General features: G+C 42.9%; 36 protein-coding genes and 1 pseudogene. 19 read left to right on the top strand and 18 right to left on the bottom strand.

The genetic code is table 11. The features are described 5' to 3' along the window. Window positions 1-271 precede the first annotated feature (271 nt). The 3 genes from V7K85_RS16835 to V7K85_RS16845 all read right to left on the bottom strand — a co-directional run bounded on the left by V7K85_RS16835 (window position 272) and on the right by V7K85_RS16845 (window position 3,125). Window positions 272-709: a ferritin-like domain-containing protein gene (locus V7K85_RS16835; RefSeq protein ID WP_298914352.1), complete on the bottom strand. Its 438-nt coding sequence runs from the start codon at window positions 707-709 to the stop codon at window positions 272-274. A gap of 186 nt (window positions 710-895) precedes the next feature. Then, the gene (locus V7K85_RS16840; protein WP_334814799.1) at window positions 896-1,927 is read right to left on the bottom strand and encodes a helix-hairpin-helix domain-containing protein; all 1,032 of its coding nucleotides are present in this window, start codon (window positions 1,925-1,927) and stop codon (window positions 896-898) included. A 172-nt stretch (window positions 1,928-2,099) separates the two neighbouring features. Beyond that, on the bottom strand, window positions 2,100-3,125 hold the full coding sequence (locus V7K85_RS16845) for a multicopper oxidase domain-containing protein (protein WP_334814769.1): 1,026 nt from the start codon (window positions 3,123-3,125) through the stop codon (window positions 2,100-2,102). Window positions 3,126-3,388: 263 nt separating this feature from the next. Here V7K85_RS16845 and V7K85_RS16850 point away from each other — a divergent pair. From V7K85_RS16850 to psb27, 6 genes and pseudogenes are all read left to right on the top strand, one after another. Beyond that, a pseudogene (locus V7K85_RS16850) lies at window positions 3,389-3,691 on the top strand (hypothetical protein); the annotation flags it as partial. Between the two features lie 318 nt (window positions 3,692-4,009). Further along, a complete protein-coding gene (locus tag V7K85_RS16855; RefSeq protein WP_334814770.1) occupies window positions 4,010-4,228 on the top strand; it encodes a hypothetical protein in 219 nt (72 codons plus the stop codon). 421 nt (window positions 4,229-4,649) lie between these two features. Beyond that, window positions 4,650-4,871 (top strand): hypothetical protein, encoded by a 222-nt coding sequence (locus V7K85_RS16860; protein WP_334814771.1) that lies wholly within the window; start codon window positions 4,650-4,652, stop codon window positions 4,869-4,871. Window positions 4,872-5,258: 387 nt separating this feature from the next. Further along, the gene (locus V7K85_RS16865) at window positions 5,259-7,205 is read left to right on the top strand and encodes an ArnT family glycosyltransferase (protein ID WP_334814772.1); all 1,947 of its coding nucleotides are present in this window, start codon (window positions 5,259-5,261) and stop codon (window positions 7,203-7,205) included. A gap of 56 nt (window positions 7,206-7,261) precedes the next feature. Continuing rightward, window positions 7,262-8,431 carry a 7,8-didemethyl-8-hydroxy-5-deazariboflavin synthase subunit CofH gene (gene cofH / locus V7K85_RS16870; protein WP_334814773.1) on the top strand — a complete coding sequence of 390 codons (1,170 nt, stop codon included), beginning with the start codon at window positions 7,262-7,264 and terminating at the stop codon, window positions 8,429-8,431. Between the two features lie 124 nt (window positions 8,432-8,555). Then, a complete protein-coding gene (psb27, locus tag V7K85_RS16875; protein ID WP_334814774.1) occupies window positions 8,556-8,960 on the top strand; it encodes a photosystem II protein Psb27 in 405 nt (134 codons plus the stop codon). 154 nt (window positions 8,961-9,114) lie between these two features. Here the strand turns inward: psb27 and polA are convergent, their stop codons facing one another. After that, on the bottom strand, window positions 9,115-12,057 hold the full coding sequence (gene polA, locus V7K85_RS16880; protein WP_334814775.1) for a DNA polymerase I: 2,943 nt from the start codon (window positions 12,055-12,057) through the stop codon (window positions 9,115-9,117). 348 nt (window positions 12,058-12,405) lie between these two features. Here polA and V7K85_RS16885 point away from each other — a divergent pair, with 348 nt between their 5' ends. Then, window positions 12,406-13,275 carry a Cof-type HAD-IIB family hydrolase gene (locus V7K85_RS16885; protein ID WP_334814776.1) on the top strand — a complete coding sequence of 290 codons (870 nt, stop codon included), beginning with the start codon at window positions 12,406-12,408 and terminating at the stop codon, window positions 13,273-13,275. A 181-nt stretch (window positions 13,276-13,456) separates the two neighbouring features. Here V7K85_RS16885 and V7K85_RS16890 read toward each other — a convergent pair whose 3' ends face one another. Then, complete coding sequence (locus V7K85_RS16890) at window positions 13,457-14,161, bottom strand: DALR anticodon-binding domain-containing protein (RefSeq protein ID WP_334814777.1); 705 nt, start codon at window positions 14,159-14,161, stop codon at window positions 13,457-13,459. 526 nt (window positions 14,162-14,687) lie between these two features. On the opposite strand from V7K85_RS16890, the gene V7K85_RS16895 reads away from it, so the two are divergent. Further along, a complete protein-coding gene (locus V7K85_RS16895; RefSeq protein ID WP_012412419.1) occupies window positions 14,688-15,407 on the top strand; it encodes a Crp/Fnr family transcriptional regulator in 720 nt (239 codons plus the stop codon). Between the two features lie 78 nt (window positions 15,408-15,485). On the opposite strand, the gene V7K85_RS16900 is transcribed toward V7K85_RS16895, so the two are convergent. From V7K85_RS16900 to V7K85_RS16935, 8 genes are all read right to left on the bottom strand, one after another. Next, complete coding sequence (locus V7K85_RS16900) at window positions 15,486-16,532, bottom strand: PstS family phosphate ABC transporter substrate-binding protein (protein WP_334814778.1); 1,047 nt, start codon at window positions 16,530-16,532, stop codon at window positions 15,486-15,488. Between the two features lie 205 nt (window positions 16,533-16,737). Then, window positions 16,738-17,715, bottom strand: coding sequence for a hypothetical protein (locus V7K85_RS16905; protein WP_334814779.1), 978 nt, complete (start codon window positions 17,713-17,715; stop codon window positions 16,738-16,740). A 95-nt stretch (window positions 17,716-17,810) separates the two neighbouring features. Then, the gene (locus V7K85_RS16910; protein WP_334814780.1) at window positions 17,811-19,718 is read right to left on the bottom strand and encodes a phospholipase C; all 1,908 of its coding nucleotides are present in this window, start codon (window positions 19,716-19,718) and stop codon (window positions 17,811-17,813) included. Window positions 19,719-20,027: 309 nt separating this feature from the next. Further along, the gene (locus V7K85_RS16915) at window positions 20,028-20,675 is read right to left on the bottom strand and encodes a PEP-CTERM sorting domain-containing protein (RefSeq protein WP_334814781.1); all 648 of its coding nucleotides are present in this window, start codon (window positions 20,673-20,675) and stop codon (window positions 20,028-20,030) included. Window positions 20,676-21,168: 493 nt separating this feature from the next. Continuing rightward, window positions 21,169-22,563: an ABC transporter substrate-binding protein gene (locus V7K85_RS16920; RefSeq protein ID WP_334814782.1), complete on the bottom strand. Its 1,395-nt coding sequence runs from the start codon at window positions 22,561-22,563 to the stop codon at window positions 21,169-21,171. Between the two features lie 65 nt (window positions 22,564-22,628). After that, entirely contained in the window at window positions 22,629-23,705 is a 1,077-nt protein-coding gene (locus V7K85_RS16925) for a PstS family phosphate ABC transporter substrate-binding protein (RefSeq protein WP_334814783.1), read from the bottom strand. Between the two features lie 145 nt (window positions 23,706-23,850). After that, window positions 23,851-25,257 carry a serine/threonine-protein kinase gene (locus V7K85_RS16930; RefSeq protein ID WP_334814784.1) on the bottom strand — a complete coding sequence of 469 codons (1,407 nt, stop codon included), beginning with the start codon at window positions 25,255-25,257 and terminating at the stop codon, window positions 23,851-23,853. A gap of 418 nt (window positions 25,258-25,675) precedes the next feature. After that, window positions 25,676-26,689 carry a LysR family transcriptional regulator gene (locus tag V7K85_RS16935; protein WP_334814785.1) on the bottom strand — a complete coding sequence of 338 codons (1,014 nt, stop codon included), beginning with the start codon at window positions 26,687-26,689 and terminating at the stop codon, window positions 25,676-25,678. Window positions 26,690-26,901: 212 nt separating this feature from the next. On the opposite strand from V7K85_RS16935, the gene V7K85_RS16940 reads away from it, so the two are divergent. From V7K85_RS16940 to V7K85_RS16950, 3 genes are all read left to right on the top strand, one after another. Beyond that, entirely contained in the window at window positions 26,902-27,624 is a 723-nt protein-coding gene (locus V7K85_RS16940; RefSeq protein WP_334814786.1) for an NnrU family protein, read from the top strand. Window positions 27,625-28,040: 416 nt separating this feature from the next. Then, window positions 28,041-28,427 (top strand): thioredoxin family protein, encoded by a 387-nt coding sequence (locus tag V7K85_RS16945; protein WP_334814787.1) that lies wholly within the window; start codon window positions 28,041-28,043, stop codon window positions 28,425-28,427. A gap of 199 nt (window positions 28,428-28,626) precedes the next feature. Further along, window positions 28,627-30,732 (top strand): NAD(P)H-quinone oxidoreductase subunit 5, encoded by a 2,106-nt coding sequence (locus V7K85_RS16950; RefSeq protein ID WP_334814788.1) that lies wholly within the window; start codon window positions 28,627-28,629, stop codon window positions 30,730-30,732. Window positions 30,733-30,862: 130 nt separating this feature from the next. Here V7K85_RS16950 and V7K85_RS16955 read toward each other — a convergent pair whose 3' ends face one another. Then, window positions 30,863-32,314: a PstS family phosphate ABC transporter substrate-binding protein gene (locus tag V7K85_RS16955; RefSeq protein WP_334814789.1), complete on the bottom strand. Its 1,452-nt coding sequence runs from the start codon at window positions 32,312-32,314 to the stop codon at window positions 30,863-30,865. A 474-nt stretch (window positions 32,315-32,788) separates the two neighbouring features. Here V7K85_RS16955 and V7K85_RS16960 point away from each other — a divergent pair, with 474 nt between their 5' ends. The 3 genes from V7K85_RS16960 to V7K85_RS16970 all read left to right on the top strand — a co-directional run bounded on the left by V7K85_RS16960 (window position 32,789) and on the right by V7K85_RS16970 (window position 35,843). Continuing rightward, entirely contained in the window at window positions 32,789-34,366 is a 1,578-nt protein-coding gene (locus V7K85_RS16960; protein WP_334814790.1) for an NAD(P)H-quinone oxidoreductase subunit 4, read from the top strand. 501 nt (window positions 34,367-34,867) lie between these two features. Next, window positions 34,868-35,017: a hypothetical protein gene (locus V7K85_RS16965; RefSeq protein WP_334814801.1), complete on the top strand. Its 150-nt coding sequence runs from the start codon at window positions 34,868-34,870 to the stop codon at window positions 35,015-35,017. Window positions 35,018-35,147: 130 nt separating this feature from the next. Further along, window positions 35,148-35,843 carry a hypothetical protein gene (locus V7K85_RS16970; protein ID WP_334814800.1) on the top strand — a complete coding sequence of 232 codons (696 nt, stop codon included), beginning with the start codon at window positions 35,148-35,150 and terminating at the stop codon, window positions 35,841-35,843. An 11-nt stretch (window positions 35,844-35,854) separates the two neighbouring features. Here V7K85_RS16970 and V7K85_RS16975 read toward each other — a convergent pair whose 3' ends face one another. Further along, entirely contained in the window at window positions 35,855-36,076 is a 222-nt protein-coding gene (locus tag V7K85_RS16975) for a hypothetical protein (RefSeq protein ID WP_334814791.1), read from the bottom strand. Between the two features lie 321 nt (window positions 36,077-36,397). On the opposite strand from V7K85_RS16975, the gene V7K85_RS16980 reads away from it, so the two are divergent. From V7K85_RS16980 to V7K85_RS16995, 4 genes are all read left to right on the top strand, one after another. Next, on the top strand, window positions 36,398-37,369 hold the full coding sequence (locus V7K85_RS16980; RefSeq protein WP_334814792.1) for a hypothetical protein: 972 nt from the start codon (window positions 36,398-36,400) through the stop codon (window positions 37,367-37,369). A gap of 2 nt (window positions 37,370-37,371) precedes the next feature. Next, window positions 37,372-37,776 (top strand): hypothetical protein, encoded by a 405-nt coding sequence (locus V7K85_RS16985; protein ID WP_334814793.1) that lies wholly within the window; start codon window positions 37,372-37,374, stop codon window positions 37,774-37,776. A gap of 181 nt (window positions 37,777-37,957) precedes the next feature. After that, a complete protein-coding gene (locus V7K85_RS16990; RefSeq protein ID WP_334814794.1) occupies window positions 37,958-38,200 on the top strand; it encodes a CopG family ribbon-helix-helix protein in 243 nt (80 codons plus the stop codon). Further along, window positions 38,190-38,468: a type II toxin-antitoxin system RelE/ParE family toxin gene (locus tag V7K85_RS16995; protein WP_334814795.1), complete on the top strand. Its 279-nt coding sequence runs from the start codon at window positions 38,190-38,192 to the stop codon at window positions 38,466-38,468. Before V7K85_RS16990 ends, V7K85_RS16995 begins: the two co-directional genes overlap by 11 nt. A 524-nt stretch (window positions 38,469-38,992) precedes the next feature. Here V7K85_RS16995 and V7K85_RS17000 read toward each other — a convergent pair. From V7K85_RS17000 to V7K85_RS17010, 3 genes are all read right to left on the bottom strand, one after another. Beyond that, complete coding sequence (locus V7K85_RS17000) at window positions 38,993-39,235, bottom strand: DUF433 domain-containing protein (RefSeq protein ID WP_334814796.1); 243 nt, start codon at window positions 39,233-39,235, stop codon at window positions 38,993-38,995. Between the two features lie 13 nt (window positions 39,236-39,248). Continuing rightward, a complete protein-coding gene (locus V7K85_RS17005; protein ID WP_273768803.1) occupies window positions 39,249-39,524 on the bottom strand; it encodes a LapA family protein in 276 nt (91 codons plus the stop codon). 72 nt (window positions 39,525-39,596) lie between these two features. Then, window positions 39,597-41,021: a phosphoglucomutase/phosphomannomutase family protein gene (locus V7K85_RS17010; protein WP_334814797.1), complete on the bottom strand. Its 1,425-nt coding sequence runs from the start codon at window positions 41,019-41,021 to the stop codon at window positions 39,597-39,599. A gap of 146 nt (window positions 41,022-41,167) precedes the next feature. Between V7K85_RS17010 and V7K85_RS17015 the strand changes: the two genes are divergently transcribed. Then, window positions 41,168-42,022 carry a PD-(D/E)XK nuclease family protein gene (locus V7K85_RS17015; protein WP_334814798.1) on the top strand — a complete coding sequence of 285 codons (855 nt, stop codon included), beginning with the start codon at window positions 41,168-41,170 and terminating at the stop codon, window positions 42,020-42,022. The last annotated feature ends 111 nt before the right edge of the window (window positions 42,023-42,133 follow it).

Consider the following 42,133-nt stretch of genomic DNA (forward strand, 5'->3'; position numbering starts at 1 on the left):
TTCAGTAAAGCTAGCACAATACCAACAACAAGGGCTGCTTCCACTCCTTCTCGAAGTGTTATTACAAAAGTAGGTAGAGCAGTACTAAAATTCATCTTTTGTCCTTTGTCTTTTATGCCTATTCCTTGCGCGTCTCCCTTAGGAGAAGTTCTTATGGTCGAAAGCCAAAAATTGAAAAATCCAGAGCAGAGGAAACCTCCGCTCCGGTTTTTCGCTCCGTTCAGACTTCTACTTTGTCATTAGTCCCTAGCCAATAATTAATGACTAATAACTATTGACCAAAATCGCGTAGCATCTTTTTCAGTTCGAGATTATGCATCTCTTCTTGCCCAATCATGCCGCGAGCGAATTCTTCAAGATAAATGCTGGCATTGGTGACAGTTTCGAGCAGATCTTTATACAGATCCAATGCCTTTTTTTCATGGGATAAGCTTTCTGCTAAGATATCCTTGACTTTATGCTGGTAGGTTTCTTCCATTGGGGCAATTTTCAGGGAGGGATGCCCATCTAAACCAGTGAGTATTTCTCCTACTTGTTCGGCATGAAGTAAAGACTCACTTGCCTGTGCTTTGAAAAAAGCCACGATTGGAATACGGTTAGGACCAGTCACCATCAAAGAATAATGTGTATAGCGCACTACTCCTGCTAGTTCAAATTCCATGATGGCGTTCAGCAGGTCAATGGTCTTTTTCTGGTCAAGTTCTTGCATCAGTTGTTAGTTTGAGTAACGAATGGAGTTTAATTAGTTAGGAGTTAGAAGTGAGGAGTTGGAAGTTACGAGTTAACATATTGAGATTCATAACTCATAACTCATAACTCATAACTCATAACTCATAACTATTTTCTCATTTTAAACTCCTTACCCTATGCTTTCCATTAAATGAAAGTGTTATCGCTATGCTTGGGTATTGGATTTGTCAACCACTTTTTGAGAGTTTTCCTCAATGGTTTTCACCAGCTTGGTAACATCATTAGGACTTTTGACTGCTTTCGCTGGTGGGATGGCGGCAGGCCAAACTTTTATTAGTTCAGCGAAACTAGCATCGATCGCTTTGTGTGCTTCGGGATCTGCTTGAGCTACTTGACTAGAAATTCCTTTGTATAAATCATTGGCGTAAAAGACAAAACCACGGGAGTCTTGATACTCAATTGGGGCGGTTACTTTATCATCTGCGATCGCAGCATCATATTCGGAGTTAGCTGAATCTAGCAATTCGTTAATTACCTGTAGCACAAATCCTGGTTTTGAGCGTTGATCTGCTGGCAAAGCTGCGATCGCTCCATCAACTGATTGCATCGAAGAAGCAAAATTAGTTTTAACTTTACTATCTTTTGAATTAGATTTAACTAAATCTTGCAAACTCACCAAAGTTGTCTTAAATTCTTTAACTTTGCGCTCATTCAATTGTTCTTCTACATCAACGTAAATCTCCTCAACTGGATGTCCAATATGAGGTTCTGCTTGTTTCGGCTGATTTTGATCCAGTAGTTCTTGTGCTACCAAAAGATGCCCTTTCATTAAGCCTAATTTAGACATATAGTCAACATCTTTTGCCTCACCTGTGAGTACCACTTCCTGAACACCAACCTGGTCTTTAATTTGGTTAAACTGCTCTTGAGTAATTACTTTTTTAGTAACTAAATCTTCTGGGCTGCCATAGGGACGATTTGCCTGAATTTTGTTGGATAAAGCCGGGACACCTAGCTTGGCTTCAAACTTATCCAATTCTGACAAGATAGCACTGTTAATGTTAATTTTGTCTTTGCCACTGTGACCACTATGACTGTTCTCACTTACTGCCTCTGTAGCTTGAGGGCTAGTAACTGGTGCTGATGGATTTTCTGCGGTTGGTGTACTACTACAGGAACTCAATGTAACTATTACGGCTGCTGCTGCTGTTAAACAGATATAACGAAGTTTTATCATCATTGCTCCTCGGACAACTAAAAAAGGTATTAATTGAAACATTTCAAACTATTACTAGAAAGTAGTTGATTTGATACATTGTCATAGATTTTACTGTCGCATATAATGAGATTTTTTATCAACTATTTTCCTAAAATTTTAATGAATTAATTAGGAATTACTAATAATAGTCTCAGGTATTTTTAACATTATTTTGAGAGTTACTCTCAGTAACTACTTCAAATTGACCCATGCAACCGTTTTCTGCGATCGCATCCTGATGGGGATGGAACATATACTTACCTGGGTAGCGAAAAGCAAATTCCAAGATGTGCCTTTCTGCTATACCCATCGTAATCACATCTGCTTTCTCGCTAGGAGTCATACTCATGCCATAGCGATAGACATCAAAGAAGTTGGCGTGGAGGTGAAAGGTTACTGCCGGATCGTATTCAATGATGTTGAGGACATATAGCCGAATCAACTGATCTTGGTAAATGCGAATGGGATGATCCATGTAATGATGGGGCGAACCGTTGAAGGCATAATAATCATTATGGCCATCATCATTCACGTCATACCCAGCCATGACTAGTACAATCTCATCAGCCGGGGGACGGGGCGTAGGTGGATCGATGATAAACATCCCATACAGTCCCTTGGCGATGTGACGGGTAACTGGTTCAATATGGCAGTGGTACAAGTGTACTCCATAGGGTTCAGCATCAAATTCATAAATTGTGGCTTTGCCATTGCTGATTGGGCGAACCCCATCCATTTCTGCCGGATGAACGCCATGAAAATGCAAAGAGTGAGAATGTCCTGCTTTGTTGAGAAAAAGCACTCGCACACGTTCGCCCTGTTTTGCCCTTAGCGTTGGCCCTGGTATGCGACCGTTTAAATCCCAGATGTTGTAAGAAACAGCACTATTGAGTTTTATTATGGAAGTACCCGCAGTTAACTGAAATTCCCGGATAGTCCGCCCATTTTCTTGCTTTACCGTCCCATAATCAAAATCCCTTAACATCTTCATCGGGTTAGTACCGTCGTCTGGTGCTTCCATATCCAGTGGTGGCACTTTGACGATTGACTTACTTTGTAGATTTAGCATCTGCCAAAGTCCAGCTGCACCAATCACTCCAGCACCTGCTAGCCCCAGCTTCAAGAATTCACGGCGGCTCCACGGTTTTCCATTTCCTAGAGCGAAGTTGTTGGGCATGACATTTAGTTACGGTTAGCACCAAAAAATAATTGTAAAAGATTTGCAATTGCTAAATATTAGAGGAATTAATAATTATTGTTAATAATTTTATATTACATCAAAACTGCTAATTAAGTTGTTAAATCCAGAACAAGCGAGAATCAGTCTCGGAAAACTCTAGCAAAAGTTTCTGAGTTTTAACGGTATTTATACGTTAATTTATGTATAAATCATATTCAGAAAAAACTAATTATTTCATGCCTATTCCTGATATGCTTATTGCTTTCGGAGTATTTGGAGAAACCTTAAATTTGAATGTTCAGGAAAATCCAATCAAATATAAATATTTTATTATAGCAGGTATTTTACTATCACTTGGAGTGTTGGGTGGTTGGGTTATTGGTGGACAACAAGAACTACAACAAGAACTACAACAAGGAGAAATTGCACCATATTCAGTGCGCCTTTTATTAAGTGCATTGACAGTAGTGGCTATAGTAACGCTATTAGTTATCAACATTAGTGCAGAAGTTGCAGAAGCTCATGGCAGTGAACACCACTCAAATAGTACCGAAGCGATGTCTACCCCGCATTTCTCACAAGCAGTGCGATGCCTACGGCGGGCTACGCCTACGCTATTACCTAAATCTTTATCGGGCTTAGATTTTGAGCGTTTTAGACACTGCACGAATCACAACAGTATGTGAAGGGGGTATTTTATCTCAAGTCTAAGTGGCATCAACGTTTTGGGCTAGTCGTTTAAATATTTGTGATAAATCCGGGCTACGACGGTCGTAGCTGCGGCACCATCATCTCAAAAATCTCAGGGATTGGAAATTAGCCTTGACGGAGATAAAAACCAACTGTCGGAAAACGTGCGAGTTTAGCGTTACAGGTGGAAGATGCCGCAACCGGACAACTTAATCAAGGATGTAGCGTTGCAGGTGAAAGCGATCGCCACAGAACATAATTTAATAGGACTTACGCAAAAAACCTCTCAAACTCTTATTCGCACCGAAGTTCTGATACCTAAGGCGGGCTGCGCCAACGCCGGAAGCCGGCGCTCAGACTTCTGTTTGTGTCGCGCCAGTTGCTTCTCCTGTCGGAGACGCTGCGCGTAGCTTGCTTCCCCGGAGGGGTACAAGTCTCTTAACCCGCCCAACGCACTGGTTTCTGTGCATCCTCTATGGTAGCCTGCGGCAAGCCGCTTTACGTCTACGATTTTCCGTTACCTGTGCGTAACCCGCATTTCTCACAAGCGGTGCGATGCCTACGGGGGGCTACGCCTACGCTATTACCCAAACCTTTATCGAGCTTAGATTTTGAGCGTTTTAGATACTGTATGAATCGTAGCAGTATGTGAACGGGGTATTTTATCTCAAGTCTAAGTGACATAAAGGTTTTGGGCTGTTGTTTAAATCTTTGTGAGAAATCCGGGGTAAGTCCTGTTTAATAATCTTTGACTACAAAGGTATTCCCGACAAACAAGGTAAGTTAACATAGCAAGAACAATTTTTCGATGGTTCACCCCACAAAATCGAGGTGGAAACAACTCCTTTACCAGGATCTAACCGTCAATTTCCACCAGTGAAAGTAGCGCCAGGAGCTGAAGTTGAAGCGATGTTTACCACGGGCGTAGCTGTGACACCATCAATTTATATCCGATTGATTGATTTATTATACTTTACAGCCTTTGTCGGCATTGCTATGGCGGTTGGGTTGCTAATACAACACCGACGAACACCACAAGCAAGGAATCCTTAGTAATATCAGAGCTTTACTAAGGATTCCCGCTAAGACAAAGATGTGCATTAATAAATCAAAATAGTTGTGATCAAACCACACTATTTTTTTGTTAATGGGTTATATATATATAAACTATAAAAACCTAGTGTGTTAGGACAAGGGAAGTTATTGTATATAGCTGTCAAAATAATTCATAATTATTACCCCACGCATGTAGCTTGCTTGCCCGTTGCAGTATGTGCTTGCTCTGAAATATCGATGCACACTGCATTTTTTATCCATTGATAAATTAAGTTGCTTTGTCCGTAATTAGGAATTATAAATTAATAATCATTAGTCAAGTATTGATTAAATCAACTGGTAATTTAGTCTAGTTTTTAAATATCCATAACAACAATTGATATTATGTTGATAGTTTTGCCTTTTATCTCCTTAATTATGATTTTTTTGCTGATTAACAAAAATCGTAACGATTGGCGTGATTCGGTGATATTAGCATCTACTTACTGGGGAGTTTTATTCGCTGTAACCACAGAACTTTTGAGTTTTTTCAAATTAATTACTTTTGGTTGGATATTAGGAACTTGGGGATTGATATGTATCATATTAATTTATCTATACCTTCGGCTAAATCACCAAAAAATTCAGATTTACAAACCAAATAAGTCTTCTCAAATAAAGAAAGATATTAAAATTAAATCCTCTATCCATTTCTTGTTATGTGGCATAGGTTTTGTTGTAGCAACAGTTGGATTAATTGCCATCATAGCACCACCCAATAACTGGGATTCTATGGACTATCATATGAGTCGTGTTGCTTATTGGATACAAAATTATAGCATTGCTAATTATCCAACAAGTTATACTCCACAGCTATATCAAAACCCTTGGTCAGAGTTCGTTATTTTACATTTTAAAATTTTGAGTGGTGGTGACTACTTCGCTAACTTAGTTCAATGGTTGAGTATGATTGGCTCTATTATTGGAGTGTCATTAATTGCAAAAAAACTCGGAGCAAATTTACGAGGTCAAGTTTTCTCTGCTGTTGTAACTGCAACAATCCCTATGGGAATATTGCAAGCTTCAAGCACTCAAAATGATTATGTAGTTGCATTTTGGTTAGTTTCTCTTGCCTACTACTTGCTCTCAGGTATCCAAGCAAGAAAAAGCGAAAGTTGGACGAATTCCTTCAAGATTGGTAGTAGTATAGGATTAGCTATTTTGAGCAAGGGAACTGCTTATTTTTATGTATTTCCCTTCTTAGTTTGGTTTGCTGTATACCAGATTAAACGCTTACGCTGGCAAGCATGGAAGCCTGCTTTTATAGTAGTAAGTATATCTTTAGTGCTTAATATTAGTCATTATTTACGTAATTATAATTTATTTGCTTCGCCACTTGGTGAACCAGGTGGCTATCGGAATGAAATATTCGGTGTTAATATACTTATTTCTAATATTCTGAGAAATATTGCTTTGCATATAGGCACACCGATTGGTTTATGGAATGGAATAGCAAATAGATTAATTCAAATTATACATATATTAATCGGTGTTGATGTAAATGATCCTCGGATAACTTTTTCTAAGATATTTTTTGTACCAGGAGGTTGGGCAACAATTGGGATAACTGGTAATGAAAATAGTGCTGGTAATTTAGTACATCTAGCACTGATAATAATATGTTTGATTATTTTTATATCTCAAAAATCTATCCGAAAAGAAAGTTATGTTTTTGCTTATCTTATTACTATCATATTTACATTTATAATATTTTGCTACTTGGTAAAATGGCAAGCCTGGAATAGTCGTCTGCATTTGCCTTTTTTTGTACTAATTTCTCCATTCTTAGGTGTTGTGTTATCTAAGCTAAAAAAGCAAAAAATAGCGATTTTTCTAGTAACATTTTTGCTGATATCATCATTAACGTGGGTATTTTTTAATAGATATAGACCTATTATTGCTAGCAACAATATATTCCAAACCAGTAGGATTGAGCAGTATTTCAGTAATAGACCATACCTCCAAGCTACTTATACAGGAGCAGTTGAGTTTTTAAATTCAAAAAAATGCTCGAATATTGGGCTATCAATGGGAAATGACCCTTGGGAATACCCTTTATGGGTACTTTTGCAGCCAAATAATCAAAAACTAGTTAAAATTCAACATGTGAATGTGACTAATATTTCGGCGATTTTAGAAAAAGATGATTCCTATAAAGATTTTGAGCCTTGTGGGATTATTTCAATGGAAACTAAAAAAAGTAAACAAAAAAAATCTTTTGAGATTAATTTTAAAGGTAAAACTTATATTCGAGCTTGGGATTCTCCAGAGCTTGGTGTATTTATTAAGTAGAATTTTATTATTTACAAGATCAGAAAATTAATATTTACTGAGAAATTAAGAAAGTAATGCTGACAAAAATTGCTGTTGAAAAAATTCTTGAACGTGCCTTAATGGGGTACGACTTATCTCTCGAAGAGGGAGTGGTATTGTTAGAACAAACTGAGGCAGAAGCGATCGCCGCAATCCGTGCTACATCCGACACACTCCGCCACACTCAAGCAGGCGATACGGTTACATACGTAATTAATCGTAATATCAACTTTACTAATATTTGTGAGCAGCACTGTAGTTTTTGTGCTTTCCGTCGAGATGATGGTGATGTCGGTGCATACTGGTTAGATTCGGCGCAAATTTTGGAAAAGGCGACAGATGCGGTGCAACGGGGTGCGACGGAAATCTGTATGCAGGGCGGATTAAATCCACAAGCGCAGATAAATGGTAAATCTTTGCCCTATTATCTCAAGCTAGTGGAAACGATCAAACAGGAATTTCCTCAGATACATTTACATGCTTTCTCTCCCCAGGAAGTGCAATTTATCGCCAGACTTGACGGACTTGAATATGCTGATGTGATTACTGCTTTGCGCGATGCTGGTGTTGGCTCAATGCCAGGAACAGCCGCTGAAGTGTTAGACGATGAAGTTAGGCGGATACTGTGTCCAGAGAAGATTGACACAGCCACTTGGCTAGAAATTGTCAGCACCGCTCACAAATTAGGCTTGCATACCACTAGCACGATGTTATCTGGGCATATTGAAACCCACGAACAGCAAATCAAGCATTTAGAAAAATTGCGATCGCTCCAAAAAACCGCCGTCAATCAGGGATATTCAGCAAGGATCACAGAGTTTATTTTATTACCCTTTGTTGGACAAGAAGCGCCCAAATCCTTACGTCGCCGTGTCGGACGCGATCAACCAGTTTTGAGTGATGCACTGCTGCTAGGGGCTGTGGCGCGGATTTACTTGGGTAATTGGATTCCCAACCATCAGCAGAGTTGGGTAAAACTGGGGCTTGCTGGTGCAACAGAAGCTTTAGTTTGGGGTTGCAACGATATCGGCGGCACCTTAATGGAGGAGCATATTACCACAATGGCAGGTGCTTTGGGCGGTACGTGTATGGAAGTGGAAACTTTGGAAGCTGCGATCGCTTCTTTAGGAAGACCTTACCACCAACGGGATACTCTTTATCAAAAAGTTAGGAGTCAAGTCAAAAACTCGCGGACGAGTATCTAAGTTAGATTAACGGAGTTTTCTAACTCTTGACTCATGACTCCTAACTCAGCACACAGCAATAAATTGATCCCCAAGATACCAATCCAAGATACGATGGACGTTGATTTACGTATTCTTTTACTTAATGCATATGAAGCGCTATTGGTCGCGTTTGCTTGCGCTGGTTTTAGTTGTAGCTATCGGCTTAATGGGTTGTTCTGGCAGTCCAGATAGTTTGACTGGGGATTATCGGCAAGACACCTTAGCTGTGGTCAATATTATGAGACAAGCTTTGGATCTATCACAAGATTCACCAGACAAAACAGCAGTTCAAACAGAAGCGCGTCAAAAAATTAATGACTTTTCAGCTCGCTATCAGCGGGTTAACTCTGTTTCTGGTCTTGGCTCGTTTACAACCATGCGAACAGCCCTCAACTCCTTAGCTGGACACTACAGTTCTTACCCAAATCGTCCTGTACCCGAAAAACTCAAAAATCGTTTAGAGAAGGAGTTACAGCAGATAGAAGTAGCGCTGAAGCGTGGCGGCTAATTCTTAACTATTGCCTACTCCATAATCAAGAGTCAAGAGTCGATACTTTTGACTCTTGATTATTTTATCAACTTGATATATGGCTGAGTTTTAAATTTTCAACTAACTAAACTTATCGAGACTTCTCTAGCTAAAAGACTTGTCATAGTCCAACTTACTTCGTCTCCATCCAATTATCACCGACACGCGCATCCACCAGCAACGGCACACTCAACTGAACTGCGTTTTCCATCACCGACTTAATTTGCGGTTGTAATTCTTTCCACTCCTGAGGAGGAATTTCAAACACTAATTCATCGTGAACTTGCAACAACAAACGCGCCTGATAGTTCTTCAAAACTTCATGCAGTCTTACCATTGCAATTTTGATAATATCAGCGTTGGAACCTTGAATTGGTGCATTAGCAGCCGAACGTAGTAAACCTGCATCGTAAGGACCTAAATTCTTTAATTTACTCAGATCAATATCTTCTGGGTTACTGCCTTTTAATTTGCGTAAACTATTATTAGTAAAATCAAAGTAACGACGACGACCGAGAATAGTTTCTACATAACCAAGAGATATCGCTTCTTTTTTGACTCGCTCCAAATATGCAAATACTTTAGGATATCGCTCATTAAACCGCTTAATGAACTCATTGGCAATGGTCTTATCTATCCCAGTTGAGCGCGAAAACCTTAGAGAACCCATTCCATAAATCACGCCAAAATTGATAGTTTTTGCCATCCCTCGTTCTTCTGATGTAATATTTTCTTTTTCAAACACTAACCGCGCGGTAACAGTGTGAACATCTTCATTTTGCTGATATGCTTGCACTAATATCGGCTCTTGACTCAAATGAGCCAAAATCCGCAATTCAATTTGTGAGTAATCAGCAGCCACCATTAACCAACCAGGTTCTGGCAAAAACGCCTTCCGAATTTGGCGACTAAAAGCTGTACGAATGGGGATATTTTGCAAATTCGGATTAGAAGAAGATAACCTACCAGTTGATGTCGCTGCTTGATTAAAATCAGTATGCACTCGCTGGGTATCTGGACGCACCAATGCAGGTAATGCATCAACATAAGTAGACTTTAATTTAGATAGGGTGCGATACTCAATGATCGCCTCAACAAATCCAGTGTTGTCATCTTCTTGGAGTCTTTCCAGTGTTGCTGCATCTGTAGAGTAGCCCGTTTGAATTTTACGAGAATGTTTGGTGCTTAACCCCAACTTTTCAAACAAGATTTGGCTCAATTGCTTAGGAGAACCTAAGTTAAAATTTTCTCCAGCTATTTCAGTTGCTTCCTCTTTTAACCTGGCTAACTCAGTTTCTAAATGCTGGGAAAGTTCTTGTAAATAAGCTGAATTAATGCGGACGCCTGTGTATTCCATTTGGGCTAAAACTGCTTCTAGTGGCTGTTCCACTTCCACTAATAGTTTAGATAAAGCTGGAATTTTCTCCAGTTCCTCACGCAATTTCGACACTAAACCAAAGGTAGAATAAGCATCCATACCGCAGTAATCTGCTACGGCGGGAATATCTATATCAGCGATAGTTTTGCCTTTCGGAACTAAATCTAAGTAACTTTTTGCTATCAATCCCAAATATCGCTGCGCCAAATCCATCAAATTATGGCTAGAATCTGGATTTAGAATGTAACTTGCCAGCATGGGATCAAACACTACTCCCGCCAAATTAATTTCTTGACACTTTAGAACTAAGCGGTCAAATTTGGCATTCTGTAGAGCTTTAGGATAATCAGCACTTTCGAGAATTGGGCGTAATGTTTCTAGTACAAAATCTTTATGCAAATTTTCCCCGGTTTCGTGCCCCAGAGGAATATAGGCTACCTCATCTGGTTTCGTTCCCCAACAGCAACCAATTCCTACTAACTCGGCGTCTCTTGGTTCTAAATCGGTGGTTTCTGTGTCCCAAGCAACGGGAGTCTCTGGATTGGTGAATTTTTGCAAAAGTTTCACTAACTTAGTTAGTTTGGCTTCGGTGTTGATGATGCGTGGTGTAATTGCAGAAGTAGATTGTTGTGAAACTGCTGCTGTATCATTAGCACTGAAAAACCACAAATCGTTATCTTCATCAGCGCTTAATTCTGAGTTAGTATTGGGATTAATTGCATCTATTTTGGCTTCTTGGATCTCTTCAAGTTTTCCACCAAAACGTTGCTGGAGGTCGTTGATTTTGCCTAAAAAAGACTTGAATTCTAACTTTTCTAAAATTGGTGTCAGGACGCTTGTATCAAACCCTTTTAATTTGCAATCTTCTAAATTAATTTCTATAGGAACATCCAGAACTATAGTTGCCAAATAGCGAGACTTATCGGCATCTTCTTTACCACTTGCTAGTTTTTTCTGAGTTGCTCCTTTAATTTCATCTAACGCAGCATAAATATGATCAAGGGAACCATAGGTATTTAGCAGCTGCACTGCTGTCTTTTCGCCAATTCCCTTGACCCCAGGAATATTATCCGATTTATCACCACAAAGAGCTTTGAAATCAACAATTTGTGAAGGTAAAACGCCCATTTTTTCTTTGACTTGTTCTGCTTCAAATTCCGTGATGCTATTTGTAGAGCGCTTTAGGGCATCTGGACTAAAATTAAGAACAGTGATTTCTTTGTCAGAGTCGATCAGTTGAAATAAATCGCGATCGCCAGTCAGAATCTTCACCTTATACCCAGCAGCAGTTACTCGTTGTGCTAAGGTTCCCAAAACATCATCTGCCTCGTAACCAGGGGCAGTGAAAATTGGTAGATTGAAGCCATTCAGCAACTCATGCAGGTTTGCTAAGTCGGGAATGAAGTCTTCTGGCGTTTCAGGACGATCAGCTTTATAAGTATTGTCAGCTTCGTGGCGAAAAGTTGCCTCACCCAAATCAAAGGCGATTGCCATTGCTTGAGGCTGTTGTGTTGCCATTACCTCCAACAGGCACTTCACAAAACCAAAACATATACTCGTAGGAATCCCCGTTTTGGTACGCAGTCCTCCATCTCGCCCTTTGGCGAAAGCAAAGTATGAACGATAAGCTAGGGAGTGTCCATCTACAAGGATGAACGTGGGGCGTGTTGCGGTTGCAGAAGTGAAAGTTTCAGACATAGCCCTATTTTAGCCAGAAGCTTTGTCACATAGTTAGCAATTTCAGATGCTCGTTCAGCTTGGCTTTGGCGACAATATGCTAATTCGTTTCAGAGCAACTGAATCCTTGACAATGTTGTAGGACGCTGCGCGATTTATTTATGATCGAGAAAAATGAAAAATTTAAAAGCCTGTGGGGCAACTCTAGAAGAATTGTGTATACACGGTAGCCCCATTCGCTCATTTCCCCCAGATCCGCATCCTCACGGTTGGGAAATGGGTTGACTAGAGATCCCAATTTTTTCTTCTACTCCCCACTAGTCGCTAGAGCCTGTTAACCTCTTACTGGAACTTAAAATCTAGGAAATTATGCAGAAAGCATCTGCCACACATTTGACATCTAGTGATAATCAGGCTGCTGCAAAAGACATTAAATTACTAGTTTTGGATATAGATGGCACGATCGCCGGACATTCTAACACCCTCAGTACAGGTGTAAAGCAAGCTATTATTGCGGCCCAAGCACGAGGAATTCAAGTGGCGATCGCTACAGGTCGAATGTATTGTTCAGCCTTGCGCTTTCACCAAGAAATCGGCTCTACCCTACCATTAATGGCTTATCAAGGAGCCTGGATTCAAGACCCGATCACCCAAAAAATTCATCGCCATTGGGCTGTTTCCAGGGAAATTGCCCACCAGCTAATCGACTATTTTGAACAGCCTGAGTTGCGATCGCTTCTATCTATCCACTTTTACATCAATGATCAGCTATACGTCCGTGAGTTAACTAGAGAAACCCAAATTTATGCCGAACGTTCTGGTGTTATCCCGATTCCTGTGGGTGATTTGCGCCAAGTCTTAACGAATGAACCGACAAAAATTCTCGCTTTGTGTGATGACACTGATCTAATCAACCAGCTATTGGGGAATTTGCGCCGCCAATATACACCGGCTGAACTTTATCTCACAACATCTGTTGCTACCTTTTTTGAAGTAACTAACGCCTCTGTGAATAAGGGAACTGCTGTGCGTTACCTAGCCGAACAATTGCTGGGATTACAGACAGCCAACGTTATGGCTATTGGCGATAATTTCAATGATGTGGAAATGCTGGAGTATGTTGGACTTGGTGTAGCTATGGGCAACGCACCAGCAGGAGTGCAAGCGATCGCGCAGTGGGTAGCTCCTAGTGTAGAGCAAGACGGAGCAGCAGTAGCGATTGAAAAGTTTTTGCTCTAATGAGGGCACTTTTTCAAACCTAACCCATATAAATCAGAAAGGACACCGACGACTGGCCGTGTTTCGTCTCGGTGCCCCTGCTGGTTCGCTCCTCACACACCTGCTAATGTAGCTGAGGTGATGCATTGAGTCAATAGCTATTATAAAAGTTTTTATTTTTTACCTAAGCGACATTACCGATTTATAACTCCAAGGGCGCAAAAACCCCTAAGTTTCCCTCTAGCACATATCTTAATACTGACTGAGTAGCCATCAGCAATCCAAGTCTGGCTTGGGCTACCTCTGGTGGCGTAATTTTCACCTCACCCCAAATTCGGCAATTAGACCAGAACTTTTCAAAAGCTTGGCTCAAATTTAGCCCTACTTTTTCCCATTTCACAGAACCACTAACATCAGGGCACTCTATGTTATCTACCACTTGCACTAACTCGCCAATGAGACGACGCTCATCTGGGTGATTTAGTCGCAATACCCCATCACTGGTAAGCCAAGGTATAGGGTTGGGGGCGATAACACTCCAAAATGCTGGACTACTATTTGCAACTGGTTCTCTAAGTTTAATCAATCCCTCTCGGTGAGCTAGAAGCACTAGCGAGCAGCAACGTGCATGTGCATATTGAACAGCAAACAACGAATTGGGCACTGGGTATGGGGCATCAATTGTCCCCTGATCTCCCCCCTGCTTCCCTGCTCCCCCTGCTCCCTGTTCCCTGCTCCCCTGCTCCCCCTTTCCCCGTAAACTCCCGACTGCAAGACTTTGTAACCAAGTCGCTAACGTGGAGTGAGTCAATTCAAAATGTATCCAACCAGGGGGAACTATTTTGATGCTAAAAACATCCTCACAGATCCCTAATATATCTGAGGCGATCGCACTGGCAAGCTCCATAGCTTTTCGATTCTGAGATTTTGACAGCCGTAGAGCCACACCTGAAATATACAAAACTTTATGATCATCTCTACCTTTATATAGATTATTTTTCTCATTTTTTATGCATGTTTTTTCACCATTGTAAGTATTAATGCTTATAAAATTTTCTAAGCAACTGCATACTAACTGTTTTATTGACGTATATTTGCTAATTAGTAATTTATGATGCACGTAATTTTATTTAAACAATAATGTAAAATATATTTGTTAATTTTCTGTCATCTATCTTGAGGTGTAAATTTAATCTAGATAAAGAAAAATGAGAGAAGGATAAAATTTGATGAATAATCGATGAATAGTAAGTAAACTTTACTACCATCATTGTACAGTAGGAAGTATAACAAAAGAGTAGAGAGTAATTTGCTTTCTATTCTTTGGATTGGCTGGCGCTGTTAGGCGTTAAGCCTGCCTCGCCAACTACAAAGACACTCCTTGCACCTTTTTATTTACGTCTTTGTTTTCAGCCGAACGCTCTTTGTTACCTATGCAATCTCCATCCTCCTTTTCTGAGGCATCACGGCCTTTTCTGACTTGGCAACGAATTCTTGACTGGGCTCAAGAACACTACCGCTGCCGCACCTTTAGCAAAGATGAGCGCATTCCAGCCAGACCTGGATTGCTGTATTTGGTGCAAAGGGGTGCGATCCGCATGGTAGGAACCGCACAAGTTAGTGCGACTGCTAGTCAGCTAACGTCTCGACGAATCAACAGAACCCCAGAAGAAGCGTTCTTGGGTTTTGTCGGAGCGGGACAACCATTTGAAATTGTTGCTCAGTCACCATTCACACTCCAGGCTTACGCCCATGTTGACCAAACTGCGGTGCTGTGGATGTACTGGCACGACTTAGACAACTGGCCTCACTTCCGTCGCGAAGTAATGGATGCCTTTAGGTATCAGCACCAGCGTAAGCTGCTGTGGCTGAGTGCCTTGGGACAACGCCGCACAATTGATCGACTCTTAGGATTTCTCACATTGTTAATTGAGGAATATGGAGAGCCAGCAATGAGCGACACTGATCCTGATGTGATTCGCGGTTATTGTCTGCCCTTCCCCCTCACCCATGCCCAAATTGGTAGCGCGATTGGTTCCACTCGTGTTACCGTCACCCGCTTGATGGGCAAGCTGCGTCAACGTGGCTTAATCCTCACTCAAGGGGATAATCTCATTTGCTTGCCAGCAGAATCGATTAATAGAGCTGGTTAAAGCACAGTTCAGAGCGGCGATTTCCGCCACTCTGTCTGAGTGCGATGGGTTACGCCCCGCCGGAGGCGATCGCTCCTGTCAGCGAATTTTGACAAATCCCGCTTGGGTAATCAGTTCCTGTCCCTGTTCAGTCAGCAGTAAGTTGGCGTAAGCGACACCTGCTTGCTGCTCATTCTGACCATTCTGTTTGACCACCACAAACAGATTGCGGGTAATCGGGTATTTTCCTGATTGGAAAGCCTCAATGTTCAATTTATTCCGTTTACCAGGACATTCAGACGGGAGGACAGATGGTTCTTGGTAGGGAGTAATATATGTCCCTTGCGTCCGCCCCAACGGCAAGGGTTTGATTGAACATTGAGGAATCACCTCTGGGGCAGAAGCGTAATAGATACCACCAGGACTATCAGCCAATTTTTGCAAGGCTTGGGTGGTTGTGGAGATAAATTCCACATTCGGGCTGAAAGCTTGACCACCCAAGATGTCTTGAACAAAAAGTTCGACCGTACCGCCATCAGCAATGCGACGAGAATAGGGCTTAATTGGGATATTGGGGCCGCCCACCTGGCTCCAATTATTGATTTTGCCTGTGTAAATTGACTTTAACTGGTCTAACGTCAGTCCTTGGATGTTAAGGTTGGGGTTAACTGCGACTGCCAAACCATCAATTGCCACAGGAATTTGTTTCAAACTGAACCCACGCTGCTGGGCACGGCTTAACTCCGGATCTAGAACTGGTCGAGAGGACTGAGCAAAGGCTAGTTGACCGTCTATCAGCGACTGGATACCAGTACCAGAACCAGGAGATGCACTGCTGGGTTCTACATAACGCAGCCGAAGCTCTGGTCGCGCCGCTTGAATTGCTGGATCAACTACTAGTCGAATCGGTGCCCAAGATGTACTGCCTCCGTAATTGAATAATCCTGTAGGAACATCCTGTACTGAGGTGAAAGTATTGCCACTAGGTTGTTCTGATGCAGTTTGGGGCGTTTTGGTGCTACCAGAATTAATTGTATTTAGGTCAACACCAGACTTTCTACTAAACCACCAAAAACCGCCAGCTATTAGCCCGACTGTGATTAGGATGGATAAGACAAGAATAGGTATTTCATTTTTTTGAGACATAGTAAATTACCCGCGCGTCCATTCAATATAAGTGCTTGACTTGATAGGTGCTTGCTACTTGAGATTGTATTGGGAGGACGGGTGTTTTGTTAACGAATTATGATAAATCCTAACTTCTGACTACAATAGATGCCAAGGTATAATAAATTTCCCCATCAATACCTTCGCCAAAAACTTTGTCTGACACTTCTATGCTTAGTTGAAATTACTCAAGGAACGGGCTTAGAAGAAGTCCTCCTCGGAGATGGTTCGCATTTAATCCGCGGTCGAGCTTGAGTTGGGAGCCTTTCCCTAGATGGCGATCAAAGATGTCGCCATAGTTGCCTACAGATGCAAGAACACGGCGCTGCCACTCCTTGTCGAGACCCAGTTCTGGTGCAAAGATCGGCATCACCCCAGCACCGCCCGCATACCAGGGTGTTTCCGGTCTTTCTGCGTTGATCAATGTATCCACTGTCCACGCGACGATCGCAGACCACTGAGCATCCGCGGTTCCGGTTGCAGCGATCACCGGAAAGGTCGTCAGTGGCTCCGGGAGGATGCGGCTCGATAATTGGTTAACCCCAGGGTCGAGGCGGATATTTGCAAGGGTCGTGATCTCACCAGCGATCGCGTGGCAATTTTGCACGTTGTATGTATCGATCATCTCCCCGTCTTCAGAGAACGGCCGACGGAACCAGTTCTTGTGGAGTGCACCGAAGTAAGCCGTCAGGCTCCGCTCGACCGAACTGCCAATCATGAAGCAGATGCTTTCTTTGGCCAAGTCGCTGACGTGCTGTGCAGCCGAGGTGGACGCCACCATCACCGCATTGGATTCTACGAAGATAGTAGGGCCAGGCACCAACTTGCCGGCCAGCTTCTGCTCGTCAATCTCCGATCCTGTAAGGAAGTATACGTCGTCCTGCTGGTTACGCACAGCATCGAAGTCCTTCGGCGTTTCGTACTCATGATATTCGATGCGGTCAGAAGATCCCAGCACGGCGGCGGCGATCGCCCGGCAGACGTCGACGTTGAGACCACTCCAGCCTCCTGGCTCGGCTTGAGTTGCCAGACCTGTCCGCTCGACGCTGCCACAGCGAACCACATTGTGTTCCTTGACACGTTTGATTACAGAACCCGCCTGAGCGGTGGAAATCGAGCAGCTTACACCAAGCAGAGTCAGCAAGACTAAGATAAAGCGCATGAATTCTCCTCAGGGAATGTCGAAAAATGGGCATATTTGAAGAGTGCTGAATAAGGAAGTGAGATTCCCCACTTGTTTACTCAGCACTTAGCACTTTAAGGGTTAGCCACTGGATAAGTACTTGGTAGTGGGTTGAAGCCCTTGGGGATTTTGTTGACTATCCCCTGGCGCTTGTCCTCCGGCGTGACTCCGATCGCCCGGCAGCCTTGCCCACCGTAGTGCGGGAGTGTGTTTATAACGCTGTCTGGAATCTTCGCAAACGAGGCTGGCAGTGGCGGCGAGATGCCGAGCAGGCGCTTCGGATCAAAGCCTGACAGTAAGCTGTCGGTGATTGGCGAATTGATGTCCCGTGGGCCGAGGTACTTCTGCTCAAATCCTGGCGGCCCGAACTTGTTGAACTGTGGGGAGTTGCCAGCAGCAAGTGCCTGTGCTTCATCGGGCAGGCTGGCAAGCGCAGGTAAACCAAAGATCGTGTTGATCGTCTCAATCACCGAGTTGTGATCGCCCTCGACGTGTGAGACGGCGTGCGTCCGGGCGTAGGGTGAGATTAGGAGCAGTGGCACACGGACACCACGGGAGAGCGGCAGCCCGTCAGGGCCATAGGACAAGATCCTCGGTGGCACATGGTCGTAGAAACCATCGGACTCGTCGTAGGTAATGATGATAGCACTCTGCTGCCAAAGCTTCGGATTTGAGGCGATCGCGTTGATCACCCTGGCCGCCATCGCTTCGCTGAGCTGGCGATCGGTGTAGCCCGGATGGTCGTCATCGCCCGACTTCGCCGCATTAATCGCGGCGATCTCATCCGCAGGCGTATTGGGGTTCGTGATCGGCGGTTTCAAACCCTGCTGGTTCGTGTAGCCACCACGAATGTAGAACACGCCACTTTTGGGCAGCGCATTTTTGGCTATGTCGCTAAAAAAGTCATTCAGCCCACGGAGATTTTTGCTCACCTCCGGCGTGTTGGCGATATAGCCGAAATACTGTGCACCGTTGTGATGGGTGACATAGGCATCGTGCGAGGCGACTCCGTTAGCATCGGTCGGTTCGAGATCGTAGCCTTCTTGATACCAGCGCCAATTGACAGGCTCAGCTCGGAGTTTCTGGATATAAGGGATATCCTGCTGGATATCGGCTAGATCGAATAAAGGATTCCTGTTACCAGCTAAGACTGACCGAATATTGCGCCCCTGGAAGGTGAGCGGCAGACTGGCGAAGGTCAGGTTAGAGGAGATGTTGTTATCGGCGTAGCTCTCTTTCGTGCCAGCAGGTTGCTTGTTGTTCGTCGTTGTGTCGAATTGGGAGCCATAGAATGGCTGTGGGTCGTTGACCAGGGGTACTCCCTGCGTCGTGCCAGTGTGGCTACCCACGGTGTAAGATTTGCCATTTGAACCGTGCTTGACCCATTGCGTTTCACCACCCTGCCCCGCGATCATCGCCACCGCATTCGGGGTTGAGGGCGTGTCCTCGGTTGCAAAGATGTTGTCAAAGACCGTAAAGCGACTAGCCCACTTCCAGAAGAACGGAATGGTATCGCAGTCGATGTGCGACATGACAAGGCGGGCAAACTGCTTGCCCTCAGCAATGTTGGCTGCTCCACCCTTCGATGCGAAGCGTGTGTACTCGTCGTAGGCGAACTGATCCATCTGTGGCTTGCCGTCCACAACATGGAGCTTGGTTGCAAGTCCGATGTGCGAGTGGTCAACGCTGTCAACGGCGCTGGCGTTCTGTTCAGACCCGATCCGGAATGGCTGGACTGTGACTCTCAAGCCGTCCGTATCCGTATAGGTCTGAGTGAAACCCGGCGTTTTCTTTGGGTCACGAGGCTTTTGTCCATCTGAGTAGAGTCCGTTAACACCGGGCAACGTGCCATACTCGTTGTCGAAAGAGTGGTTCTCGTTAAAGATTACGAAGACATATTTGATCCGCTCGTGAAGCAGTTTCGTGAGCAACTTCGGCGGCAGCTTGGGTTCCTTGTGCGGATCATTTAAGTATCGCGTCACGTCTGGCGTTACATTTGGCTGAGTTGTGACGGTTGAATTTGCTGGCAATGCTTCATGTCGAGAGGAATCCTCTGCGATCGCCGAGCCGAGAAACATCGACGGTATGAGCGAAGACGGTAGTAGCAAGAGTGTTAGAGCAAAATAGAACTTTGTAAATCGTTTCAAAGCACATCTCCTTGGTAATTCTTATTCATATACCGCAAGCGTTTGATTGATTTAAAATAGGTCTTTTGCTTCCGCCGTGCTTTATTGGTTCCGAAATTCCGAAAAACTTAACACCTTTGAGCAGAAGCAAAATTATGCAGCTATTTAAGCTTTTTGCTTTCTTTTCAGCCACAAACCGATAGTGGCAACAACTACTGTTCCAGCATAAGTTTCAGGTTCAGGAACAGGCTCACTTTTAGCAAAAGTAACGCTAGTAATGCCGGAGCTTTGGACACTTCCCAGGTCACTGTTGTCTAAAAATTTTCCATCATTGGTACTACCCGTACCTGTGAAATTTCTGTCAAAATATAGTTCCAAACTGTACAAATTATGGTTTTGCTTTGTCAATAAGCCTGCGTCTGCAAAAGCAAGTATGTTCTCTTGAATGTAAGCTGTATTGCCAACCAACCTGTTGGATAATGTTTGCAAAACAGTATTGTTATTGACTAAGTTGACAGTCCAACTTGTCAAATCTACAAAAGAACTAGAAGCAGCTAATTGATCCACATCCACTGTGTAAGTCCCATTAAAAGAACCATTTGCTAAATTCACAGGTAGTCCTACTGAACCATCAAGAGCCGCAGGAGCAAAATTTCCTGAAATATTAAATGTTTTCAAATTGACAGCCTGGGCAGGATCTGTACCAATAGCTGCAAGCATAACGAAACCAAGCGCTGCGGTAGCAGTTGCTTGCGATAACCTTCTTAAAGGTGTTGCACTTAAGATAAGTTTGCTGTTAGTATTTTTGCCCATAGTTTAGAAAAGTGCGTTTTTTGCACACCGAAAATAATGCCAAAGTGAAGACACTGCTATGGCTAGGCTTGAAGGTATAAAGAAAAATCCAGAAGTCAGAAATGACTGCACCCATAATTTGGTACAATTTCCATCGCATCAAATTATTCTTAATTTTCCTTACAAGGGACAAGGTATTAAACAACTCGTCCATTAGCCCTCTGGGTTCGTCAGTTACTCACTTGGGAAAACCTCAAGATTGCACTACCTCACCAAGTGCTAAAAATCCCCACTTCTGTATTTTGTTACCTGAAAATTAATGAAAAGTTAAGGAAAAGCAAAGTTTATTAAATAGTCGTGGCAGTATTACTCCGATTTCTCACAACTGAGAAAAAAGCATTCAGACAATCTGGATAGCAGATAAGTAAGTTGGCATCATAAAACCAAACTATGTAAAGAAAGATAAACTAGGCTAAAACCCTCTTAACTCCTGCTCTCTGCCTTTCTTCGATGGTTATCGAACTGGTTCAAAGTCATAACCAGTGCGGGAGCGAGAACCAGGAACGATTTTCACAAGTTGGACTGGGGCATTGCGATCGCCTGATGCTAAAAATCGAATTGTACCAGAAGCACCGATAGCAGAAAAGTCAGAGGAGGTTAGTGCTTGTTGGACTCCCGATCGTGTGGGATTGCGTTTTAATGCCTCAATCAGGGCTACAGTGGCATCATAGCTGAGGGCGCTTCGCCAACTCACATCACTGCCCCATAACTGCCGAGATTTCTGGGGAAAATCTGACTTAGGATTGCTATCAATATGCCAGGGAACCGCCACTATCATCCCCGTAGCTTGCTGTCTGCCAATTTCTAAAGTTTTGACGGTGTAAACATCATCTCCCCCCAGCAGAGTTAACCGTTTCTGGTTAATTTGTACTACTTGCAGCGCTTTATCCAAAGTTTCAGTGTTAGCAGCTAACATCAACACTTCTGCACCTTGCTTAGTTGCTTGTTCTAGGCTTTTAGCCGCACTAAAATCCGCCTTGGATAAGTCAAATTCGCTCGATACTTGTCCACCTTCTAAAGAAACAGATGAAACAAACTCAGACTTTAAAGACTGGCTATAGTTACTCTGAGAATTAAAGAAAACAACTGCATTTTTTTTCTGCAAGGTTTTCACCATGTAGTTGGCTAAACTTCTAGCAGCCATAAAATCACTGGGAACCGTGCGAAAAACGTAGCGGCTAAAGTTAGAAATTTTTACAGATGTGCTGGTAGGAGATATGGCTACAAGTTGTCCCGAAGTATAGATAGTACCTGCGGCTAAGGTGGAATCACTAGTATTCGGCCCAACTACACCTAATACTTCTGAATTGCTGACTAAGTTGGAAGCGATTTGCTTGGCTATTTCTGGATTGTCGTCGTCGTTAGCTATTCCTACCCTCAATGGCACTCCCTTGACTCCTCCAGAGCTATTAACTTGATTTTGGGCTTGGGCGATGCCACGTAAAATTTCTAAAGAAGTATTGGGGTCAGTGCCTATTGGTACAGAAGCCACAATGGTGTAACTTTTGGAACCGATGCGGGCATTGTTAAGAAAGATTAATGCTTCTGGATCGTTACGGTTGAGTTTTAGGGCAGCGGTGAAATTGGCGATCGCTTTATCATAACTTTTAGCAGCGATCGCCTGTACTCCTTCTTTTTTAACTGGAGAAATGTCACCCGGAGTCAAGGATTTTTCCCCAAAACTAATCCGGTCTTGTAAAGATAGATTGCTACCTGTTTCCTGATTTGGAATAATGGTATTAGCAATTTTGACCCCATTGTTAGTAAACCACCAAAAACCACCGCCAACTATTCCAACTGTTAGCAACAGAGCCAAGGCTAAAATTGTGGTTTCATTCTTTTGTGACATGAACAAATTTGAATAAAGTAAAAATGTTTATTATTTGATTATTTTGATAAATCTAACCGCTTTGATTATTTAAGTCTGACAAATCCAGCCTTTTCGATCAGTTCTTGACTCTGAGGTGTCAGCAGCCAATTTGCATAAGCTTCTCCAGCTTGCTGATCTGTTTGACTATTCTGTTTAACAATTACAAATAAATTCCGGGTAATTGCATAGTCCCCACTACGAAACGCCTGAGTATTCAACTGATTACGCTTACTAGGACATTCAGATGGAGATACAAGGGGTTCTTGGTAGGGAGGCACAAATTGACCGCTTGTGCGCCCTAGTGGCAGGGATTTAATCATACACTGGGGTACAACCTCTGGGGCAGAAGCATAGTAAATTCCGCCAGGACTTGCAGCTACTTTTCGTACTGCTTCAGTGGTCGTTCCAACATAACTAACGTTGGCAGCAAAATTTTCTTTATTTAAAATATTTTCGACAAAGAATTCCACTGTACCCCCAGCTTCTTTGCTACGAGAGTAGACTGTAATTGGTAAATTTGGCCCACCCGCCTGTTGCCAATTAGTAATCTTGCCCGTGTAGATGTCTTTGAGTTGGGCGACAGTTAAACCAGGAATGTTGAGATTGAGGTTAACAGCGATCGCAATGCCATCAATCGCCACCGGAATTTCTTTCAAACTAAATCCTTTTTGTTTAGCTTCGGCATTTTCTTCAGCTTTGACTGAGCGAGAAGATTGAGAAAAAGCTAGTTGATTGTCTATCAACATCCGAATACCAGTTCCAGATCCTGGTTGACCTGAAGGAGGTTGAGTGTAGCGTAAAATAAACCGAGGGCAGAGGCTTTGCAGCACGGAGTCAACCTCTTGACGGATGGGTGCCCAGGTTGTGCTACCACCATAGTTGAATGTCCCCTCTGGGAGGTTTGGCACGTCACATTTGCTGATGGTATTACTTGTCTTGCCAGTTTCTATAGGTTTAGGAACAGAAATGGTATCTTTGGGATTGCTATTCTCCGACTGGTTAGCAACAGGTTTATTTAATTGCGCCCAGCGTTCCATAAAAAACCATAAGCCACCAAAGATTAAGCCAATAGTGATGATAGCGGCTAAGAAAAGGCTAAGTGTTTCGTTTTTCTGAGACATAGGTGGCTCTTAGCACCAGGAGTTTTTTAAAGTAAGTAAGTTGGTTCAAATAAACCTAACTATATAACAAAATGTAAAATAATCTAAACCCTTGTGATTGTTTCACTTCGCTTCGCTCCGTTCGCAATGACATAGTTATAAATTTTCACAACCACCTACTTAAAAGAGATAATAATTTATAAATAAGTCGAAATACGGCTGTCAGTGAAATGGCTACTAAGCCTGCTGCAAGTGCTAAAACAACTACCGCCTGTATGCCAAGCCCCCCTTGTAAAAACGGGAGAAAAAAAATAATCGCAAAAGTAATTGTCGGAATAATTAATAAATCGAACTTTTCAATCCACCGCCTGGTTTGGGCAAAAATTAGTATACCTAAAATCAGGGCACAAGTAGTTAAAGTAATTATTGGTGATTTTACTAGACTGAAGAGGGCGATCGCTATCAATGCCCCCTCAAACCCACTAAATGCCGCCCCACCTAATAATTCCACTGTAGAAAACGCTGGTTGAGTTGGTAGACGGCGGGGGACGACAGGACTAGAACCTTTGGGTGGTTGTGGCGGAAGTGTTACAGAAGGCGAATTAAGTTGTGTAGGGGCTAGAGGCTGTGAGTTAAGTGCTTCTATTACCTCCTGGGCTGACTGGAAGCGCTGATTAGCAGCAGGTAGCAGCATCTTGTCTAAAATGTCAGCAAGGCGAGGGTTAACACTCACTTGCGTTCGCCATTTCCACTGATTGCTATAGGCATCAAATAGTTGAACTGCTTCCTGATTTGTCAACAAGGTAATAAGAGTTACAGCCAAGGCGTATAAGTCTGTAGATGGGAATACTTGACCCCCAGCCATCTGCTCAGGTGGTGCAAATCCCATAGAATAAATTCCTGTGGAAGAAGCAGCACCAAGTGCAACATTTGTTACTTGCTTAACTGCGCCAAAATCTAGTAAAAAAAGTTTACCATCACGACGGCGCATGATATTAGAGGGTTTGATGTCTCTGTGAATAATGCCTCGATCATGGACAAACTTTAGCACCTTCAGGATTTCTTGCAGCACCTCCAACACTTGCTGTTCAGAGAATTTACCATTTTGAACTAATTCTTCCTCTAAGTTTTGCCCATTAATGTATTCTTGTACCAAGTAAAAAAACTGGTCTTGCTGTCCTGGTTGCAAGCTATTAACTATCACTGGAAAAAAGGCAAACAAGTCAGGAATTTGCTCGTGATCGTTGCCAAGTTGTGCTAACACTTCTGCCTCTCTCTCAAACATCAGCTGCGCTTGTTGCAGTTGAGTTAAGGTTAAATTTCCCGCTGGTTGAAACTGCTTAACCACGCATTGACGCATTCCCGGTATTCGGCGATCGCGTGCCAAAAACGCTGCTCCAAATCCCCCCCTTCCCAGCAGCTTCATGGGTACATATCGACCATCTAGCATCAGTGGCATACCACAGGTAGTACAGTACTTTTGCTGCGTTGTTTTCAGCGTCGTAATATCATCTAAATCGGCAAAATAGTTTTGTGGGCGTGGGCAACGTGGACGAGTACAGTAAACTTCCATTTTCCTGATTAGTCATTAGTCAAAATAATTCGTAATTGATAATACTCGCCAAGGCGCGAGAAGCAAGCTACGTAATTCGTAATTCATTTAGGTTACATAGAAACTAAATTTATTTAAGAATAACAGGAACCTTTTTTTCCTGATGTCAAACCCCTAGCTTGCCTACGGCACACTGCACGAACAGCTATGAGGTAATAATTACGAATTACGTAGGCGCAGCCTGACAGTAGGATATTACGAATTATTTGGTCATTGGTCATTTACAAAACAAGAAGTATGAGCGCCGACTTTTGGTCATAGCGCAGCCTTTTCGAGTCCGCGAGTGTCTAAGCCTTCTTGTTCGCTGAAAGTGTCTCCTTGGCGCAGCCCAAGGTAGAGAAGAGAAGGGTACACAACTTCAAAGACCAATGACCAGATTTTAGTCTTTGCCGGAAGAGGTGGGCGTCGCTGCATCGAATGTAGTTACCACCATGCTTTTTTGTGCCAATGTTAACACATCTTGATTCCATCCTGGGTTAGCAAACTGGGGCAAAATTTCTTGACTAAAAGCTTCTGCGGCCTTGGATCTATAGCGATTAGGATTAAAAATCAGCCACAGTGTCCGTTTGATGACGACGCCTTCAATGTTGGCACAGTGCAGAACGCCCATTTGTAACTCTTTAGCGATCGCGCTAGTTGAGACAAAGGCAGCTCCTAAACCAGATTGCACAGCATTTTTAATTGCTTCAATGGAATTTAGTTCCATTTCAACTCTCAAACGCCTTGTATCAATCTCACAGCGTGCTAGCACTTGGTCAATTACTTTGCGGATAGTCGATTGGGAATCTAGGGCAATGAATTGTAATTTATATAAATCTTCTTTCTGGATTTTTTCATGTTTGGTAAAGGGATGAAAGACAGGTAAAATCAGTGCTAGTTCGTCTTCAGCGTAAGGAAGAATTTCTAAAGATTCTGATAGTTCACCGGGAATTTCACCGCCAATAATCGCCAGATCAACTTGTCCGTTAGCGACACTCCAAGCAGTTCGTCGGGTAGAGTGGACGTGTAACTGCACTGCCACATCTGGATATTTTTGTCGGAACATACCGATCATTCTGGGCAAAAGATAAGTGCCGGTGGTTTGAGAAGCTCCGACAATCAAAGTACCGCCTTGGAGATTTTGTAAATCCTCGATCGCGCGGCAGGTTTCCTGACACAGACTAAGGATTTTTTCACCGTAGTTTAAGAGTAGATGCCCTGCTTCGGTCAATTGGGCGCGTCGTCCTCCACGATCAAATAAGGGGACATCTAGCTGCCGTTCGAGATTTTGGACTTGCAAGCTAACGGCAGGTTGGGAGACGTAAAGACTATCAGCGGCACGCTTGAAGCTTCCTTCTTGTGCGATCGCTTTTAAAATACGTAACTGATCTAAAGTGAAAGGAAGGTCAGACATAAAACTCAACCCACAAACTTTTAAAGGAGCGGATGCACGCAACAAATCAGCTTTGACAGCAATCAGCCGGGCATGATTTGTTGGATATTAAACTTAAAGGCTTGACTCGAAAAAGACAGTAGCACAACATCTTGACTAAAGTCTCCTTTTGAATACTTTGTGGTATTGGTTGTACTGAATTCAATTCTATTTAAATTACTTCATCCGTGTATATGATCCTGACTCCTTGGTTGACCCCCAGTCATTTTGTCATACTGGGGTTAGAATTAGCTTTTGTGATCGCTCACAGTGGAGGTGCTGCTTTACGCCCTTGGGCAGAAAAATATCTTGCCCCAAGGCTTTATCGCATTCTCTTTGCATTAGTCAGCCTCCCGTTGGCTGTAATATTAATTATTTACTTTTTTGGGCACCGCTATGATGGTTTGCAACTTTGGCAGATACAAGGGGTGCTAGGAGTGCGAGAATTTGTTTGGGTGCTGTCAGCGATCTCGTTTTTGTTTTTATATCCTGCTACCTTCAATCTACTAGAAATTGCTGCCATTCAAAAGCCCCAAGTTCATCTTTACGAAACAGGAATTATTCGGATTACCCGTCATCCTCAGATGGTGGGACAAATAATTTGGTGTGTTGCCCATACTCTGTGGCTGGGTACTACTTTTACCCTTGTGACTTCCATTGGATTGGTGTTGCATCACTTATTTGGGGTTTGGCACGGGGATCGCCGTCTCGTGCATCGCTATGGGGAAGCTTTTGAAATTGCCAAACAGCGGACTTCAATTATTCCCTTTAAAGCAATTATTGACGGACGTCAATCTCTCAAATGGCAGGAATTTATCCGTCCTGCCTATTTGGGAGTTGCCATTTTTATAGCTTTGCTTTGGTGGTCGCACCCTCTGTTGCAAGAAGCAACTAGTAGGATAAGATGGGAAATTTAGGCGATCCCCAGTGTCAGCAGAAAATCCCAAATAGATGAAAATTTCAGCTTATCAATTGCCCCCAAATCAATGTAGGATAAATTCAAACATCTATCAGTGGGGGTGCGTTCAGTCAGCTTGAGATTTTATATTGGTAGTTGAAGGCCCGTTGTATTTCCTTGGGAGGGAGTGGCAGATTCAGTCAAATTCCCAGGTGGAGACGGCAATCAGGAGTTTAAGATCCAAAAAAGCCACCGTGAAAGTCGCGCTGGCTTTTTTGTCAGAGACACATCAACGCGCTCAATTTTTGCTTAATTATTCTGTGTCCTGAGATTTGTGTCCTGAAAGCATTTATACGGCAGTTACTGGCTTGCCAATCCTTCACTTCAGTGCGGATAGCTAGTTTAATATAAAAACCCTATAATCCAAGAGGCGTCATGGTGTTGTCGGTTAGTGAGCAGACATTTACTCAAGAAGTTTTAGAATCTCCTATTCCTGTTTTAGTTAATTTTGAAGCACCTTGGTGTGGCTTGTGTCGGGTTATCCACCCACTGTTGTTGCAATTTCAAGCCCAATGTGGGGAAGAAATTAAATTGGTTGGGGTTAACGCCGATCAAAATTTTAAATTGTCTACTACTTATAGGCTAAAATCACTGCCAACTTTACTATTGATTGAAAATGGCAATGTTCGCCATCGCTTGGAAAGCTTTCGCGGCAGAGAAGATTTACGTCTAGCTTTAGAAGAGATTAAAGCCAGCTATAGCAATTGCCCGAAAATCTACAAGAGTTCAAAAATAGTGGATTTAGAGTGTCGGTCAGCCTGAAGAGACTGCCAAGTCGTGAGTAATAATTAAACTCACGACTGGGCACTCACCACTCAGGGCTATGCTCGGCAAATCTAAAACCATGCTTAACACCCCACCCAATCACCCTTGGGTGGGTTATTTTATCCTAAAGGGTGTGTGTCACAATTATTAACAGTTCCGACACGCTAATCAAGAATTCTAAAAGTAGGCGTCAGTGATGGAAGTAATCTATCAGTATGCCTGGCTGATTCCGGTGTTACCTCTTTTTGGGGCAATGCTGGTCGGTCTAGGGTTAATCTCGTTGAATCAGGTGACAAACCGCCTACGGCAGCTTAACGCTGTGGTGATTATCTCCCTAATGGCAGCAGCTATGGGGCTGTCGTTTGCCTTGCTATGGAGTCAAATTCAAGGACACGCGCCTTATATCCGCACCTTGGAGTGGGCGGCAGCAGGTAATTTTCACCTGAACATGGGCTACACTATTGACCACCTGACAGCCCTAATGCTGGTGATTGTGACAACGGTAGCCTGCTTAGTCATGGTTTACACCGATGGCTACATGGCTCACGATCCCGGTTACGTGAGGTTTTACGCCTATCTCAGTTTGTTTGGCTCCTCAATGTTAGGTCTGGTGGTCAGCCCCAACCTGGTACAGATTTATATATTCTGGGAACTGGTCGGGATGTGTTCCTACTTGCTGGTCGGTTTTTGGTTCGATCGCAAGTCAGCAGCAGATGCCGCTCAAAAAGCGTTTGTGACCAACCGCGTGGGCGACTTTGGTCTATTACTCGGCATTTTGGGGCTATTCTGGGCAACAGGCAGCTTTGATTTTAATATCATGGGCGATCACCTCGCCCAACTCGTCGAATCAGGTTCGATCAGCAATTTTCTCGCTGTCCTGTTTGCGATTTTAGTTTTCTTAGGGCCAGTGGCGAAATCAGCTCAATTCCCCCTCCATGTCTGGCTACCAGATGCAATGGAAGGCCCCACCCCTATTTCTGCCTTGATTCACGCAGCAACGATGGTGGCGGCGGGTGTTTTCCTAATTGCCCGGATGTACCCAGTATTTGAACACGTCCCTGCCGCAATGAACGTCATTGCCTTTACTGGGGCGTTTACGGCGTTTTTGGGAGCAAGCATTGCGATTACCCAAAACGACATCAAAAAAGGCTTGGCTTACTCCACCATTTCCCAACTCGGTTACATGGTGATGGCAATGGGAATAGGTTCCTACAGTGCTGGATTATTCCACCTAATGACCCACGCCTATTTCAAGGCGATGCTATTCTTGGGTTCAGGTTCAGTAATTCATGGTATGGAAGGTGTCGTTGGACACGACCCCGCCTTAGCGCAAGATATGCGCTTGATGGGCGGACTGCGAAAGTATATGCCTGTCACAGCAACTACCTTTTTGATTGGTTGCTTGGCAATTTCTGGTATTCCACCCTTTGCTGGTTTTTGGTCAAAAGATGAAATTTTAGGGAAAGCTTTTGAGGCTAACCCACTTCTCTGGTTTATCGGCTGGCTAACTGCCGGAATTACGGCTTTCTATATGTTTAGAATGTATTTCTCGACATTTGAAGGCAAATTCCGGGGTACTGATGAGAAAATCAAGGAAAAACTTAAAAAAGCTGCGGCGACAATTGTCCTGGAATTAGAGTCAGAAGAACTAGCCCCGAATTTTGGGCCTGGGGCGATGAAGAAAGGAGAATTGGCGGCAACAACTGGTGAGCATCATGACTCCCATGACTCCCACGGGCATCACAGCGACTCCCCCCACGAATCGCCGTGGACGATGACGCTGCCGTTGGCACTGTTGGCTGTACCTTCAATTTTGATTGGTTTGGTGGGAACTCCCTACGCCAATTATTTTGAAGAGTTTATCTTTCCTCCTAGCGAAACTCTCACCGAAGTTCTAGAAAAGGCTTCCGAGTTTAATCCGACGGAATTCTACATCATGGCAGGTGCCTCAGTCGGAATTTCTTTGATTGCGATTACTCTGGCTTCACTGATGTATTTGCGCCATAAAATTGACCCAGCTGCGATCGCTGCTAAAATCCAACCACTTTACGAGTTATCCCTCAACAAGTGGTATTTTGATGACATTTACCACCGGGTTTTTGTCCTCGGCTTGCGTCGCGTAGCTAGACAAGTTATGGAAGTTGACTTCCGTGTTGTTGATGGTGCTGTTAACCTCACAGGCTTTTTCACCCTTGTTAGTGGTGAAGGTCTGAAGTACCTAGAAAACGGTCGCGCTCAATTCTACGCCTTGATTGTGTTTGGGGCTGTTTTGGGCTTAGTGATTGTCTTTGGTGTTACCTGATTTTAATCGGGGTGGGCGACTGTCCGCCCCTAAGTTTTTTAAGAGTCTAAAGATGAATCGTGTATTTTTAGAGATGGGGCAGGCTAGGCGATCGCATCGTTAAAAAAAAGATATCCACCAGATACCCATGCTATTGGGGAATGCCCAGAAATCCAATATGCTCTAGCATTTTTTGCCCTTGAGCAGTCAGTAGCAACTCAGCATAGGATCTTCCTGAAAGATTTGTATTTTTAAAAATCACATACATTGGTTCTATAAGCTCTTCTGGATATTTGGTATTTATAGGTGCAGATGTAATATTCTCAGTGTTTAATAAGTTATTATTGTTTAAGTCTTTACAATTATTTAATGGCTTAAATTTAAAGTTTGGATCTTCTTTATAGGGTAAAGCAGTTTCATTATTTTTATTTACAATGGGTATTGTTTGAAGACTTTGTGGAAGTTGATTAAAAGATAGTGGAGCCGGAACGCGATAGATCCCACCAGGATTTTTTGCAACTTTTTGTAGCCCTTCAGTAGTACTACTAACATAAAGTGTGTTATTACCCACTTGATCATTGCGTTCCACCATCACATTCCTCAGAAAAGTGAAAAGTGCACCTTTTTCAGCTATATGCACGTAAGGAGTGATAACTTGATCAGATCCACCCACATCATTCCACCATCTTATATTACCGGCGAATATACGTCTTAACTGCTCTAAAGTCAAACCTCTATTACTGCTAATATCAACATTAGAATTAACAACAATTGCTATTGGATACTTAGCTACTTTAATTTTCTCTAACTCAGAATTCTTGCTCCTGATTTGGCCTTCTTCTCTTGGTGTAGGGGTTCGCGAAGATATAACAAAATCCACCTGATCGTTGATCAACATTTTAATGCCCTCGCCAGAATTAGGTGGTTTACCATTATCAGGTAAAATATATTCTAGTTGTAAGTTTGGATGAGCCAACTTAATCTGATGATGAATCCCTGTGTCACCAGAACTATTTGGGCTACAAAGCAATACTGCTAAAACAGTACTGCCAGCAAACTTAACTTTTTTACCTTCTAAGAGACGTACATCAACTTCAGCAAAGCCTGATTTTCTTTTAGTAGAAGTAAGGGAACTTGGTTCAGGATTAGGTTTAATTTTTACTGGTGAAGAATTAATAGATACTGTTGAGGGTTGTGGAGTTGGGGGCGGTGTTGGTGGTTTTACTTTAGAGTTAGACAAGAACATTGCCACACCAGCTATCAATGCTGCTGCAACTGTGGCTATTGCTCCTATTGTAGCAACATTGATGGCTACTGGTGGTTGGATAGGGTTATCTATGTCATTCTTAATGAGTCGAATTTCTTCAAGATTTTTATTATCAATAGACAACTCACTAAAACGGTTATATGGTTTATATCCTTCAGCTTCTACCCTAATGTTTACGTTAATATTATTCCCACTAATGATATTAATTGCAAATCTAAAAACTCCTTCTCCATCAGTGTGGTTTACAAGTGGAATTCCTAGACCTTCTAATGAAACCTTAGCATCTTTAATAGGTAGATTTTTTTGATTAACAACTTTACCTATAAAATTCAACATAATCACCTGAATTTACTTGATTTTGCTAACGAAAGTGATAATCTTATTGAAAAGCCTCAGCTATGCGTGTACCAGTGTAAAGGCTGCCAAACAGGGCGCGATCTCGTGACGTTTTCAGTCCCGTGGTGAATAGTCGCGATATCTCGTGTGATGATAAAAAAATTTTAGCTTCAAATGGCTCTTGTTCATCAATCCAAACACCATCGTGTATTTTGAGCAATCCGGGAGGCTAGGCGATCGCACCCCTAAACTATAATTTTAGTGGCTTTTTGAGGGTAAATTTTTGACTTGACTGGGAGTATCTCAACCCACATTCCGCACCCCCAACTGTCAAAAAAGATTCTCAAGAGAAAAAATGGGAGATTGCCAATTTAATTAAATCAACCTAACGAGGAAGACGAATTCCCCAAAAAGCTGTTAGTTAATAACTAGTGACTTTTTGCCAAACATGATTTTGATAGCAGACGAATTGTGATGAATACAGCTAATTTTCCGTGGCTGACGACGATTATTCTGTTTCCGATAGCGGCGTCGCTACTTCTTCCGATCATCCCTGATAAAGAAGGCAAAACAGTGCGCTGGTACTCCCTGATCGTAGGGCTGATAGATTTTGCACTAATTGTTTATGCTTTTTATACTCAGTATGATTTCTCCAATCCAGGTTTGCAGTTGGTGGAGAGTTACCCCTGGGTACCCCAACTAGATTTGAATTGGTCAGTAGGGGCAGATGGCTTATCCATGCCCCTAATTATTTTGACTGGATTCATTACCACGCTGGCGATTTTAGCAGCTTGGCCTATTACCTTCAAGCCCAAGCTATTTTACTTCTTGATTTTGGCGATGTATGGCGGTCAGATTGCCGTGTTCGCCGTCCAGGATATGCTGTTATTTTTCCTGGTGTGGGAACTCGAACTGGTGCCGATATACTTTCTGCTGTCGATTTGGGGAGGCAAAAGACGACAATACGCAGCGACAAAATTCATTTTATACACTGCTGGCGGGTCGCTGTTTATTTTGCTGTCTGCCCTGACAATGGGATTTTACGGCGATACGGTGACGTTCGACATGCGATCGCTCGCCTTAAAAGACTTCGCCCTGAATTTTCAACTTGCCCTCTATGCTGGCTTCCTGATTGCCTACGCCGTCAAGTTGCCGATTATTCCCTTGCACACCTGGCTACCTGATGCCCACGGGGAAGCTACAGCCCCTGTACACATGTTATTGGCAGGGATTCTCCTGAAAATGGGCGGTTACGCCTTAATTCGGATGAATGCCCAAATGCTCCCCGATGCCCACGCTTTCTTTGCGCCAGTATTTGTAGTTTTGGGGGTAGTTAATATCATCTACGCTGCCCTGACATCCTTTGCCCAGCGCAACCTGAAGCGAAAAATTGCCTACTCCTCAATTTCCCACATGGGCTTTGTGATGATTGGTATCGCCTCCTTCACCGATTTGGGTTTAAGTGGGGCAGTCTTGCAAATGGTTTCCCACGGGTTAATTGGGGCGAGTTTGTTCTTCCTCGTTGGCGCAACTTATGATCGCACACACACCCTGATGTTGGATGAAATGGGCGGTGTCGCTAAGAGAATGCCGAAGATTTTCGCCATGTTCACCACCTGTTCAATGGCTTCTTTAGCATTGCCAGGGATGAGCGGTTTTGTGGCAGAATTAATGGTGTTTGTCGGCTTTGCTACTAGCGATGCTTATAGCTCTACTTTCAAAGTCATTGTTGTGTTTTTGATGGCAGTGGGAGTAATTTTAACTCCGATTTATCTGCTGTCAATGTTGCGGGAAATTTTCTACGGAGAAGAGAATAAGGAATTAGTTTCTCACCAAGCTTTGATAGATGCTGAACCCCGCGAAGTATTTATTATTGCTTGTTTGTTGATACCAATTATTGGTATTGGTTTTTATCCGAAGTTGCTGACTCAAATGTATGACGCCACAACTGTACAATTGACGGCAAGATTGCGTGATTCCGTGCCGACATTAGCACAGCAAAAAGACGAAACACTAAAGGTTTCTTTGAGTGCGCCCCAAATCGCTAATTAAGTTGCGATCGCTAGTTTAGTTTAAATATTTACTGCTTTGAGGGCGGGTTTTGTACCTGCCCTTTTTTGATGTACATTGCTTGGAGGCGATCGCTTAATCAATTTTCTAGTTTAAATCTTCAAAATCCTTTTATTTTTTTCTAATGCCAAGAAGGTTTCTTTACCTTTGTAGACAATATTAATTTATCCTCCAAACACATCATCAATAGCCAATTCACCATGAAATTGAATAGTCTGCGACTTCTGGAATGTTCTAGTTCAACAATATTCCACCCTTTTTTGCTATTGTCAGTTAGACACTCTGGTAGTCAGCACCGAAAAAATACGTATTAAATTAAGATATTATATACTTAAAATTACTTAAACACTGACAAGATAGACACAAAGCGATGTCTACGACGGGCTACGCCTATGCTAAAAATAGTTTTTGATTTTTGTTATGCGATCGCACATCAATAGATTACCCACAATCTATCTAAAATAAGATTTGGCAAAACCGCTCATGTTAAACTACAATCCCCTACATTGTTTGCCATCTTCCGAAGAACTACCCGACTCCGATGATACCCCTGTGGATAATCAACTACAACAAGTGAAAATGTTAGCGGAAAGGTTGAAAGCGCTAGGTGTTGAGCCAGAAACTTTGTTATAGATTTACCAAATTTTGTAATTTTTGCTGCCTTAATGTTAATTTGCTTGCTGGTTAGGGAATTCTATCTATAAAGTCATGTAATAACTTGACGGTAAAAATCGTAAAATTTACCAAAACCTTCATCAAAAATATGGAAGTGAAGTTAGGATTTGGAGCAGCCCCAAAACCTCAATATGTTTTTGTCAGCAAAGAATCCGATCATTGCTGGTATATGCTATCCGACAATACAAGACAAATCCCAATTTATGAGACAGCCTTGACTGGGGTGATAACAGGGATAGAAGTTAATAAAAAAGTGGAAACTTCATATGGAGATACAGAAAAAACTGATTTACAGATTTTGGCAGATAAACCTTACGTTATCCGCTCAGGAAGTGAATCTTACTTTTCTAAAAGTTTGTTGCTTTCGCTTGATGTCCTGACTTCGGAACAATTGCGTCATCCACTGACGATCGCCGTTAGCCCAGGAAATAGTAATGTAGTTTTTTGTAGTATTTATGATCCAGTCACTTATCGCTTTATAGGTGTTAGTTGGGATGGATACAGGGAAATTAACTGGGAAACTCTAGGGCAAAAAGTCAGTTTAAAAATTAATAGAATTCAAAATTTAAATCCAGATACCATAAAAGTATCTCCTTATACAACAGCATCAGAAATTCATGCAGTTTTAATAGCTCAAAGTGATACATATTTAGCCCAATTAAATTGGACTCCAGAGCAGGGAAGGGAGTATTTGCAGCAGAAATATGGCAAGCGATCGCGCCTAGAACTCACTGATATAGAAATTCTGGACTTCATTGATTACCTAAAGTTCCAACTAACCTAAAACTGCCAAACTTATACCAATTCGCAGCTTTCAGAAAAAATTGAAGTTGCGTACTGCAAGGCGAAGGATGCTAAATCAAGCTGATCTTGCTCAATCCAAATATCACTTTGGTCGATGACAAACAAGTTTTGCTGGATTAGCTCATTAAGAATAAGGTTTGCCAAGCGTAACCGCTCACTCGGTGACAAGTTACAAACAACTTGGCTGTATATCTCTTGGTCAGTACTAGACATAATAAACCCTCCTGCCCTTTATCCTAACAGTTGCGATCCCTGCGGCAAGCTGCTAAAAAGCGTTTACGCACAAGTAAAGTAGTTGCTAAAACATATATAAATTGCTAGGTTTTCTCAGATCAAATCAATTTACAGTGATGAGCGATCGCACTCAAGACGAAAAGGATTGACAGCTGCATTCATCGCAGTCTCAAATTTATACCTTCTGAATGTTAATTAGTTGGTATCTGCGGGAAAGATAAGTATAAGGGGATGCCTTTTTTTGATATTTAACCCGTAGACAAGTAATAACCAAATACTAATTACAATCAGGAGGATTTCATGATTCCACTTATCTTAGGTGCTATTGCTTTAGGAACCGCTGCTTTCGGAGGATTAAAAGGTGCTGAAGGTGTTGGTAATATGAATGAGGCAAAAGAAATTGGTGAACGTGCCGAAAACTGTCACTTATATGCAGTCAGTGAATTAAAAGGAGACTGGGAGGTGACTAACGAGCTTGCAGAAGAGTATGGTCAACTTCAGCTTCATGTGATGATGAGTACAATTGGGCGCTTTGTTGACTTTATCGAACGAAATATTGGTAAAGCAAAACAAAGCGAGAAGGACTTTTTAGAAGGGCTGGAAGGAATTTCAGTTCAGCAGATTAAGGAGTACAAAGCTGCCGCAGTAGAAGCTGAACAGTTTTTCAAAGGTGGCACTAAGGCGATTGGGGCAGCCGCCGCAGGATACGGTGGTGCAATGAGTCTTGCCACCTCTGTAGGAGTAGCCAGTACTGGGACACTTATCGGAGGACTTAGCGGTGCAGCAGCGTGGAATGCAACTCTAGCATGGCTGGGCGGTGGATCATTAGCTGCCGGTGGCGGAGGCATGGCTCTTGGTTCTCTTGTGTTAGGTGGTATCACTGTTGGCCCGGCTGTCCTTATTGGAGGCTTTGTGCTTGCTGGTGAAGGCGAAAAAGCATTGACAAAGGCATGGGAGTATAACGCTGAAGTCAATACTGCGATCGTTAAAATTGAAGCAGCAAGAGACTTTATGCAACAAGTAAGACAGAGGATTACTGAGTTAGGGGGTCTATTTGAATATCTGAATGAATGCACTATTTTAGGTCTTCAAGAACTTGAATCTTTACCATCATTCAACAAAAACAGGGATGCTAATAAGTTTCAAAAAGTAGCACTTTTTGTTAAAGCACTTGCAGAAATCATGAAAACTCCTGTTTTAGATGGTGAAGGGCAGTTGAATCCTATTACTGCGACTCTACAAGCCAAGTATCGTACTTGGGGAGGTAATTAGGAATGTCGTCCAAAAAAGTTACCACAGTAGTCAAGGAATTTATCAATCCTGCTGAATGCTTACAGCAAATGGTTTCAGCCTATAGTGAATATAAAATAATTGCCGAACAAGAACAGACAAAGCGGCGAGAAATTGAGGCTTGGGAAAAAGAAACAATTACCAAGATTAACGCCCAGCGAGAGTTGCTGATGGCGTATCTAGATCGCTCGTTTGATGAACGTGCAGAAAACTTTCGCACTTTGTTTGCTGTCGTTGATAATGCGATCGCATCCGGCAATAATGACCAAATAGCCCTTACCTTAAACTCAATTACAGAAATAGCTAAATCCAGTCCATTCAAAGACCTAGCTAACTTAGCTTCTGTTCGCGCCGCCCTAGATGATCCAGATCACGAATGGACATTTTGATTTTATAACAATGAGATCCCTCTCCAAAAACCTTTCAAAAAAGCTTGCCAACGCAGGCTTTTTTTATGTAGGTAAGCCTTCCACCTTGAGGCGCTCTGAGAAAATAGCGATCGCCACTATTATTATGTTGCAATGCAACATAATGCAATATATTATATTGCAATACAACTTCTAGAAGACGATGAGCAAAGAAAATATTACGTTTCGGATAGATAGCGATCAGAAAGCTGCACTTGATGCGATCGCAGCCGGAATAAACCGCGATCGTAGCTACGTACTTAATCAGGCGGTAGCCGCTTATCTAGAGATGTATCAGTGGCAAATTGAGGAAATTCAAAAGGGGATTATAGAGGCAGATGCTGGAGACTTTGCGAGTGATCAGGAAGTAAAGGCGACTTTTGCAAGACTCACGAATGCAGATTAAGTGGCTACGTCGTGCGCTTCGTAATTTGGAACAGGCCGATAGCTACATCCTGAAAGAGAATCCACAAGCAGCGCCGGAAGTGATATTGAGGATTCAACTTGCTACCAGTCAACTTGAGAATTATCCTTTTATGGGGCGAACTGGACGTATAGAAGGTACAAGGGAGCTAGTAATTTCTAGCACGCCATACATTGTTATTTACCGAGTCAAAGAAGAGTCAGTAGAAATTCTTCGAGTTTTCCACACATCAAAGCGCTATCCAGATTAGCGATCGCCCCTCACCTCATTTTCCGATTCGCTCAAGTTCCTCTGGCAATACTCGCCGTAATGTCTCTTCTAACGGTTCACCGAATTTTAAATTTTAAATTTTGGATAATGGTAGGACTTACGCAAGAACCCTTTAAAACTCCATTCCTTTGTGTCCTTCTCTACGAGACGCTACGCGAATGCGTCCTTTGCGGTAGCCTGCGGCAAGCCGCTCCGCGTCTACGTTTTTTCATAATTTTGCGTAAGTCCTGAATGGAAAAGAAGATTCAAAATCCAAAATTTAAAAAGGTCTGAGAGCAAGCGAACTTATACCCGCTCCGCTAGAAGCAAGCTAGGTGGAATAATTCTTTAATCCAAAATCCTTGCATTAATTGACTTGCCCACTTCGGCTCCCTTCTCTACCTTGGGCTTCGCCCTAAGCGTAGCTATGCCGCAGGCTTTACGACGCCGCTCAGGCTAAACTCAGGGCAAGCAGCTCAGTGCATCGCCTGACTTGATTGCTCTTTTCAATCTAAAATCTAAAATCTAAAATCCAAAATTGCTTGACGTTTGCATTGTCAGCATTTGCCGTTTTCGATCAGCCCCATAGCTTAGGCAAGCCAAAACATCCTCTTGTGTCAAATAAGGAAAGTCATCAAGCACTTCCTCGTAGGTCATGCCAGAGGCAAGATAAGATAAAACATCGTATACAGTAATTCGCATTCCTCGAATACAAGGCTTACCTCCTCGTTTTCCTGGTTCGATTGTAATAATCTTTTGATACCGCACAGCTATTCAGTCCTCAAAAATCTTCATCATCAACAAAAAATTCGGCATCGTCTTCCAATCGAGAATTACGCTGTCCAAAACTAGCAAGGCCCCAAAGAGGTTGCAGCAGCGCCATGCCAATTAACCCTACACCGGCACTAAAAGCTAGCACTAAACCCATTGGTATCTGAATCGATTGAAATGTTAAGAATTTTAACGATACGGGTGTGGCATTTTGGACTGAAATAATTGCGATCGCTATTACCCAAACCGCTACAACTAAAGATGTCAAAAAAGGAGCGATTTTCATACTTTGATAAAAGTTAGGAGTTAGGAGTTAATAATTCTTAACTTATAACTCCTAACTCCTAACTCTAACTGATTAAACTACTACTGCCTCTAGTTTAGCAATGACACTCTCTAACTCTTGGGCGATTTGGGTGAGTTTTTCGGGAGTGTTGGTTTCTAGGTAGACGCGCACCAGTGGTTCTGTACCGGAAGGACGCAGTAAAACCCAGCTACCTTCTTCTAAATACAGCTTAATACCATCCTTGCGCCCCACTTCCTTGACCTTAATTCCTGCTACCTCTGTAGGTGGATTTTTAGTAAAGGAGTCGATGACGGCGGTTTTGTGCGCCTCTGTGAGATGCAAGTCTAGGCGGTTGTTGTAAAGTGGGCCATCGGCTTCGGCGATCGCTTCTTTGACAAGTTGGCTCAAAGGTTTGCCTTCATAGGCGATCGCTTCTGCCACCAGCATATCGGCTAATACCCCGTCTTTTTCGGGAATATGCCCGATAATACTCAAACCACCTGATTCCTCTCCACCGATTAACACGGCAGTTTCCCGCATTTTTTCGCCGATGTATTTAAAACCAACTGCTGTTTCGTAAATTTGCAGCCCATTTTTAGCAGCGAAATTATCCAGCAGGTGGGTTGTAGCTACGGTGCGGACTATAGCGCCGGTTTTACCTTTGTTTTTGATTAAATGACGTGCTAGGAGTAGCAACACAGTATTAGGAGTAAGGACGGTTCCTTGTTCATCGACGATGCCAAAGCGATCGCTATCTCCATCCGTCGCCAAGCCCAAATCAGCTTGATCGCGGAGTACTGCTTCCACTAACTCAACTAATTGTTCTCCTTTGGGTTCTGGCATTCCACCCCCAAATAACACATCCCTCCAATCGTGGAAACTTTCTAACTGAACGCCACTATGTTGCAAAACTTCATCTAAATAGCCGCGAGAGGTAGAATACAAAGCATCGTACTTTACCTTTAAATTAGCGCTTTTAATTCTTTCTACATCAAGTAGGGTGTAGATAAATTGCAGGTAATCTGGTTTCGGATCGAAAATTGAAATTGAACCTGATGGACTGCTCCCAGGCAATTCATCCGATGCACTTTCTATATTTGCCACAATAGTATCAGTAATCTCTGGAGTGGCAGGCCCAGCATAATCGGGTATATATTTAATTCCACAGTAGGGTGCTGGATTATGGCTAGCAGTAAACATCAACGCCCCAGCGGAATTTAGGTGACGGGCGTTGTAGGCAATTACTGGTGTGGGACAATCCCGATCAGTAATTTTCACAGTCCAACCCAAGTCTGCCAGAACTTGGGCCGCTGTTTGGGCAAACTGGTCAGCTAAAAAGCGAGTATCGTAGGCAATAAGTACTGGTCTGTCTTGTGTGTAGGCTGTTTCTAAGTAAGTGGCTATTGCCCTTGTTACTTTCCGCACATTGGGAAAAGTAAAGTCATCGGCAATAATCCCTCGCCATCCATCGGTGCCAAATTTTATCTTACTGGACATTTTTGCCACTTGCTCCCGTACATTATCAGTACTATTAAAGCTTCTCGCAAAGCGTCTATAGCAGCAAGTATTCCCCGAAGTTCTTTTCTAAGGAAGCCTTAGCTGAAACTTCTCCCCACCGTATTTTCTCTCACTGTTTCTGAGCAATGTCAACCCCCGATCGACCTTTTGCCAGTTATCACCTTTGGTCTCTAGTTGCCCCAGCGACCGGGCAAGAACGCTGGCATTGCCAGATGAGACGGGGGTTTATCAAAGCGCGGCAACACGAACCACAAGTCAAAGCGCTTTTAGCGCAAGCCACCGCACCCCAGCGGATTGGGATACTCGCCCAAAAAGGCGTTTATGAGTTTCATCATCACAGGCATCTGTTGAAGCAATCAGATGGTGTAGAAAGAGTTGCACAGCTACTTAAATTAGGCAACTCAAGCGCTCAAGTTCAGCAACGCGTGCTGCAAATTTTGAAAAAATATCATGATGCTCCGTTGCTTTTGGATAAAGATATTATCCAATTAACTCCGGGTGATGAAGGCTTTCCTAAACCGATAGTAGTTGAACAAGAAGATTATTGCTTTCGCTTATATGCGGCTATGGACTGCGTTTTCATTGAGCCTGATAGCACTTTACATATTTTAGATTTCAAAACTGGTAAGTCCGCTTTTGACCGACGACAGGCGTTAGTTTATTTGCTAGCTGCTCGTTATCTTTACCCGGAACGGCAAGCTGTTGCATCATTTTATAATTTAGAAATATGTAAAAAGTCTGATTTAATTAGTATTAATAATAATGAATTAGAATCCTTAAAATTTGAGTTAGCTAATGTTGCCCATAAGCACCAGCATGATTTACAAAAATATCAGGAAGAAACTAGTAATTTCAGTAAAATTTTTCCTCCCAATCCTGGCTCTCACTGCCGCTTTTGCCCATTTAACTCAATCTGTGACTTTGCCGATTTTAAGCAGCATCAATCATATCCACTGCCCAGTTTAAGAGTTAATAGCTAGTTGGTTTACCTCTTTATCTGGTTGAGTCGATGGGGGATATTATTCCCCGCACCTCTGAGTTAGATCCGTGCGTACCCGTTTCCGTGTACACGGCTCCCGATGTTCTTAGCT

This window comes from Nostoc sp. (assembly GCF_036917615.1).
Lineage (GTDB): Bacteria > Cyanobacteriota > Cyanobacteriia > Cyanobacteriales > Nostocaceae > Nostoc.

What these genes read in the sequence shown, in the direction of transcription:
- V7K85_RS16835 (WP_298914352.1), bottom strand. Translation starts at nt 709, where the DNA reads ATGCAAGAACTTGACCAGAAAAAGACCATTGACCTGCTGAACGCCATC.
- V7K85_RS16840 (WP_334814799.1), bottom strand. Translation starts at nt 1,927, where the DNA reads ATGATAAAACTTCGTTATATCTGTTTAACAGCAGCAGCAGCCGTAATA.
- V7K85_RS16845 (WP_334814769.1), bottom strand. Translation starts at nt 3,125, where the DNA reads ATGCCCAACAACTTCGCTCTAGGAAATGGAAAACCGTGGAGCCGCCGT.
- V7K85_RS16855 (WP_334814770.1), top strand. Translation starts at nt 4,010, where the DNA reads ATGCCGCAACCGGACAACTTAATCAAGGATGTAGCGTTGCAGGTGAAA.
- V7K85_RS16865 (WP_334814772.1), top strand. Translation starts at nt 5,259, where the DNA reads ATGTTGATAGTTTTGCCTTTTATCTCCTTAATTATGATTTTTTTGCTG.
- cofH (WP_334814773.1), top strand. Translation starts at nt 7,262, where the DNA reads ATGCTGACAAAAATTGCTGTTGAAAAAATTCTTGAACGTGCCTTAATG.
- psb27 (WP_334814774.1), top strand. Translation starts at nt 8,556, where the DNA reads ATGCATATGAAGCGCTATTGGTCGCGTTTGCTTGCGCTGGTTTTAGTT.
- polA (WP_334814775.1), bottom strand. Translation starts at nt 12,057, where the DNA reads ATGTCTGAAACTTTCACTTCTGCAACCGCAACACGCCCCACGTTCATC.
- V7K85_RS16885 (WP_334814776.1), top strand. Translation starts at nt 12,406, where the DNA reads ATGCAGAAAGCATCTGCCACACATTTGACATCTAGTGATAATCAGGCT.
- V7K85_RS16890 (WP_334814777.1), bottom strand. Translation starts at nt 14,161, where the DNA reads ATGGAGCTTGCCAGTGCGATCGCCTCAGATATATTAGGGATCTGTGAG.
- V7K85_RS16895 (WP_012412419.1), top strand. Translation starts at nt 14,688, where the DNA reads ATGCAATCTCCATCCTCCTTTTCTGAGGCATCACGGCCTTTTCTGACT.
- V7K85_RS16900 (WP_334814778.1), bottom strand. Translation starts at nt 16,532, where the DNA reads ATGTCTCAAAAAAATGAAATACCTATTCTTGTCTTATCCATCCTAATC.
- V7K85_RS16905 (WP_334814779.1), bottom strand. Translation starts at nt 17,715, where the DNA reads ATGCGCTTTATCTTAGTCTTGCTGACTCTGCTTGGTGTAAGCTGCTCG.
- V7K85_RS16915 (WP_334814781.1), bottom strand. Translation starts at nt 20,675, where the DNA reads ATGGGCAAAAATACTAACAGCAAACTTATCTTAAGTGCAACACCTTTA.
- V7K85_RS16920 (WP_334814782.1), bottom strand. Translation starts at nt 22,563, where the DNA reads ATGTCACAAAAGAATGAAACCACAATTTTAGCCTTGGCTCTGTTGCTA.
- V7K85_RS16925 (WP_334814783.1), bottom strand. Translation starts at nt 23,705, where the DNA reads ATGTCTCAGAAAAACGAAACACTTAGCCTTTTCTTAGCCGCTATCATC.
- V7K85_RS16930 (WP_334814784.1), bottom strand. Translation starts at nt 25,257, where the DNA reads ATGGAAGTTTACTGTACTCGTCCACGTTGCCCACGCCCACAAAACTAT.
- V7K85_RS16935 (WP_334814785.1), bottom strand. Translation starts at nt 26,689, where the DNA reads ATGTCTGACCTTCCTTTCACTTTAGATCAGTTACGTATTTTAAAAGCG.
- V7K85_RS16940 (WP_334814786.1), top strand. Translation starts at nt 26,902, where the DNA reads ATGATCCTGACTCCTTGGTTGACCCCCAGTCATTTTGTCATACTGGGG.
- V7K85_RS16945 (WP_334814787.1), top strand. Translation starts at nt 28,041, where the DNA reads ATGGTGTTGTCGGTTAGTGAGCAGACATTTACTCAAGAAGTTTTAGAA.
- V7K85_RS16950 (WP_334814788.1), top strand. Translation starts at nt 28,627, where the DNA reads ATGGAAGTAATCTATCAGTATGCCTGGCTGATTCCGGTGTTACCTCTT.
- V7K85_RS16955 (WP_334814789.1), bottom strand. Translation starts at nt 32,314, where the DNA reads ATGTTGAATTTTATAGGTAAAGTTGTTAATCAAAAAAATCTACCTATT.
- V7K85_RS16960 (WP_334814790.1), top strand. Translation starts at nt 32,789, where the DNA reads ATGAATACAGCTAATTTTCCGTGGCTGACGACGATTATTCTGTTTCCG.
- V7K85_RS16965 (WP_334814801.1), top strand. Translation starts at nt 34,868, where the DNA reads ATGTTAAACTACAATCCCCTACATTGTTTGCCATCTTCCGAAGAACTA.
- V7K85_RS16970 (WP_334814800.1), top strand. Translation starts at nt 35,148, where the DNA reads ATGGAAGTGAAGTTAGGATTTGGAGCAGCCCCAAAACCTCAATATGTT.
- V7K85_RS16975 (WP_334814791.1), bottom strand. Translation starts at nt 36,076, where the DNA reads ATGTCTAGTACTGACCAAGAGATATACAGCCAAGTTGTTTGTAACTTG.
- V7K85_RS16980 (WP_334814792.1), top strand. Translation starts at nt 36,398, where the DNA reads ATGATTCCACTTATCTTAGGTGCTATTGCTTTAGGAACCGCTGCTTTC.
- V7K85_RS16985 (WP_334814793.1), top strand. Translation starts at nt 37,372, where the DNA reads ATGTCGTCCAAAAAAGTTACCACAGTAGTCAAGGAATTTATCAATCCT.
- V7K85_RS16990 (WP_334814794.1), top strand. Translation starts at nt 37,958, where the DNA reads ATGAGCAAAGAAAATATTACGTTTCGGATAGATAGCGATCAGAAAGCT.
- V7K85_RS16995 (WP_334814795.1), top strand. Translation starts at nt 38,190, where the DNA reads ATGCAGATTAAGTGGCTACGTCGTGCGCTTCGTAATTTGGAACAGGCC.
- V7K85_RS17005 (WP_273768803.1), bottom strand. Translation starts at nt 39,524, where the DNA reads ATGAAAATCGCTCCTTTTTTGACATCTTTAGTTGTAGCGGTTTGGGTA.
- V7K85_RS17010 (WP_334814797.1), bottom strand. Translation starts at nt 41,021, where the DNA reads ATGTCCAGTAAGATAAAATTTGGCACCGATGGATGGCGAGGGATTATT.
- V7K85_RS17015 (WP_334814798.1), top strand. Translation starts at nt 41,168, where the DNA reads ATGTCAACCCCCGATCGACCTTTTGCCAGTTATCACCTTTGGTCTCTA.